The organism is Pseudoflavonifractor sp. 60 (genome assembly GCF_009911645.1).
Taxonomy (GTDB): Bacteria; Bacillota; Clostridia; order Oscillospirales; family Oscillospiraceae; genus Lawsonibacter.
On sequence record NZ_QWKI01000019.1, the window covers coordinates 1 to 57,671 of the forward strand.

Consider the following 57,671-nt stretch of genomic DNA (forward strand, 5'->3'; position numbering starts at 1 on the left):
CCTGTCCGGCCACCTGCTGGAGGTCAATCCCTTCAACCAGCCCGGCGTGGAGGCCTACAAGAAGAATATGTTCGCCCTGCTGGGCAAGCCCGGCTACGAGGACCTGCGGGCCGAGCTGATGGCCAAGCTGTAAGCAGTCAATAAAAAATCCGGGGCCCGTTCCTTCGAACGGGTCCCGGATTTTTTGGATTCAGGGCTCAAGAATTGCGCTGTTTTTTGGCCTCCAGGTAGTCGTTGAGCTGGGTGTTCAGGATATCGGTAATGAACATATGGCCGGGGGCGTGGGTTATGACAATGGGGGGCTTGGCGTTCTCCACGGCGGCCTGGGGCGTGACCCCGCAGGGCCAGAAGACGGTGATCTCGCTGGGATAGATATCCACCGCCTCGCCGTAGTCGGGCTTCATCACGTCGGCCACACCCACCTCCGCCGGGTCGCCCATGTGGACGGGAGCGCCGTGGACGTTGGGCATTTTCACGGTGATATCGTAGGCCTTTTTGGCGTTCTCCGGGGTCATGGGCCGCATGGAGCACACCATGGGTCCCTCAAAGGGGCCGGCCTTTACCGTCTGGATGTTGGTCTTGAACATGGGCACGTTGCGGCCCTGGGCGATGTGGCGCACCTCGATGCCCTCCCGGATCAGCGCCTCCTCGAAGGAGAAGGAACAGCCGATGAGAAAGCCCACATAGCCCTCCTTCCAGTACTCGGTGGCGTCGGTGAGCTCCCTGGTGAACACGCCGTTCTCATACACCCGGTACCGGGGGATGTCGGAGCAGATGTTGCCCCCCTCTCCCATGTCGTGGGTCTCGGGGGTCCCCTTGATGATCTCCAGGATGGGGCAGGGGAAGGGATTTTTCCTGGCGTACTCCTCAAAGTCGGCGGCGTACTCCGGGGGCAGGATGACCAGGTTGGCCTGGGCGTAGCCCCGGCACATACCGGCGGTGGGGAAGTCGATGACCCCTTCCCGGATAAGCTGGCGCACCTCGGAGGGCTTTTTGTCGATATAGGGGGTTATATCAAAGGCCATGGTCGGACCTCCTTATGAATTGATTTTGCTCAGCGCCTTCAGGGCGGAGCGTTGGGACAGCAGCAGGTACTGGGCATACTCCACCGGCACCTGGACAAACCGCACCTTGTCCCCCGCCTTCAGCTGGGCCAGGACGCGGAAGTCGGCGGTGATGACGGCGGCGATCTTGGTGTAGCCGCCGGTGGTCTGGCGGTCGGCCAGCATGATGATGGGGGTCCCCGCCGAGGGCACTTGGATGGCGCCGAAGGCGATGCCGTCGGAAATAATGTCGCCGCTGTCCCTGTGGGCGATGGCGGGGCCGTCCAGACGGCAGCCCATGCGGTCAAACTCGGGGGTCACGGTGTAGGTCTCGCTCAGGAAGGTCTGGAGGCCCGCATCGGTAAAGGCGTCGTCTTGGGGCCCTATTACAACCCGGAGGGTCTGCACCGGCCTGGGGACGAACTCGGGGGACAGGCGGCGGTCCTCCATGCGGGGCAGGGTCTCCACCGGGGCGCGGAAGCCAATCTGGTCCCCCTTCTCCAGCTTGCGGCCCTGGAAGCCGCCGATTTTGGCTTTCATATAGGTGGACCGGCTGCCCATGGTCAGGGGGATATCCAGCCCGCCGGCGAAGGCGATAAAGCAGCGGCACCCCGCCTTGGGGGCGGTAAATTTCAGTAGCTGTCCCGCCCGGACGGCCACGGCCTGATAGCCGGGGAGGGGCTTGCCGTCCAGCGTGGGGCCCAGGTCGCCGCCGGTGATGGCCACCACGTTGGCCCGGTCAAACCGGAGCTGGGGGCCCATCATGGTACACTCCAGCACCGCCTCCCCCTGGTCGTTGCCCGCCAGGATGTTGGCCAGAGCGGCGGACCGGGGGTCCATCACGCCGGACACCGACACGCCGAACTGCTGGTAGCCGGTGCGGCCCTGGTCCTGGACGGTGGTGAGCAGGCCGGGATTCAGTACGGTGATACTCATTTTCCGCCCTCCTTCCTGGGGTGGCGCTTGACGGTGTAGCCCCCCGCCGCCTCCTGAGCGGCGATTTTGTCAAACTCCTTCTGGTCGATGGCGTAGAATTTGATATACTCCCCCGCCTGGGGCAGGATGGGGGTCTCCCGGCTGGCGTCGTACATCCGCACAGGGGTTCGGCCAATGAGCTGCCAGCCCCCCGGGGAGTCGATGGGGTACACCCCGGTCTGGGACCCGGCGATGCCCACCGAGCCGGCGGGGATCTTAACCCGGGGGGTCTTCAGCCGGGGGGTTGCGATGGCGTCGCTCATGCCCCCCAGGTAGGTAAAGCCGGGGGTAAAGCCCAGCATGTAGATCAGGTACTCGGTGGAGGTGTGGATTTTGATGACCTCCTCCTCCGTCCTGCCGCTGTGCTCCGCCACGAATTTCAGGTCGGGACCCATCTCCTCCCCGCCGTAGAGGACGGGGATCTCCAGCACGTCGCTGGGGGGGATCTTCACCTTGTCCAGCTGGCCCAGCAGGCCCTGGAGCCTGTCCATCAGGGGGGCGCAGCGGATGACCTCTGGGTCGTAGTGGACCATGAGGGAGCGGTAGGTGGGCACTGTCTCCGTAATGCCGGGGATATCGCTGCCGCTGAGGGCGATGTTGAAGGCACGAATCTGGGCGTTGATGGCCTCGCTGATCTCGTTGCCGAACTCCACGCACACAGAGGTATCGCCCGTCAGCAGAAATCTCACGTCTGCCATAGAAAGTCTCCTTTCGTCTGGATTTACTTGAAGAGATTCAGAATGTTGGGCACCGACTGGACGCCGGAGTACAGGGCGATGGCCACCACCACCACGCCCAGGACGATCATCCAAATGGGGTGCTGGTAGCTCTCGCCCACGATCCGCTTGCTGCGGCTGGCAATGAGCATCACGCCCAGGGTTATGGGGAGGATCAGGCCGTTGAAAGCGCCGGCCACGATCAGCAGCTGGGCGGCGTTGCCCACGATGACCATCATCAGCGTGGAGAAGGCGATGAAGCCGATGACGCACTGGCGCTCATACTTGGCGATAACGGGGTGCAGGGTCTTCAGGAAGGAGACGGAGGTGAAGGCCGCGCCCACCACGGAGGACACCCCCGCGGAGAACAGGCACAGGCCGAACAGCCGGTAGCCCAGGTCGCCGGCGGCCAGCCGGAAGGCCTCGGCGGCAGGGTTGCCCCCGTTGGCGGCGTCGGTGATGATCTTGGCGTTCTCGGCGACCCAGGTGGTGCCCACGGTGCAGGTGCCCAGCACGGCCAGGAACAGCAGGATACGCACCAGGCCGGAGGTGCCGCAGCCCTGGATCACGGAGCGGCGGACGTGGCCCACGTTCTCGGGGCCGGAGATGCCGGCGTCCAGCAGGCGGTGGGCCCCGGAGAAGGCGATGTAGCCGCCGCAGGAGCCGCCCAGGATGGTGGTCAGGGCGGTGAACATCTTGGTCTCGCTGTCGAAGAGCTTGTCAAAGCTGCCCAGGCCCTTCACCACCTCCCCCATGGGGGGCTGGGACTTGATGGCCACCACCAGCACGGTGAGGAGGATGACGGCGGCCAGCACAGTGGCCACCTTGTCCATAATGGTCTTGGCGTTCTTGTTCACGAAAATGAGGATACCCAGGCAGCCGGCGATGACGGCGCCCACCTTCTGGTCCAGGCCCAGCATGGCGTTGAAGCCCAAGGCCACACCGCCCACGTTGCCCACATTGAAGGCCAGGCCGCCGATTGCCACCAGAATGGCGATGACCACGCCCAGGCCGGGCAGCAGCTTATTGGCCACGTCCTGGGCCCGCATACCGGACACAGAGACCACCGACCAGATGTTCATCTGGGCGGTAATATCCATCAGAATGACCAGCACGATGACCAGGGCCAGGGCCGCGCCGTGCTGGGCGGTAAAGGTAGAGGTCTGGGTGAGGAAGCCGGGGCCAATGGCCGATGTGGCCATCAGGAAGGCCGCGCCGAACAGGACAGAGCGGCTGGGCTTGGCGGCGGGTTGATTACTCATAAGAATACCTCCATAAGTTCAGTTTCTCTCTTCTTTTCCCGGGGAATTACACAATCTGAGCAATGGGCGCAATGGCGACCCCCTCGGCCTCCAGGCGGGCGCGGATGTTCTTCACAAACTCCACCGCAGAGGGGTTGTCGCCGTGGACGCAGATGGAGTGGGCGTCAATGGAGACCTCCTCGCCGGTAATGGCGGTGACCTTGCCCTCGGTGACCATGCGGATGGTGCGGGCAATGGCCTCGTCCTTGTCGTGGATCACCGCCCCCGGCTTGGAGCGGGGGACCAGGGAGCCGTCGGCCTGATAGGCCCGGTCGGCGAAGACCTCGCTGGCAACTCTCAGGCCCGCCTGCTTTCCCGCCTCCAGCATCTTGCTCCCCGCCAGACCCAGCAGGATCACCTCCTTGTCCACGCTGGCAATGCCCTCGGCGATGGCCAGCGCCAGGTCCATGTCCTTGCCGGCCATGTTGTACAGGGCGCCGTGGGGCTTCACGTGCTGGAGCTTCACGCCGTGGGCGGCGGTAAAGGCCAGCAGAGCCCCCATCTGGTACTGGATATAGGCCTTGGCCTCCTTGGGGGTACAGACCATGTTCCGGCGACCGAAGCCCATCAGATCGGGGAAGCCGGGGTGGGCCCCCACCGCCACGCCGGCGGCCTTGCAGGCGGCCACTGTCTGGTCCATCACCAGGGGGTCTCCGGCGTGATAGCCGCAGGCCACATTGGCCGAGGAGACATGGGCAATGACCGCCTCGTCCATGCCGATGGTATAGGCGCCGAAGCTCTCGCCCAGGTCGCTGTTGAGATCTACCTTGTACATATTGGGTTCCTCCTTTTATCACAAACTCACATTATAATAAAGCAAGCCGCGTGCCAACTTTGAAATCAAAATATTGTGCCCGGTTTGGGGCCTTTTCCCCCCTTTTCCACACCTTTCAGCTATCATGCACAAAATCCGCCAGGTGCAAAAACGCCCACCTGTGCAAATTCGCACAAGCGGGCGTTCAGATTTTCACCTCTCCTCCCCGGACTCCAGCCGGCGCTTCAGGGTAAAGCGGGTCGCTCCCAGCAGCTGGGCCGCCTGGGACAGGTTGCCCCCGGTGAGCTCCATAGCCTGCCTGATATAGGCCATTTCAAAGGCGTCCACCTCCCGCCGCAGGTCGATGCTCCCCTGGCGCAGGTCGTAGATGGGGAAGGTCCCCCGCTCCTCCGCCCTCCGGCGCACCGGCGCGGTCAGGGACAGGCCGGCCTCCTCCCCGGTGAGCAGCTCCCCGTCGCTGAACAGCACGCAGCGCTCTATTACATTGCGCAGCTCCCGCACGTTGCCCTGCCAGCCCCGGCGCTCCATGGCGCTTAAAAACTCCGGGTCAATGTCCCGGAGGGACTTTTTCAGCTTCCGGTTGAAGTGGTCCAGGTAGAACCGGCACAGCTCGGGGATGTCCTCGGGCCGCTCCCGCAGGGGCGGGATGTGGACCTGCATCACGTTCAGCCGGTAGTACAGGTCCTCCCGGAAGGTCCCCTTCTCCACCTCCTCCTCCAGCCGGCGGTTGGTGGCGGCGATAATGCGGACGTTGACCTCGATATCCCGCAGGCCCCCAACCCGCTTGAAGGAGCGGTCCTCCAAAAAGGTGAGCAGCTTGGCCTGCATGGACATGGGGAGCTCCCCCACCTCGTCCAGAAAGACGGTCCCCCCGTTGGCCAGCTCCATCAGACCCTTCTTGGTCTTGCCCGCCCCGGTAAAGGCCCCCTTCTCATAGCCGAAGAGCTCCGACTCCAGCAGGGTCTCGGGGATGGCCCCGCAGTTGATCTTCACCAGAGGCTTGTCCCGGCGGGCGCTGCCGTCGTGGATGTTGTTGACCACCACCTCCTTGCCGGTGCCCGTCTCCCCCAGGATCAGCACGTCCACATTGTCGTTCTCCGCCAGGATCCGGATGTTCTGCCTGATCCGCTGAATGGCGGGGCTGACCCCGATGAGGGCCCGGTTGGGGCGGCGCATCAAGGCCACGGTGCGCCGGTTGGTCAGCTGCTCCATGCCCCGGCGGATAATCAGGTCGATTTCCTCCAGGTCAAAGGGCTTGAGCACATAGTTGCTGACCCCCAGCTTCATGGCCTCCACCGCCTGAGACACCGAACCGTAGGCCGTCATCAGAATGACCTGCACTTCCTCGTCCAGCTGCCGGAAGTCGGCGATGTGGTCCATCCCCCGGTCGCTGCCCAGACGGTTGTCCAGCAGCACCGCATCGGGGTGGAAGCTCTCCGCCAGCGCCAGGCCCTGGCGGATATCCGGGGCGGTCTCCACCTGGTAGCCCCGGTCGGAGAGGCCGCTCTCCAGGGTCATACGCAGCAAAAATTCGTCGTCAACCACCAAAACCTTATACTTCATGGTCTCCTCCTGTTCCGTGGAAGGTCAAAATGGCCCGGGTCCCCTGGCCGGGGACGCTTTGAATGTTCAGGCTGCCGCTGTTCTGCTCCAGCAGGCGCTGGACAATGGACAGGCCCAGGCCCCCCTCCTGGCCGCTCAGGACCCGGCGCACCTTCTCCGCCGTCATGCCGGGGCCGCTGTCCTCCACCGTCACCTCGACCCCGTCGCTGGCCGCCCGGCCCGTCAGGGTGACCCGTCCGCCGTCGGGCATGGCCTTGATGCTGTTGTTAATCAGGTTAATGAGGATCTGCCGCAGCTGCTGCTCGTCGGCAAAGAGCCACAGCTCCCCCTCCATCTCCACCGACAGGTCAATGCCCTTGTTCTCCGCCACCTTGAAGTAGAGCATCATCAGCTCGTCCCCTAGGGCGCTGAGGCTGACGGTGGTCTTCTCGCTCTCCCGCTGGCGGGACAGGTTGAGCAGGTTCTCAATGAGCAGATTGACCCGGTCCACCTCCCGCACCATCTCCCGGCACAGCATGGCGTCCCGCTCCTGGGTCAGCTTGGGGGAGATGACCTGGAGCCCCGCCCGGATACCAGCCAGGGGGTTGCGGGCCTCGTGGGCCACGTCGGCGGCCAGGCGGCCGGTGTAGGCCAGCTTCTCCTCCCGGTTCAGCTTCTCCTCCATCAGCTTTTTATAGGTGACGTCGTCAATGGTACACAGGGTCCCCCAGCTGTCCCCCTCGGCGCTGTGGAGGGTCCAGGCCCCCAGCTCGCAGTCCCGGGCCCGCCCCGAGGGGTCCCGCAGCCGCACCGAGGAGGGCAGGACCGGGTCCCGCCGCACCAGCTCGGCCAGCAGCTGGCTCAGGTCCCGGCCCTGGCTGTCCCGCTCCTCCTCCCGGCGCAGCAGCCCGTCGGCCTGGAGATTCTGGAGGACGACCTGCCCCTCCTGGTCGTAGACCACGACCCCCAGAGGCAGGTTGGCCACAATGCTCTCGTTGAGCACCTTCACCTGGGTCAGCTCCCGGGTGTACCGCCGCTGACTGTTCAGCATGGCCTGGAAGGCGGAGGCCAGCTGGCCCGCCTCGTCCCGGCGGCTGGTGTACTCCACCGCCAGGTCCTCCGACGCCCCCGGGTCCCGGCTCACCAGGGTACACACCTTGCTCAGCTGCCGCAGAGGGGCGGAGATGTTGTAGGCGATGAACACGCTGGCCTGCACAATAATCAGCAGCATGGCCACCGCCGCCAGAATCATGTACCGCTGCTCCTCGATGAACTCCGTCTGCACCGCCCGCTGGTCCAGGGCGTAGAGGACCCGCCAGCTCAGGCGGTTGTCCCGGCTGTCCTCCAGGGCCAGCTCCCGGTCCCCCAGGGGCCGGCGGCTGAAGAGCAGATTCCCCTGGGCGTCGTAGAGGAACAGGCTGTCCCCCCGGTAGCCGTTGGCGTACTTCTCCAGCAGCTCCCCGGGGGAGCGCCAGTGCTCCCCCGCGTCGATGTCGGCGTTGATGTACTCCACCAGGGCCTGGGCGTTGAGGGTCTCGGTGCGCAGCTTCACGTCGTACTCCGTCCGGTACAGAATGCCGCAGAAGCAGAGCACCGTGACCATGCTGATGCACACAAAGGGGAAGAGTATCTTGTTTTCAATGGTGGAGCTAACCCGCCACTTCATGGTCCTCCCCCTCTCTTTTCCGGTCCCAGGCAGAGACCAGCACCATGGCCCCGGCGGCCAGAGGCACTCCGAACATGGCCGGGTGGGCGGTGAAGGCCCCCCGGTAGTAGAGGGGGTAGAGCACCGCAATGGACGCGCCCCCTGTGATGATGCAGGCCCAGACCCCCCGCCGGGTGAGCCGGTTGGTGAGCAGGGTCCCGTAGAGGGGCGGGAAGAGGAGGATACCCAGCAGGCCCCACACGTCGCCCCCGTAGGACAGGGTGAAGTCGGGGGGATTCAGGGTCAGGAGCATGGCCAGGGTCCCGCCCCCCAGCACCGCCAGCCGCCCCAGATTCACGACCCGGCTGGCGGACAGCTCCCGGCGGGAGAGGCCCTTGGCCAGGTCGTAGGAGAAGGAGGAGGCGATGAGCAGCAGCTGGGAGTTGGCGGTGGAAATACAGGCTCCGAAGACGGCAAAGAGGAAAAATCCGCTCCAGGGGCCATAGAGCTCGTTGTTAATCAGCTGGATAATGATCCCATCGGTGTCCACCGGCTGGGCCAGCTCAGGCACCAGGGTCCGCATCCCCAGACCGATGTGGACAAGGGCGAAGTAGATGGCGAAGAGGAGCACCAGGGAATAGAGCACCGTCCTGCGGGCGTCCCGGCCGCTGCTGGCCCCCAGCATCCGCACCAGATACTGAGGATTGGCGGCCAGGCCCAGCCCCCAGCCCCAGAACATGCTCAGGCTGATGACCGGGGTGTACCGCTCACTGAAGGGGACCAGCAGGGGGGCGCGCCCCGCCGTCAGCCGGGCGGCGGAGTAGCAGGTCAGCTGTCCGGCCTGGCGGTACAGCTGGCCCAGGCCCCCCACCCGGCTCACCACCGACCCCATCAGCACCACCAGCCCCACCACCAGCAGCACCAGGTTGAAGACGTCGGTGCGTACCACCGAGCGGTAGCCGCCAAAGGTGGTGTACAGGATGAAGAGGTAGACCATCCCGACCCCCACCGGGTATGGGATGTTGAACAGGGCGGCGGAGATCATGCCGAAGCCCTTGTACTGGGACACCAGGTAGAACACGTAGACCAGGATGATGACGGCGGCATAGACCCCCTGGAGCGCCTTGGAGCCGTAGCGGGTCCGGAACAGCTCCGGAATGGTGATGATCCCGTTGTCATACAGCCGCCGGGCCACCAGGGCCAGCAGAAAGGCCCCCAGAAACCAGGGGATCACCGAGTAGAACAGCACCGCCAGCCCGTCCTCGTAGACGCTGCCCGTCAGGCTGAGGATGGTAATGGCCGACACCCAGGTGCCGGTAAAGGTACACACGCTCTGGGCGACCCCCACCTTCCGCTCACAGATGAAGTAGTCCTCCGGCGTGCTCCCGTCCCGCAGGCTGCTCTTGCCGATGATCAGCAGCACCAGCGAGTACAGGCAGAAATATCCCAGATACAAAATCGTCTTGCTCATACGCTCTCCTCACAGGGCCGGTTTCCTTGTCTTGCAGTATCAGCCTACTATGCCGGGGGCGGAAAGTCAAGCGGTCTTTCCCCCAAAACCGCCCTCGTCCGCCTTTTTCTGCCGTTTGTCCGGTTTGAGGGGCATTTTGCCAAAGTTTTGTGGACAGCGCCCCCGTACTATGTATACTATCATTAAAAAGCGGCGCTGTCCGGGCCGAGGAGGAGGAGAGGACCATGAAAAAAAGGCGTCTGCTGCCGCTGCTCTGCCTGCCCATGCTTCTGCTCTGGAGCTGTGGGGCCACCGGTTCCCCCTCCGGCCCCGGAGCGGAATCCTCTGTCATATCAACCACAACAGGAGATGATACTGCGGCCAGACCTACACCGCCTATGTGGAGGCGGAGGGGGAGGACTACGCCTGCTCCGACAACTACTATGAAAAATACCTTCAGCCGACGAGTTTATGAAGAAGTACGCCGACCAGATCACCGCCCGCCAGTCCCGCATTGAGAACCTCAACGTGGACTACGACTATGTGAACCCGCTGCTCAACGACGTGGGCGAGTCCACCTTCTACAAGGGCCACGACTAGGGATCCGGCAGATGTCCAAGCGGGCCGGCCAGATGGGGAACTCCCTGGCGGCCACTGCGGGCAAATACGAGGAGACCGAGGCGCTGATTGTCTCCTTCCTCTAAGCTCCACATAACATCCCTGGAAACCCGCCAGGCGGAAATGTTCCGCCTGGTGTTTTTTTGCTCCCTTGACGCTGGGGACCCAATGCTCTATAATAATACCGAACATTTGAACGAGAGAGGAGGAGACCGATGGACCCGAGAAAGGTATCCGCCCAGTGGCTGCGCACCACCGTCTTCCAAGAGGAGGCCATCCAGCCCAAGGCCCCCCGGCCCGCGGAGCGTCTCCCCTCCCTGCTTCTGGCCGCCCGCTCCCTGGAAAACGGCCCCCGCCAGCGCTGGCAGTCCAAGGAGACCGTCTTTTTGAAGCAGGCCAGGCTGCTGGCCAACTACGAGGACGACTATGACTACCAGGGCAGCGCCATTCACTACTACCCCACCTACCAGGACCTGACCGCCCCCCAGCTGCGGGGCTACTTCTCCTGGCGCACCAGACTGCGGGGGGGAGAGCTCCAAAAGACCTCCCTGACCTTCGCCTTTCTCTATATCTACGAACTGCTGAACCAGGTGGGCGCCGCCGGTCCGCTGGACGGGTACCAGAAGCTGGCCGCCTTCCGGGACGGCTACGGCCAGATAGACCAGGGCATCCTCCCCTACCTGAACCGGTGGATGGCCGACTATGTGGTCTACTACAACCTGGACCCAACTCTGCTGAGCGGCCCCTCCCCCATCCACCGGGACAGCGCCATCGCGGTGCTGGAACGCGTCCAGGAGGCGGAGCCCCAGGCGGTGATGGAGGCGGTGAGGGGGCTGTCCTCCTGGCTGGACCGCTCCAGATTTTACCGGGAGCACCAGGCGGACATGGACGCGGTGGTCCTCCAGGCGCTGCGGCGGGTCTCGGCCTACTGCGCCGCCCACCACAAAAGGACCATGACAGAGCAGTATTTCGGCCCCGTCCTCCTCCAGCAGTACTGGATCTTTCAGTCCGCCGTCTTCTGCAACCCTCTGAAGCGGAAGAACTACTCCTACGATGCCGGGGGGCAGCGGGTCTACGCCTGTGAAAATGGAATTTGGACCCTCCGCGCCCGGGATCCCACCCATTCCGGCGACCGGCTGGGGACCCTGCTGAAAACCATCGACTGCGTGATGCGCCGGGAATTTGGGTACGGCCATCCCGTCAAGCTCGGGCTGAGCACCAAATGGGTCCTCCAGATCATCCAGGAGGAGACTGAGCGGCGGCTGGCCCAAAACCGGGCGGCGGAGGAGCGCAGGATCACCATTGACTACAGTCAGCTGGGCCAGATCCGCCGGGACGCCGCCATAACCCAGGAAAAGCTGACGGTGGAGGAGGAGATGCCGGAGGAGGACGTGCCGGAGCTCCGGACCATACCGGAACCGCCCCAGCCCTCCGGCGGCGGGGACTGTCCCCTGGCCCCCCAGGAACTCCGCCTGCTGCAATGCCTGCTGTACGGCGGGGACACCGGCTGGGTCCAGGCCCAGGGACAGCTGCTGTCGGTGCTGGCGGACGGCATTAACGAAACCCTGTACGACCTCTTTTCAGACTGTGTTCTGGACGGAGAATGTCAGCTGATCGAGGACTATATTGACGACTTGAAAGAGATGGTGCGCCCATGAAAATACCCAGACGGATTGCCCAAGCCCTGATCAACTCCCTGAAAGGGGGCGTTGTGCCCCGGGTGGGACTGCCCTATGTCACCGTGGGCCGGAAGGCCGAAATTGACGCTCTGCTCCGGGACGTGGATATGATTGCCGACGGCGGGGCCTCCTTCCGCTTCATCGTAGGCAAGTACGGCAGCGGCAAGAGCTTTCTCCTGCAAACCATCCGCAACTATGTGATGGACAAAAATTTCGTGGTGGTGGACGCCGACCTGTCCCCGGAGCGCCGCCTTCAGGGGACCCGCGGCCAGGGGCTGGCCACCTACAAGGAGCTGATCCGCAATATGTCCACCAGGACCCGCCCGGAGGGGGGTGCGCTGTCCCTGATTTTGGACCGGTGGATCAGCAGTGTACAGCAGGAGGTCATGGCCGCCCAGGGCCTCAGCGTCACCGACCCCCGCCTCGCCCCCCTGGTGGAGCAACGGATCTCCGCCGTCATCGCCTCCCTCAGCGAGATGGTCCACGGCTTTGACTTCGCCCGGCTGCTGACCCTCTACTACCGCTCCTATCTGGCCGGGGACGACCAGACCAAGGCCAAGGTACTCAAGTGGTTCCGGGGGGAGTACGCCACCAAAACCGAGGCCCGGCAGGAGCTGGGGGTCAACATTGTCATCACCGACGACGACTGGTACGAATATCTGAAGCTGTTCGCCGCCTTTTTAAAACAGGCCGGCTACGCCGGTATGCTCATCCTCATTGACGAGCTGGTGAACATCTACAAGATCCCCCACGCCGTGACCCGTCAGTACAACTACGAGAAGATTTTGACCATGTATAACGACACCATGCAGGGCAAGGCCCAGCACCTGGGCATCATCCTGTGCGGAACGCCCCAGTGCATGGAGGACCCCCGCCGGGGCGTCTACAGCTACGAGGCGCTGCGCTCCCGGCTGGCGGAGGGGCGCTTTTCCGGAGACCACAAGGACCTGCTCTCCCCGGTGATCCAGCTCCAGCCCCTGACCCCGGAGGAGATGCTGATCCTGGTGGAGAAGCTGGCGGATATCCATGCCGGCCTGTATGAGTACGCCCAGATCATCACCCAGCAGGATATGGCGGACTTTATTCAAATCGAGTTTGGGCGCATTGGCGCGGACGCCCACATAACTCCCCGGGAGGTCATCCGGGATTTTATCCAGGTGCTGGACATTGTCTTCCAGAATCCCGGCGTGCAGGTGGCGGCCCTGCTGGGCAGCGAAGGATTTTCCTACGCCCAAAACCCGGTCCAGGAGGCGGCCGTCCAGGACCAGTTCGCGGAATTTGACCTGTAGGAGGGGGGCTATGGGTATCTTCGAGCACTACGCCCCCTTTGTCCAGGAGTACATCTATCAAAACCGGTGGGAGAGCCTGCGGGCCATTCAGGTAGCTGCGGCCAACGCCATCTTCAACACGGAGGACCACGTGCTGCTCACGGCATCCACCGCCTCGGGCAAGACGGAGGCGGCCTTTTTTCCCATTATCACTCTGTTCTCCGAGGACCCGCCGGCCTCGGTGGGCTGTCTCTACATCGGCCCGCTGAAGGCGCTGATTAACGACCAGTTCCTCCGCCTCAACGACCTGTGCGCCCAGGCGGACATCCCCGTGTGGCATTGGCACGGCGACGTGGCCCAAAGCCACAAGGCCCGGCTGCTGAAGCGGCCCTCCGGCATCCTCCAGATCACCCCGGAGTCCCTGGAGGCCATGCTGCTCCACAAGCATGCCGCCATCCCTCATCTGTTCGGCGATCTGCGGTTTGTTGTCATTGACGAGGTCCACTCCCTCCTGCGGGGGGACCGGGGCGGGCAGACCCTGTGTCTCATTGAGCGGCTGTCCCGGCTGGCCGGCGTAAATCCCCGGCGCATTGGACTGTCCGCCACCATGGGCGACCCGGAGCGCACGGGGGAATTTCTGGCTGCGGGCACAGGCAGGGGGACCATCATCCCCAAAATCGACGCCAAGGGGGCCAAGTGGAGGCTGAGCATGGAGCACTTCTATGTAAAGGACGTCCAAGCCGGGGAGGACCGCACCGGCGTGGACGCCCTGCCAGCGCTGGATGAGAAGACCGACCAGGCCCCGGCCAGCGCCGACCCCGGCCTGGGCTACATCTTTGAGCACACCAGGGACAAGAAGTGTCTGATTTTTGTCAACTCCCGGGAGGAGTGCGAGACGGTCACCGCGACCCTGCGCCAGTACTGCGAGCGCAGCCACCAGCCCGACCGCTTCCTCATCCACCACGGCAACCTCTCCGCCTCCTACCGGGAGACGGCGGAGCAGCTGATGAAGGATGAGACCCAGTCTATGTCCACCGTCACCACCGCGACCCTGGAGCTGGGCATTGACATTGGGCGGCTGGAGCGGGCCTTTCAGATCGACGCCCCCTGGACGGTGTCCTCCTTCCTCCAGCGCATGGGCCGCACCGGGCGGCGGGAGCTGCCCCAGGAGATGTGGTTCGTTATGCGGGAGGACGAGCCGGAGGCCAGAGCCATGCTGCCCGCCACCATCCCCTGGAAGCTGCTCCAGGGCATTGCGCTGGTCCAGCTCTACCTGGAGGAGCGCTGGGTGGAGCCGCCCCGGCTGGACCGCCTGCCCTACAGTCTGCTCTACCACCAGACCATGTCCACCCTGGCCTCCTGCGGCGAGCTGTCCCCCCGGGCCCTGGCGGAGCAGGTGCTGGGCCTGCACTACTTCCACCGCATCTCCCAGGAGGACTACAAGATTCTGCTGCGCCATCTGGTGGACGCCGACCATCTCCAGCGCACCGAGCAGGGCGGCCTGATCGTGGGCCTGGCCGGGGAGCGGGTGGTCAGCTCCTACAAATTCTACGGCGTGTTTCAGGAGAATGAGGAGTACACCGTCCGCAGTGAGAACCAGGAGCTGGGCACCGTGGTCCTGCCCCCGCCGGTGGGGGAGAAGCTGGCCATTGCGGGCCACGTCTGGCGGGTCCTGGACATTGACCGCAAGCGGCACCTGGTGTACTGTGAACAGGTGAAGGGCAGCATCCCCGCCTACTTCGGCCAGTGCCCCGGGGACCTGCACACCAAAATTCTGCGCCGGATGCGTCAGGTCCTCCAGGAGGACAGGGGCTATCCCTACCTGATGAAAAACGCGGCGGTCCGGCTGGAAAACGCCCGGTTTACTGCCGGCCAGTCCGGCGCGGCCAGGACCCCTCTGCTCAACCTGGGCGGGACCATGTGGTGTCTGCTCCCCTGGGTCGGGACCTACACCTTTCTGGCGCTGGAGCGGTTTTTGAAGATCAAATGCGGACGCCGCCTGGGGCTGAAAAACCCTGACTCCGCCCGGCCCTACTATGTGCAGTTCTCCATGGAGGCCGATGAGAAGACCTTCTTCCGGGTCCTGGCCGAGGAGATCCGCCGGCCCATAGACCCGCTGGAGCTGGTGTACCCCAAGGAGCTGCCCCTGTTCGACAAATACGACGAGTACCTCCCGGAGGAGCTGGTGCGCAAGGGCTTTGCACTGGGTGTGCTGGATTTGGAGGGGCTGCGGGAATGGGTCTTGGAGCACGCCCGGGAGTAAGCGATCAACAGCCGATTTCGGGGGTCAAATTTGCCGAATGCCCCTTTGTATTTCTTGACATCAGGGCAGAAATGTACTATTGTTAATATGGAAAAAATTACGGCGCCCGGAATGGGACGCCGGGGGCAGGGGGCAAAAATGGTAAACTTTGTCATCGGCTTGGAGTGTTTTGGCATATGTATGACCTTTGTCGCCCTGATTCTTCTCCTCAACGGAGACGGGGCCCGGGAGCAGAAGCTGCTGATTTTCATCATGTGCGGCTCGCTGGTCCAGAATGTGGGCTACCTTCTGGAGCTGACCGCCCCCACGGTGGAGGCGGCAATGGCGGGAATCAAGGTGGAGAACGTGGGCTCTGCCTTTGCCCCCCTGTGCTACTGCTGGTTTATTTACATCTACTGCTACGCGACCCCGCCCAAGACCCTGCTTCGGACCCTCACTGCCATCAGTTTTTTTGTTCTGCCCACGGTGTTTTTCAACTGGAACGGCCTGTTTTACCGGGACATCCAGTGGCTGACGGCCCCCGACGGCTATCACTATGTCAGCATTGCTTACGGCCCGCTGTATGTGCTCTTTTTAATCAGCCGCATCCTCATTCCCTATGCGCTGTGTATGCTGACCCTGGTGCGGGCGGTCCGCTCCCGCTCCGACCAGGAGGTCAACCGCCAGTATTGGACCATCTTCGTCATCTCGACCCTGCCGGTGGTGGTGCTGATCGCCTACGTGTTTAAGCTGACTGCGGTGTTTGACCTTACGCCGGTGACTATGGCCATCGCCATGTCCATGGTGGTGATTGTGGTGTGGAGCCGCCGCAACTACGACTTCCGCTATCTGGCCGCAGAAAAGGTGCTGGAGAGCCTGGGGGATGGGGTCATCGCCCTGGACGACCACGACCGGCTAGTCAGCTATAACCGGGCCGCCGCCCACATCTTCACCAGCCTGCCCGCCCACAAGCTGGGGGAAAATATCCGGGTCGTGGAGGACTTTCGGGAGGAGATGCTCAACGAGGACATCCCCTGGAGCTTCTCCATCAGCGGCCAGCACTACGAGAGCCACAGCAAGCAGATCAGGGACGAGAACGGCCGGAAACAGGGCTGCGTCATCCTGATTCTGGACATGACCGATATCAAGGCCTACATCAACGAGATCAAGCGGGTGCGGCAGCAGGCGGAGAAAGCGAACATTGCCAAGAGCGAGTTTTTGGCCAATATGTCCCACGAGATCCGAACCCCCATGAACGCCATCATCGGCCTCAACGACATTATTATGGAGGAATGCTCCGACCCCAAGATCTACACCCACGCCAAGGATGTGCAGTCCGCCGCCAGGAACCTGCTGGCCATTATCAACGACATTCTGGACCTGTCCAAGGTGGAGGCCGGGAAGATGGAGCTGGTATACACCGACTACCACCTGAAAACCGTGGTGGGCGAGGTGGTGGGCATGATGGACATGGCCGCCTCCAAGCGGGGCCTGCTTTTGAAATACGAGTGCGACGAGTCCCTTCCCTGCCGCTACACCGGCGACGAGGGGCGGATCAAGCAGATTTTGATCAACATCCTCAACAACGCCATAAAGTTTACCAAGGAGGGCGGCGTGAAGGTCTGCGTCTCCGGCCAGCCGGGCGGACCAGATGAGGAGCTGATCACCTTCCGGATCGAGGACACCGGCTGCGGCATCCGGGAGGAGGACCTGGAAAAAATCTTTGAGGACTTCCGCCAGGTGGACTCCAAGAAGAACCGGAGCGTGGAGGGCACCGGCCTGGGACTGGCCATTGTCAAGCACCTGGTGGAACTGATGGGGGGCAGGATCAAGGTGGAGAGCGTATACGGCCAGGGAACTGTGGTCTCCATCTCCATTCCCCAAAAGATCGTGGACCGGCGGCCCATCTCTCAGGTGTCCGAGGCCGTTCAGGCGGAGCTGGAGCACATCGAGACCTTTACCGCCCCCGATGTGAAGATACTTATTGTGGACGACAACGTGATTAACCGCAAGGTGGCCAAGGGACTTTTAAAGAGCTACGCCTTCGACCTGACCGAGGCCGAGAGCGGACCGGAGGCCATAGAGCTGTCCCGGAACAACCGGTATGACATTATTTTTATGGATCACATGATGCCCGTGATGGACGGCATTGAGGCGGCGGAGATCATTCGCAGAGACTGCGGCGAAAACGGGGCCGCTCCGGCCATCATCGCTCTGACCGCCAACGCCATGGAGGGGATGCGGGAGCAGTTTCTGAGCCACGGCTTTCAGGATTTCATCGCCAAGCCTCTGAACCGGAAGGAGCTGGGGCAGCTGCTGGCACGCTGGATCCCGGAGGAGCGCCGCCGGGCCGCCGGAGGAGAGGTGGAGGCCCGCAGCGCCCTTGACCCAAAAGCTTTCCCCATTGAGGGTATCGACCTGGAGGCCGCCTCCCGCTACTACGCCGGCGACGAGGCGGGCTTTGCCAACCTGCTGGAGCTGTACCACATGGACGGCCAGCGCAAGGCCAAGCTGCTGTACGAGCTGGCGCGTTCTGATGTCGCCCGCTACTGTGTGGAGGTCCACGGACTCAAAAGCGCCTCGGCCAACATTGGGGCGATGAAGGTCTCCGATATGGCCCGCGCCCAGGAAAACGCCGCCTCCAAGGGCGACACTGAGTTTATTGAACGGCAGCTCCCCACACTGCTGGAGGCCTATGAGGCCCTGCTGATGAATATCGGCCTGTTCCTGGAGCGGCGGCACCAGAACGACCCCCAGGAGGGAAAACGCCCCTCCCTGCCCCCCCGCGCACTGGCGGAGCGGGTGGAGACGGCCCTGCACGAGCTGGAAAATTTCCGTTCCCAGGCCTGCGCCGGTATGGTGGATGAGCTTCTGCACCACGCGCTGTCCCGGGACACGGTGGAACGCCTGCGGGAGATTCAGGGACAGCTGAAGCTGTTTGAGGACGACAACGCGGAGATGCTGTTGGGCCAGCTTTTAAATAAACTGAAACAGGAGGAAGGCGAAGATGATGAAACCGAAAAAGGGAATTGATAAAAAGCGTATTTTAGCCATAGACGACGCCGCCATCGTTTTGAAGCGGATTACCGACGCGCTGGAAGAGTACTACGACGTAGTGACGGTCAACACCGGCTCCCGCGCCCTGCGGTACCTGGAGACGGAAAAGCCCGACCTGATTCTGCTGGATATCCGCATGATGCCCAAGGACGGCTTCGAGACCTTGCAGGAGATCCGGGCGATGGAGGGCCGGGCCGATATCCCGGTGATTATGCTCACCGGCGTGGAGGACAAAAACGCGGTGATGGAGAGCATCAAGCTTGGAATCTGCGACTACATTCTGAAGCCCTTTTTCCCCGACGACCTTCTGGAGCGAATCCGGCAGGTCCTGGAGCCCGGCGAGGAAACCCCCACGCTGCTGGACAAGGCGGAGGAGTCTTGATTTATGAATACTGCAATCAGCCAGGAAGAGCTTGCGCAGATCCTGGACCAGGCGCTCCAGGAGGTAACGGAGTATACCGCCGGCGTACGTCTGCACCAGGGCAGCCAGCCCCCGGGCGAGGACCTGTGTACCGTCCACATCACCTTTGACAAGGGCTTCAGCACCAGCCTGACTCTGTGCGCCGACAAGAGTCTGCTGGCCCGCATGGCCTGCAACTCCTTCCACGAGGAGTCGGTGACTCCGGCGGACCTGGAGGAGTTCAGCAAGGAGTACCTCAACGTGCTCTGCGGCAAGGTGACGGGGGCAATGTACCAGGCGACACAGATCCCGGCCCACTTCAGCCAGCCTGTGTTCTACCACGGGCGCTACGAGCCGGAGGGGCAGGAGGCGCAGTTTATCCTTACATATTCCGACGAGCACTGCGAGGGCGCGCAGCTGATTCATCATGTGCCCCGTACCGGCGAGGACGGGGCCGTTCCGGTGGAGATCGAACAGAAGGGAGTATAACAAATGAGCAGGCGAATCATGGTGGTGGACGATTCCCGGCTGGTCAAGGTCCAGCTGGAGGACACTCTGCAGGGGACGGGCTATGAGATTGCGGCGTACTGCCGCAGCGGCGAGGACGCCATTGCCCAGTATGACGCGGTGATGCCCGACCTGGTGACCATGGACATTATCATGCAGGGGATGGACGGGCTGGACGCCGCAGAAATCATTTTGAAGCAGCATCCGGACGCCAGGATCGTAATCATCTCCTCTCTGGCGTACAAGGACACCTTTGACCGGGCAAAGACCATTGGGACCCGGGGCTTTATTGACAAGCCCTTCCACCGGGAACAGCTGCTGAGCGTATTTGAGCAGGCGCTTCAGCCATAAAAGGACAGCCTCGTCATCCCTCCCAATTCCGGGCGGAATGCGGGGCTGACGCTTTTTTCCCTCCCCCTATGAGACACCAGCTGTCAATCATAGGGGGATTCTTGCTGTCACTGCCCGGCGGACAGATGCAGGTCCGCCAGCAGAACGGCGGTCTCGCGCTCCTCCTCCCGCCCCTTCCAGGCCACCACAAACCGCACGCTGGCGGAGACCGGGCGGTAGCCCCTGCGCCGCAGCTCCTCCAGCCGTCCGGCGCAGGCCCTGGAAAACTTTGCCGCCCGGAAGCTCCTCCCCTCCAGACTGGCGGTGAGATAGCCCGGCTCGATCCCCAGGGGGCCGCCGCTGCGCAGGCGCAGAATTTTCTCCTTTTTGTCCTTGAAAAAATCCAATACCACATCTCTGTGGGTCAGCTGCAAGGTGATCTCCTCCGGCGCGGAGCAGGTGCGGGAGTCCTGGACCCGCTCCACGTCCGGGACCTGGAGGGCGTCGAAGATCTCCGTGTTGCAGTGGATGAAGAGGTTGTCTCTGGCCCGGGTCATGGCCACATAGAGCTTGCGCCGGTCCTCGTCGCGCTCCACCGGAAACCGGTCCAGCAGCAGATAGACGCTGTCGAACTCCCGGCCCTTGGACTTGTGGATGGTGGAGACAAACATCGTCCCCCTGTCGTCGGAGTAAAAATCCTCATACCGGGACCCCCGAATAAACTCCTCCAGGTCGCTGCGGTACTTGCCATAGCTGTTGACCCGCTCAAAATCGGCGATGAGGTTCAGGCAGTTCTCCAGACAGGCGCTGCTGCTGTAGACCGTCTGAAGGCGGGCCTTCGCCTCCTCCCAGGCCTCGTCGCTGATGACCGGGGTGGGGCCCTGGGGCCGGTCCAGAATTTTCAGGAAAAAGCGCACCTCCGCCAGGTCGTACAGTCGGAAGCCGTCCATGGACTGGATCAGCCTGGCCCGAATCTGGTGTTTGGTCAGCAGGCCCAGGACCCGCAGGGCCTCCTCGTTGGTGTTGGTCAGGACACAGGCCGTCTCTCCCCGGTGGGTCTGGAGGATCTCCTCCACAACGGGCTGCTCCAAATACCCGCCGGTGTGGCGCACAATGCGGACGGCGCCCGTCTCCTGCCGCACTGCGCGGATGTCCTCCCCCTTCATCCGCTCCCGGATGGAGTGGACAAAGGCGTTGGCCAGGGCCACAATATTCCGGCGGCTGCGGTAATTTTCGGTCATCTCATACTGGACCGCCCCGAAGTCCTGGATCAGGGCCCCCATGTATTTGGAGTCGGAGCCCCGGAACTGGTAGATGTTCTGGTCGTCGTCCCCCACGGCAATGACCCGCATCTCCTCGTTGCGCCTCATCAGGGCCCGAATCAGGCGGAACTCGTTCTCGTCCATGTCCTGGGCCTCGTCAATGACCAGCACCGTCTTGGCAATACGGTTGGGCTCCACGCCGCCGCTCTCAATCAGGGCGGCGGCGTTTTTCACCACGTCCTCCACCTTGTCCAGACTGCCGATTTTACCCAGCAGGTCAAAGCAGTAGGAGTGGAAGGTCTTGATCTCCACAAAATTGGCCGCGTTGCCAATCAGCTCCATCAGCCGCTTTTTAAACTCGGTGGCCGCCGCCCGGGAGAAGGTCACCATCAGCAGCTGCTCGTGCTTCACGTCCTCCAGGGTCAGCAGCGAGGCCAGCTTGTGGACCAGGACCCGGGTCTTGCCGCTGCCCGGGCCCGCCGCCGCTACAATGTACTTGGATCCGGCGTCCTGGATGATGCTGGCTTGGGTCTCCGACAGGTCTCCAAACAGCTGCCGGTACCGCTCCGGCGTCATGTTCCGGCTGATCTCCGCAGCCCGCTCCCCTTTGAAGTACTTAGCGATGAATTTTTTAAAGTCCATCTGAAAGTAGTCCTGGACAAATTGCAGGGCGGCGCTGTAATCCCGCACCATCAGGTTGGCGTACTCGCCCACAATGTGGATCTGCTGAATTTTCTGCTTGTAATACTCGTTGAGGGCCCTGTAGTCCTCCTGCTTGTAGCGGATCTTATTGTCCAGAATCAGCCGCTTGACCTCCATGCCGTTGTAGAGCACCAGAAAGCCCCCCTCCAGCCGCATAGCGCCGGTTTTGGACAGGTACAGCAGGGCGTCCTCCATGTCGGCCAGGGCCGTCTCCCCGGTCAGGAGCTTGCTGTACTCCTGGTGGAGGCCGTACAGGGAGAACTGCACCAAAGCCTGGTCGCTCTGGGCCCCGCCCCCCGGTGGGAGCTGGGCGTACAGATACTCCAGGATGAACCGGCACAGCTCCATCCGCCGGCGGTATTTTTCCAGCAGCTGGTCCTGCTCCATCAGGGGCGTGATCCGCACATACTGGCTGGCTCCGTTTTCCTGCTTGGCGATGCAGCCCTTGATGGTCCAGTAGTAGAGGACGGTGCGGATGCTGCGGACCGACGTGTGGGGGACCCCCGCGTCCATGGCCGCCTCGTTCAGCTCCTTCAGGGCAAAGGCGCACTCCTGGCCGCCAATCTGGTCCAGGAGGAACTGCTCCAGCTTCCCGAAGCGGTTCAGGGTCTGCATAGAGCGGTTTTGCGTGTCCTGCTTATAGATATAGGCGGACATATCCATGGAGTCGGCCAGAAGGCCCTCCTGGCGCATCAGATTGACGCAGTCGATGACATCCCGCTTCTCCAGACCCAGGATATCCGCCAGGTAGTCGACCCGGGACTCCGCGTCGTCATTCCCGGCGTTGGCCACGCTGCGGCTGGAAATCAGGGACTGGATGATCCGCTTGGCCTTCCCCTTTCTCTCGCCGGAGAAGAGGCTGGACTGGTCAATGCGGCGGGCCGCCTCCTCCATGTTCCGCGCCCGGATGCTGTTGGCGTAGACCCGGGGCATATTCCGTCCCCGCTTCACGTAGCCCGCGTTCTCCAGCGCGGCGATGGCCGTTTTGACCCGGGTCTCCATGTCGCTGCCCGAGTCGTCCCACCCCGCCTGCCGGGCGATCTCCAGGGGGGAGCAGCAGATGACGGCCCGATGCCGGGTCAGGTCCTTCATGGCCTTCCACACCTGCTGGATCTCGCTGATGCTCAGCTTGGTCTGGTTGAGCAGAATGAAGTGCTTGTCCAGGTCGCCGTCGTGGAAGAGGACATAGCACTCCGCCGTGATGGAGGGGTCCCGGCCGGCGCGGCCCGCCTCCTGGATGTAGTTCTCCAGGGAGTCGGAGATGTCGTAGTGGACCACCAGCCCCACATCCTTCTTGTCGACCCCCATCCCGAAGGCGGAGGTGGCCACGATGATCCGCACCTCCCCCCGGATGAAGGCGTCCTGATTGGCCACCTTGTCCGCCGGGTCCATCTTCCCGTTGTAGGGCCGGGCGGGGAAGCCGTCGCTGGTCAGCTTCTCCGCCAGCTGCCGGGTCCGCCGGGTCCGGGAGACATAGACGATGGCGGGGCAGTCCCGCTGCTCGATGAGGGAGCGGAGCACGTTGTACTTGTCCCCCTCCGTCTCCTGGTGGAGCACCACATAGCGCAGATTTTCCCGGGAGGCGGAGGAGGTGAACAGCTCCAGCTCAACCCCCAGCTTGTCCTGGAAGTAATCCCGAATATCGCTGATGACCTTCTGCTTGGCGGTGGCGGTGAAGCAGGAGACGGGGATGGGAGCTGTCAGCCCCTTCTTGGCCTGCAATTCCCGGATGAAATCGCCGATGTACAGGTAATCAACCCGGAAATCCTGCCCCCAGGCGGAGAAGCAATGGGCCTCGTCAATGACAAAGCGCACCACGTTCCGGGCCAGGAGGAGGGTCTCGATGGTACGGGAGCGCAGCTGCTCCGGGGAGATGTAAAAGACGGTGGCCAGCCCGTTGGCGACCCGCTCCAGGGCCTCGGCCCGCTCCACCGGGCTGAGCAGTCCGTTGACGGTGACGGCGTCCACCAGGCCGTGTTCGTTCAGGTTGTCCACCTGGTCCTTCATCAGGGACTGGAGGGGGGAGATGACCACCGTCAGCCCGTGCTCCGCCTGCCCCGCCATCAGGGCGGGCAGCTGGAAGGTGACCGACTTCCCGCCGCCGGTGGGGAAGACCGCCAGCAGGGATTTCCCCTCCACCGCCGCCTGGGCCGCCCGCTCCTGGAGGGGCTCGCCGTCGTAGGAGCGGAACTGGTCGAAGCCGAAGAACTCCTTCAGCTTTCGGTGGAGCCCAAAGGCCTCCCGGCAGTAGGGACAGCCCTCCCGGCAGGGGCGGCCCCGCAGCCGCCGTATAACGTACTCGATCTTCGGGCGGGTCTTCACCAGCCACGGCGGGGTCACCGAGTGGCAGTCGCCGCACCCGATGAGGGCCAGGGCGTAAGCCAGCTCCATGGGCCAGCGGTCTATCAGCCCCCGCAGGTCCGCGTGCTGGCAGAGCTGGCCGGCAAACTCCCGCCGCACCGCCTCCTCCAGGTCGGGGCACTGGGGGCGGAAGCCCAGACAGGCAAAAAAGCCCTGAAACTCCTCAAAGGGGTTCAGCAGCCCGTAATAGAGCTCCTGCCGGGGGGCGGACAGCCGGGAGAAGGCGTTGACCTCGTCATAGAACAGCCTGCGGGCCTTCTCCGCATCGTTGAGGGGGTTGTTCAGCTCGTCCGACTGGAGCTTGTCGTCCTTCAGCAGGGCGTGGTAGGGGCGTTCCGGGAACAGCAGCGGCGACAGGTAGAGGGTATCCACCGCCTGGGCGGCCAGAGGCGTCCCCAGCAGCGGGCCCAGATAGCGCAGGTCGTGATGTACAATGTTGTGTCCGCACAGAAAGGCGGCCCCGGCGATAAAGGCGGAAAACTCCCCCACGGAGGGGCCGTGAAACTGGCTCCCGTCCTCCTTCACCGCCCCCAAATCCAAAATCTTTTTGTCGGCTGTCCCGATCTCGCTGTCAATGAATACAATGGACTCCTCCATAGTGACCCCCCCCGGACCGCAGTTCCGCCCGTTTGACCTTTTTCCCCATCATACCACAGTTTTCTTGTTTTGGGAAGAAAGATGGCCCCAGCCTGCGCATTCTCTCCGCCCCGGGGAAATTCGGCAAACCGGTGCGGGATTTGTTCAAAACAGTTGAAAAGTGACCAGATAATTGATATGATACCCGTAATGATACCCGCAGGGAGGCAGGCACAAATCGACAGAAGGAGAAGTGAAGTATGGATCGCACCTTTTCCAAGCCAAGCAAGGACCCCATGTCTCAGGACGGACGTACCGCACCGGCGGACGCCATCGTGTACCCCTTGGAGTCCCAGACCGTCCCGCCCGGGCTTTTTGACTCCGTCTGCGGCCTGGTCCACTACTTTGTGCGGCCCGAGGACGAGTTCGCGCTGAACTCCCTGGAACTGGTGGACGCCGACGCCTACCTCTACCGGCTCCTGCGGCGGGAGGGCTATGAGCGTGTCGCCTTTGTGGAGGTGGAGAGCACCAACTGCCAGATTTACGCCTATGACCCGCCGTCCGGGGCCATTTTCCAGGCTGCCAGCGAAAAAAAGGGGCTGGATGACCTGACCCTCCGGCGGACCGCCCCCAAGGCGGCCTGCCCGACCCCGGCTGTTATAGGGAGGCGGATGGTCCAGAGCTTTTCCCAGGCGGAGCAGTTTCAGAAGAAGTTCGTCGCGGAGATCAACCACGCCCTGGAGGACGCACGCACCAAAACCGCCATTGTCATGCCCCTGTCCATCTTTGAGAAGGCGGGCTTCTTCTCGGACGCCATTATCAGCACTGTGAACCGGCTGGAGCGGATCAGCAACAGAAAAAACATTCTGGTGCTCACCATGCCCCGGCGGGACGACCTGCGCTGGTGCTTCGAGGGGAACCGAGCCCAGCTCCACGCCTGGGTCAACGCCATTATGACCAATCCAGACCGCCTGAACATGGTCAAAGAGGCGCTGCACATCCTCAAATCCCTGGGGATCATCGTCCTGGCCGACGAGTACCAGGCGGACGAGATCGCCAATCTCCTGCTGCGCAAAAAGCACCTGGAGCAAAGCCCCCTTCTGGCCGCCGTTCCGGATACCGCCCTCTACCACCTGGCCGGCCAGCTGAGGGACCACTGCACCCAGGTCCAGGACCAGGGCTTTCAGCACATCCCCTACCTGGACCGGAGAGGGAACTGCATCCGGCAGCTGAACGCGCTGCTGGACCGGCCCCAGGTACAGGAGGAGCTGGCGGAGCGGGCCCGGAGACTCCCGGTGGGGACGACCCGCCTGGCCTATTCCCAGGATCTGGAGCCGCTGATGCTGGAGCGGGTCTGTCGTCTGGGCCTGCGGCGGTACGAGAGCAGCGGCACGCTGGACGAGATCATGGCGGAGCTTGACCGGCAGGTGGGTCCGGAGATGGAGCGGGTCAAACAGGAGATCCTTAACACCGTCCAGGCCATCTGTAGGAAGCGGGAGGACCCCGGCTACCTGAACATGGTCTTCTCCGGCCCTCCCGGCACGGGCAAGACCACCATCGCCCGGCTTACCGCCCGTCTCCTCCACACCAAGCACATTCTGTCCTCCGACAAGACCGTGGAGGTATCCGCCCGAACGCTGGTCAGCTCTCACATTGGAGAGACGGGGGAGAATATCCGGGCCGCCTTCGAGGAGGCGGAGGGGGGCGTTCTGTTTATCGACGAGTTCCATGGCTTTGACAACGCCCACCAGCACGGCAACCTGGCCCAGGAGGCAGTGGGGGCGCTGGTGGCCGGCATCAACGCCCACCGGACCTCCACCTGCGTCATCCTGGCGGGATATGAGGAGGGGGTCCGGCAGGTCCTCCGGGCCGACCCGGGGGCCTCCCGCCGGTTCCGGCAATACATCCACTTCCAGCCCTACTCCACCAATACGCTGCTGCTGATTTTGGAGTCCAATCTGAACCGGCAGGGGAGCGGCCTGGAGCCCGAGGCGGGCCGCCTGCTGCGCAGGGTCATAGAGTCGGACAAGGCGGTGCTGCGGGAGCAGCTGGGCAACGGGGGCTACGTGGAAAATCTGCTGAGCCGCCTGGAGGAGAGCCGTCTGGAACAGGACCCCTGCGTCTATACCCGGGAGGACGTTCTGCGCGCCTTCCCGGAGAAGAGCTGGGCCCTGAGCGGCGGCGAGGAGGCGGAGGAAATCCTGAACGAGTTCGACCGGCTGGCCGGGGCGCAGATGCAGCAGATCAAGGCGACAGTGAAGGAGACGGCGGACAGCTTCCTGGGCGAGATGGAGCGGGTCCAGCGGCTGAGGGAGCTGGGGAAGCAGGTATCCAGCGACGACCTGCCCTTTATGAACATGAAGTTCCTCGGCCCCCCGGGGACGGGGAAGACCACGGTCGCCAAGCTGGTGGCCCGGTATTTCACCGCCAGAGGCATCCTCCACCACAGCCAGATGACCCAGCTTCAGGCCGTCAGCCTGGTGAGGGGAACGGTGGGCGGCACCGGAAAGGCCCTCCGGGAGGCGGCCCAAAATGCCAACGGCGGCGTCCTCATCATTGACGAGTTCCAGGCCCTGGCCAACTCCTTTACCGGCGGAAACACGGGGCTGGAGGCCATGCGCGCACTGGTGGCTACGGCCAACGAGTATCAGGGGTCCCTGTGCCTGATTGCGGCTGGCTATGAGGAGGAGGTGGAGGGTATCTTCCAGATGGACTCGGGGGCCAACCGCAGATTTCCCACTGTGGTCCACTTTGAACACTACGACCTCCCCACCCTGATGGCTATCTTTGACTCCCTCATCGGGGAGGAGACCCAGGGGATCGCGCTGCACCTGGAGCCCGATGCCAGAGCTCTGCTGGAGCGGGCCGTTCAGCGGGCCATGGACCGGGCGGGCCGGAGCTTTGGGAACGCGGGCGACATGAAGGATACCTTCCTGGCGGAGCTGCAAAAGAAGCGGCGGGTCCGGGACCCGGAGGATACCTCCTTCCGCAGGGCGGATGTTCTGGCGGCATTTCCGGGGCTGTTATCGGAAGAGAAGGAGAGAGTTTCAGAATGAGCAGTTATTGGACCATCATCTCCTGCGCCGAGTGGGACCGGCTGAAGGAGAGCATTGCGACGGCGGACGCCTATGAGATCGAGAGCAGGGAGGAGATCGCCCGCCTGCGGACCTTGGAGCAGGCGCGGCAGTGGGAGCTGGATCGACTCTGTCAGGAGACCCGGCAGCGCACCGAGGATTCCATCCACGCCCTGACGGAGTCCTACCGCGCAGCGGCGGAGGGACTGGACCTCCAGGCCCGCGCCCGGCTGGCGGAGCAGGACCGCAGCTTTGCCGGACAGCTGGAGCAGCTGCGCGCCCAGGCGGCTCAGACGGGGACCAGGGCTTCCGCCCTCACCGAAGGGGCGGAGGCGGCGGCGCGGGAGTACAGCGCCGTACTGGAGCAGGCCCTGGCGGAGCACGCCAGAGGAGAGGAGCGGGCGAAGCGGACTCTGGAGGAGGTGGACCGGCTGCTGGAGCAGGTCCGCGCCCTCCACCCCTCCGCGTTCCTGCCGGCGGCGTACCCCTCTCTGGAGGCCATGCGGGCCTCCATCTCGGCCAATCTGGCGGCGGGGGATTTCCAGGCGGCCATGGTGGTGTCCCAGAACAGTATTTTAGAGGCCAGCCGGGCCCTGATCCAGCTGGTCCTCCTCCAGGAGCGGCACAGCCGCCGGAGCGAGCAGCTCCAGGAGCGGGGGGCGGCCCTCCAGACCAGGGCGGAGCGCCTCTCCGCCGGCGGCGGGACCCTCACGGTGGAGATGGACGGGGAGCCGGCCCAGCTCCCCTACTCCATCCAGTTCTGGTCCTATGGTGCCTTTGACGAGATCAACGGCCAGATCAGCGCCCTGAATCAGGAGCTGCGCCGGGAGGCGGACACGCCCACGGGTCTGGACCGGCTGGGGCGGCTGGAGGAGCAGCTGGCCCGGCTGGAGGAACGGCTGGAGGCCTGCGACCAGGAGGCCCGCCAGAGTCTGGCCGGGGCGGCGGCTGTGGAGAACACGGTGCAGCGGATCTACAGCCGGCTGGATGAGCAGGGCTGGACGCTGGAGTCCTCTGGGCGGCAGGACGGGGACACCAGAAAGCCCTACTCCATGACCTACACCGACGGCGGGGGAAACACGGTATCCATTGTGGTGGCCAGCGGAGAGCGGCCGGAGCGCCCCTCCTTCCTCTATGAGGCCTTCTCCCCCAGCGAGGGCATGGCGGCTATGGTCAAGGAGGACGTGGGCGCGGCGCTGAGAGAGGAGGGGCTGATCCCGAAACACACGGTGGAGCGGGATGACTGCGCCCTGAACGCCTCCCCCGACGTCTTCATTCGCCGCGCAGAGCAGGAGGCGGAGCAGCTCCGCCGCCGGGGCCGCCAGAGAGGGTGGGATCAATGAGCGACGGGTATCTTCTGGTGGATGACGACTCTCTGAATGACCTGCGCTACCGCAGTCAGCTGGCGGAGCAGCGGCGATCTCGGGCGGAGCAGGACCTGCGGGAGGCCCACAGGCGGCTGGCGGAAACCGAGGCTGCCGCCAGCCGCCGCATCGACGGCGACCGGCAGCGGCTTCAGGCGGCCCTCCGGGCGGAGGAGGACAGGCTCTCCGGGGAGTTCAGCCGCCTCCAGTCCTCCCTGGACCAGGCCATTCAGCAGCAGAACAGGGAGCTGCACCGGCAGCTGGACGGGCTGCGCGGCGACTTGGCCCGGACGAACGCCAGGGTGGACAGCGCCGAGCAGCAGATCAAGGACCTCACAGACCGCTTTGACAGGGAGTTTCGCGCCATTGCAGACCGGTCCGCCGCCCAGCGGGAGCGGGCCCAGTGCTATCGGGACCAGCTGGACGGGCTGCTGCGGGGGATCGACGGCCTCCACCCGGAGCAGCTTGCGCCGGGGCAGGCGGAGCCCCTGCGTGACAGCAGGCGGTTCCTGGACGCAGATCTTGCCAACGGGGACTATCAGGCGGCCATTGGCGTGGCCCAGAGCAATCTGCCGGCGGCCCTCCGCCTGCTGGGGGAGCTGGAACAGCGAAACGGCGAGTATGACCGGCTGTCCGTCCAGGTCCGGGCCTCCATCCTCCAGGTCCGGCAGCGGATGCAGGAGCTGGAGGACCCAAAAGGCAACGCCGCAGTGGTCCAGTCCTCCGACCTGGAATTTTCCTATAACGGGGACATTGAGTTCTGGTCCGGCGGCCTGCTGGGCCAGCTGTGCGCCTCGTTTGACCGGGAACAGGGGCAGGTGGAGGAGTATTTGGCCGATATGGACCTGGAGAACCTGCGCATTGCGGTGGAGCGGATTCCCCAATACCTCCCCCGGCTGGACCTGTGCCGCCAGTTCGCCCGGGAGGAGTTTCACCTGTCCTGCGGCGTGCAGGAGCTGGCGCTGAACCTGCACGACGCGCTGACCGAGGACGGGAGCTGGGCGCTGACCCGGTCCGGCTTTCCGGAGGGCGACCCCCGCCGGTCCTACTGGGCGGTCTTCCAGGACCCCCTGGGACACACGGCGGCGGTGGTGGTCCAGCCAAACCGCGGCGGAGAGCCCCCGGCGGTCTTTTCCCTGGACGCCTGCGACGGGGACCAGGTTCGGAACGAGGGGCTGTGCGCCATCCTGCGGGACGGGGCGCTGGCCCGGCTGACCGACTGGGGCATCCCCCCGTCGGCCCTGGGCCAGGATAGGGGCTCCCGGCAGGGACAGGAGCCGGCCCAATTTATCTCCAGAGTGTGCGCAGACGGGGCCAAAAAGAGGCGGGCGCGTATCCAGGCGGTCCGCAGACTGATCGACTTGCAGACGTGAGGAGGAGAACAACATGAACAGCATCGGCTTGGATTTCGGCACCACCTACTCGGTCATTGCGGCCCTCGGCCAGGACCTGACCCTGAACGCGGCCATGCTCAACGACGAGGACTGCTCCCCCTTCTACGACTCCCTGGTGGTGCGCAGGGCCGACGGGACCCTCTCCTTTGGCCGCCTGGCCCGCACGGAGATCTGGCAGCCGGGCTCCACCGTCTACAAGGGCTTTAAGCTCATGCTGGCCGAGGAGGACCCCCGCCTTCTCAAGGAACGGGGCTATGACAGCTCCACCACGCCGGAGGACGTGGTGCGGGGCTATCTGGCGGATCTGCTCAAGCGCTATCAGAAGCGGTACGGGGAAATTGACCGGCTGGTCATCGGCGTCCCGGAGATATGGGTCGAGAACAGCGTGAAACAGCGGTGCTACGAGCGCCTCTATGACCTGGCGGCCGGGATGGGGCTGGCCCGGGAGGTCGTTCTGCTCAGCGAGCCCACCTGTGCCTGCGCCTATTATGTGGAGAAGTTTAAGGAGAAAAACGGCGGAGCCATCTTCCAGGGCAATGTGCTGATTGTGGACTACGGCGGCGGGACCCTGGACATCGCCCTGTGTCAGGTGGAAAACGAGAGGGGGACCCCCAAGGTGACCGTACTGCACCGGTCGGGCGCCGGCGCTAACGAGGAGGGGGTCCTGGGCAAGGCGGGCTTCGCATTTATGGAGGAGATCGTGCGCCTGGCCCTGGCCGCAGGCGGGCTGTCTCCGGAGGAAATCAACTGCGAGGAGAACAAGGGGGCGCTGTACGAGTGCGTCTATACCCTGGAGGAGGTCTTTAAATCCCTGAACCTGACCGACAGCGGCAGGGACAAGCGCAAGCGGCTTCAGGAGATCCAGTTCAGCCTTGCCAGGGTCTACCAGGACCAAACGGAGTTTGCCCTTCTCAGCTTCCGCCGCCAGAAGGAGCTGGACGGCAGTCTGTACCAAATTTTAGAGCAGGTCACGGTAACCTACGGCATGGTGGCGCGGGCCTTTCAGGAAAAGATCGCGCCGGTGCTGAACAGCCGGCTGGACGACATGATCCGGTACATGAGGGAGCACCAAATTGCATACGGCCTGGGCGAGGACCACTTCAAGATCCAGCTGATTGGGGGCTTCTGCAACTTCTGCTGGGTCCAGTACGGGGTCAGAAAAAAGCTGGGCCTATCCGCTCTGGAGGACCGGCGCTACATTGGCGAGCTGTCCAACGCCGACGAACGGACCATGGCGGTGGCCTGCGGCGCGGCCCTGCTGGCCAATGAACAGACCCGATACGGCTTTGTGTCCCAGTACTCCATAGGACTGCCGGCCAAGTACCAGACGGCAGCCCGCACCCTCTGGGCCATCCGCCGGGATATGGAGCTGACCACCGGCCGCATCTACCTGTTCAAGTCTTCTGAACGTCACGCGGCCATCATCGGCGCAGACGGAATTGAGGAGCTGATTTACCAGGGGGATTGCGGTCCCGAGAGCGTCGCTCTGGACCCGCAGTACGCCGGCATGCTCCGCATGAACACCGAAAACATGAGCGGGTATATTATGGGCATATCCCAGGACCGCTCTAAAATCATCACCTTCCACTGGTGGGAGGTGACCCAGCTTGGGAAGATCGCCCGCCAGCTGGACCGGCTGGAGGAGCGCCTTGCCCAGGGAGAACAGGTGGAGGGGCTGGGCTCGGAGCACAGGGAGCGCCTGAACAAGGCCCTGCGGCTGGGGAACGCGGCCCTGGCCAGATAGGGGGCAGAAAAATGGCATTTGAAAACATACGGGAGAACCTCGCTCTGCTGGAGACCCTGGACAGGCCGGTGCGCGCCGAGGAGCTGTACCAGCTGCTGTGCCTGGTCATGGATGAGATTTACGACGCCAGCGGCGTGCTGGACGCCTCTGAACTGGCCTGCGGGGACCCGGCGAAATTGGCGCAGACGGTGCGCTATGTGCTGGGCGACGGGGCAAAGGCGGCTCAGGCCGGCATGGAGGGCATCCGGGAGCTGTCCGCCCAGAGTCAGCGGGAGTGCTATGACGCTGTGCGGGAGGCAAGGCAGGCGGGGGAGGCGCTGAACGAGGTACACCGTGCGCTGGAGGAGGCGGAGGCGCTTCGAGCCCGCCGGGAGGAGGCTTACCGCCGGCTGGCCCAGGAGAAGAGGGAGCTCCTGGAGGCCCAGACGGACTGCCGGAGGCTGGAGGGGGAGATCGCTCTGCTCAACGACGGGGTCCTGGAGGAGAAGCGGGCGGAGCAGTCACGGCTCCAGGCGGAGCTTGGGGCGCGGCGGGAGGCGGACTGCGCCCTTCAGCGGGAGCTGGACCGCCTCAACGGGACCCTGGAGCACCTCCGCAAAGAGCTGAGCGCGGCCCAGGCGGAGCGGGAGGCGGCGGTATCCCGGCGCAGTCAGCTGGAACGCCGGCTGGCCAGCACCCGGGAGGACATTGAGAGCGCGGAACAGCGGGCGGCGGAGATCAGCGCCCTTCTGGAGGGGCTGGGGGAGCGGGAGATCGCCCTCCTGGACCTGGCGGCCAGCTACACGGCGCTGTTCAACGCCCTGAACGCCGCCATGAACGAGCCCTTTCTCCGGGAGAACATCTTTCAGCTGTCGGGGAGCGGCAAACTGCTGGATTGGACGGACAGCCCCGACCTGCGGGAGCTGGGGCGGCCCGTAAGCTCTGCGGAGGACCTGAAGGGGTGGATGGACTCCGTACAGGCCCGAATTGAGGCTCTCATCAGCGGGTATCAGACGGTACTGCGGCGGACGGCGGAGCTAAGCGGAACGCTGACGGCCCGCAGGGAGTGAAATACGGCTGTTTTGTGGAAGGAGAAGAGAGACCATGGAAGAAAAAATTCCCTGTGCCTGCTGCGGGCATCCGGTCAGCGGGGAGAGCTGGCCCATGTGCGGCTACTGCGGATACGTCCATGTCGCCGTGGTGGGCAGCGCAACCCGGTATGACCGCCTGGCCCAGGAGCACCGGACGGAGGTAATCTCCAGGCTGACCGGCATCTCGGTACTGGCCTACCAGTATGGCTGGAGCGAGGGAGAACAGCGCTACAAGCTCCTGGACAAGCGGGAGCTGGCGCTGGCCGACGGCCCCGCCTGTGACGGCGATGTCTTCTGGACCGGCCAGCGCTTCGGGCAAACTTCGCCCTTTTCCCTGGAGCTCAGCTACACCTATGACGGCAGCAGGCAGCGCGTCACGCGGAGCCTCCAGCCCCCGGCCTGCGCCGGCTATTGGGACCTGGGGCTGGAGATCAACTCCCACCTGGAGCTGGTGGTTCACCTGGGGGACAAACAGTCCTCCTCCAAAAGCCAGCCCATACCGTTTATTCAGAAGGGGGGGGAAGCCGATTGAACTGCGCAAAATGCGGCGGCGTGCTGCCCGCTGACGGCAAGTGCTCCTGCGGTTATCAGCTGAAAAAGGAGCGGACCTGGTTTCTCGCTCCCCTGACGGCGGAACAGCTGGCTCAGGCAAACCGGATGCTTCAGCCTCCGGCGCCAAATCCCGCTCCGCCCCCCGCGCCTCCCCGCAATGAGGACAGCGCCCCTCGGCGGCAGGACGCCAAAAAGGCCCCCCGGCTCAGCACCAGGGCCCTTGTCCTGGCCGCCCTGGCTGTGGTCCTCACTGGGGCGCTGCTGATATGGGGCGGAGCCTTCACCCAAATCATGGCCCGAACAGGGTCCCCGGGCGCACAAGTCCGGCTGGGGGACCGCTGCCGCGCCAGGGGCGACTACCAGCAGGCGGTGGAGTGGTACCGCATGGCCGCCGTTCAGGAGGACGGGGACGGACAGAACAAGCTGGGCGAGATGTACGAAAACGGGTATGGCCTGGAGCAGGACCACCAGGACGCCCTGAAGTGGTACCGGCTGTCTGCGGAACAGGGGAACGGCTGGGGCCAGAGCAATTTGGGGGCGATGTACTACCGGGGCCGGGGGACTCAGCAGAGCTATGAGGAGGCCCTCAAGTGGTTCCGCCTGTCTGCGGAGCAGGAGAACCCGGCGGGACAGAGCTGGCTTGGCATCATGTACCAGAACGGCTATGGATTGGAGCAGGATTACCAGGAGGCCCTGAAGTGGTTCCAGCTGTCCGCAGACCAGGAGTACTCCAAGGGGCAGAATAGCCTGGGCGTCATGTACCAGCGGGGCCTCGGGGTCGAGCAGAATGATGAGATCGCCGTCAAGTGGTACCGTCTGGCCGCAAAGCAGGGGTATGAGCTGGGGCAACGCAACCTGGCCTGGATGTATGAAAATGGCCGGGGAATCGAACAGGACTACGCCCAGGCGGCAAAATGGTACCGGCTGGCCGCAGAGCAGGGCAACGCCTTTGCGCAGAACCGCCTTGGTGCGCTGTACTGGAACGGGCAGGGTGTCACGCAGAGCGATGAGGACGCTGTACAGTGGTACCGGCTGGCCGCAGAGCAGGGCGATGCTCAGGCCCAGTATATCCTGGGCTGGGCGTATGAAAACAGCCGGGGGCTTGAGCAGAATTTTGAGGAGGCGCTGAACTGGTACCGCCTGTCGGCCGCGCAGGGCAACGTCCAGGCCCAGGGCGCACTGGGGACTATGTACCACAACGGCAGAGGCGTGGTACAGGATAACCCGGAGGCGGTCGAGTGGTACCGGCTGGCCGCCGGGCAGGGCGACGCCTATGGACAGTGCAGTCTCGGTGTTATGTATTGTAATGGCTGGGGTGTGGAGCAAGACCTCAAACAGGCCGAAGCGTGGTTTCTCCTAGCCGCCGAACAGGAACACGCCAGTGCTCAATACAACCTTGGCGTGATGTACGAGAATGGCCGGGGCGTGGAGCAGAGCTATGAGGAGGCAGTCAAGTGGTACCATCTGGCTGCGGAGCAGGGTGATTCTGCCGCCCAGCGCAGCCTGGGACAGATGTACGAGAATGGCCGGGGCGTAGCACAAAGTGACGAGGAGGCGGTGAAGTGGTACCGCCTGGCCGCCGAGCAGGAAAATGCCCGGGCTCAATACAACCTTGGCATGATGTACGAGAATGGCCGGGGTGTGGAGCAGAGTTATGAGGAGGCAGTCAAGTGGTACCGTCTGGCTGCGGAGCAGGGTGATTCTGCCGCCCAATGCAACCTGGGATGGATGTACGCAAATGGCCGGGGCGTGGAGCAAGATGATGAGGAAGCGGTGAAGTGGTACCGCCTGGCCGCCGAGCAGGAAAATGCCCGAGGTCAGCGCAGTTTGGGCTGGATGTATGAAAATGGCCGGGGCGTGGAGCAAAATGATGAGGAAGCGGTGAAGTGGTACCGCCTGGCCGCAGAACAGGGCGACTCTGCCGCCCAATGCAGCCTTGGTGTGATGTACGCAAATGGCCGGGGTGTAACGCAAAATGACGAGGAAGCAATCCAGTGGTATCGTTTGGCCGCAGACCAGAGCTATTCTGACGCCCAGTGCAACCTGGGCTGGATGTATGGGAATGGCCGGGGCGTGGAACAGAGCTATGAGGAGGCGGTGAAGTGGTACTGCCTGGCCGCAGAGCAGGGAAATATACGGGCTCAGCGCACCTTAGGGCGGATGTACGCAGATGGCCAGGCGATAGAGCAGGACTATGAGGAGGCAGTGAAATGGTACCGCCTGGCCGCAGAACAGGGCGACTCTAACGCCCAGTTCAATCTGGGGTGGCTGTATCATACTGGCTGGGGCGCAGAACAAAATTATGCAGAGGCAGTGAAATGGTACCGCCTGGCGGCGGAGCAGGAGAACGCCCAGGCTCAGGGTCTTTTGGGTACCATGTATGAGCAGGGTCAGGGTGTGGAGCAGAACGATAAATCAGCGGTGAAGTGGTACCGTCTGGCGGCGGAACAGGGCGACATCAACGGTCAGTACTATCTTGGCCGCATGTATGAGCGCGGGGCCGGCGTCCGGAAGAGCGCAAAAGAGGCGGTGAAGTGGTACCGTCTGGCCGCAGAGCAGGGCCACCCCAAGGCGCAGGAGGCTCTGGACCATCTGGAGTCATAGGGGGAGGAGCTATGGGAGAACGAATCCGCCTGCACAACATGGTGCTGCACACAAGGGTCCTGGGCCCAGGGACCCGGGCTGCCATCTGGACCCAGGGCTGTGAGCGCCGCTGTCCCGGCTGCATGTCCCCCTCCTCCAGACCGCTGGACGGGGGCTATTGGGTCGATGTGGACCTGATCATGAAGGAGCTGTCGGGCCTTGGGGATCTGGAAGGGGTCACCATCAGCGGAGGGGAGCCCTTTCTGCAAATCAGACCGCTGCACTCGCTGCTGTGTGCGCTGCGGCGGGAGACAAAGCTGGGGATCATCCTCTACACCGGCTACACCATGGAGGAGCTGCGCAGTATGGACCAGCCCCAGGTAGCGGACATTATCACCGGTCTGGCCGATCTCATCATTGACGGGCCCTACCTGGACCAGCTGAACGATGGGACCGCGCTGAAGGGCTCCGGGAATCAGGGCGTGAATTTTATCACAGACCGGTACCTTCCCTTCCAGGCGCTCTATCAGCAAAAGAAGCGGGAGATTGAAATCATTGCCGCAAAGGGGGAAATGTTTCTCATTGGAGTACCGGCAAAGGACACCCTGGAGGAGTGGCAGCGCATATTCCCGCCCTTTTAGCCCCTGCCAGCCCAAGCGCCCCGCTCCGCCGCCAAAATTTCCCAGGAAATTTATCTTGACTTTTGGGCCCCCATAGTGCTATATTGACAGTGCAACGTGTAGCGTCACCGCATAAATCCGGTTGAACGCTGCACGTTGTTTTTCTTTGTCCCAAAAATCAAAATCAGAAAGCGCGCGGCCAGAAGGCATAAGTCCAGCTCTTCTCGCCGTGCGCTTTCTCATGTGTAAAAGGAGGAACCCACCCATGGAACAAAAAGCGAATACCTTTCTGGAAACCGAGCGGGTGGGCAAGCTGATGATGAAGTATGCCGTGCCCTGCGTCATCTCTCTGCTGGTGGCCGCCCTCTACAACATTGTGGACCAGATTTTCATCGCCAACGCGGACTATCTGGGCTTCTATGGCAACGCCGCCAACACGGTGGTCTTCCCGCTGACGGTGGTGGCGCTGTCCATTGCGGTGATGATTGGCGACGGCTGCTGCGCCTTTGTCAGTATCAGCCTGGGAGCCGGAAACCGGGACGCCGCTCACAAGAGCATCGGCAGCGCGGTTCTGCTGTGCGCCGCCTCCGGTCTGGCCCTCACCGCCCTCTATCTGGCCTTTCAGGCTCCCATCCTGACCCTGTTCGGCGGACAGGTCAACGAGGAGACCCTTCGCCACGCCAGGGAATACTTCTTTTGGATCACCCTGGGGGTCCCCTTCTATATGTTCGGCCAGGCGATGAATCCCATCATCCGCTCCAACGGCAGCCCGAAATTTGCAATGGCCTCCACCCTGGCGGGGGCGGCTGTCAATATCGTCCTGGACCCAATCTTTATCTTCGTGTTCCGCTGGGGGATGATGGGGGCGGCTGTGGCCACCGTACTGGGGCAGATCCTCACCGCCGCCCTGTCCGTCTGGTACCTGTGCCACATGAAGGCCGTCCGGCTGGAACAGGCCAGCTTCCGGCCCTACTGCTCCCTGGCAAAGAAATACCTGCCTCTGGGCATTTGCAGCTTCCTGTCCCAAATTTCCCTAGTCCTGGCGATGGCGGCCATTCAAAATATGACACTGAAATACAGCGCCCTTGACCCCATCTTCGGGCAGGCCCAGTATACCCAGATTCCCATGGCGGTGCTGGGGATTGTGATGAAGTTCTTCCTAATCGTTATTTCCATCTCTGTGGGCCTGGCGGCGGGGTGCATCCCGGTGGTGGGCTACAACATCGGCGCGGGGCGCAAGGACCGGGCCAAGTCCCTGTTTACCCGTCTGCTGGCGGCGGAGACCATTGTGGGGGCGGCGGCGCTGCTGATCGTGGAGCTGTTCCCCCGGCAGCTCATCGGGATTTTCGGCGCGGCCAACGAGAGCGTGTACTACACGGAATACGCGGTCAAGTGCTTCCGCGTCTACCTCTGCATGATGGTGCTGGCCACCGTGAACAAGGGCACGTTTATCTATCTGCAATCCCTGGGCAAGGCCTTCGCATCCACTGCCATCTCCATGGTGCGTGAGGTGCTGTTCGGCGTGGGCTTTGCCCTGCTGCTCCCCCTGCGGTTCGGCTTGAACGGAGTTTTGTACTCCATACCGGTCTCCGATCTGCTGACCTTTGTGATCTGCCTGGCGGTCATCGTATACACCTACCGGACCCTGGAAGACGGCGGCTTAAAGGGCCTCAGACTCTGTGAAAATTGAGCCCCTCCCGGCAGATTCACCCGCCGCCCCATCCAGCCCTCCCCAAACGAAGAGGAGGCATGAGCAGCTTCCGCTGTTCATGCCTCCTCTGTGTATAGATGGCTTTGAGAATTCCGGTTACCTTGCGGCGGCGGCCACGGAGGTCAGCTGGCGGTGCTGCTCCTCCCCCTGATATCCCTTGCGGAACAGCAGGTAGAGGATGCCGGCCAGCAGGACCACCGCCACTGCGGTGCCAATGCCGAAGACCGCCTCGCCGGTGACCAGCCCGCCCAGCTGGAAGACGATCAAGGATACCACATAGGCGAAGCCGCACATATAGCCGATGGCGGCCAGGGTCCACTTGGTGTTGTTCATCTCCCGCTTGATAGCGCCCATGGCGGCGAAGCAGGGGGCGCACAGCAGATTGAAGATCATAAAGCTGTAGGCCGCCATTGCCCCGAAGTCCGCGCCCACTGCGGCGTAGATGCCGCTGGCGTCGTCCATCAGGTCCGCCTCTCCGGCGTACTGGTACAGCACGCCAAAGGTGTTGACAACCTCCTCCTTGGCAATCAGGCCGGTGACAGTGGCCACGGTGGCCTTCCAGGCCATGTCGCCAACCCAGCCGATGGGGGCAAAAATCCAGGCCACGGCGCTGCCGATGGAGGCCAGCAGAGAATCGTTGTTGTCCTCCACCGCCTGGAAGACTCCGTCCACAGAGCCATAGCCCTGGAGGAACCAGAGGACAATGGAGCTGAGCAGGATGATGGTCCCCGCCCGCTTGATGAAGGACCAGCCCCGCTCCCAGGTGGCCCGCAGCACATTGCCGGCGGAGGGGGCGTGATAGGTGGGCAGCTCCATAACGAAGGGGGCGGGCTCCCCGGCAAAGGCCCTGAACTTTTTCAGCATAATGCCGGAGATGACCACGGCGGCAATGCCGATAAAGAAGGCGGAGACGGCCACCAGAGCGGACCCGCCGAACACCGCGCCGGCAAACAGGCCGATAATGGGCATTTTCGCGCCGCAGGGGATAAAGCCGGTGGTCATAATGGTCATCTTCCGATCCCGGTCCTGCTCAATGGTGCGGGAGGCCATAATGCCGGGTACGCCGCAGCCGGTAGCCACCAGCATGGGGATAAAGCTTTTGCCGGACAGGCCGAAGCGGCGGAAAATGCGGTCCATAATGAAAGCGACCCGGGCCATATAGCCCACGTCCTCCAGAATGGCCAGCAGCAGGAAGAGCACCAGCATCTGGGGCACAAAGCCCAGCACCGCCCCCACGCCGGCCACCATGCCGTCCTGGATCAGACCGTAGAGCCAGCCGCTGACGCCCAGAGAGGTGAGGATACCGTCGAAGAAGTCGGGGACGATCTCGCCGAAGAGCACGTCGTTGGCCCAGTCGGTGCCAAAGGTACCCACGCCCACGCCGCCGTCTGCAATGGAGGTCCCCATGGCAATGGCATAGATGCAGAACATGATAACCGCAAAGATGGGCAGGGCCAGAATCCGGTTGGTGACGATCTGGTCGATTTTGTCGGAGACAGACAGGCTGCCCTTCGCCGCCTTCTTTTTCACCGCCTTGGTCACCACGGAGTTGATGTAGGAGTACCGCTGGTTGGTGATGATGGACTCCGCGTCGTCGTCCAGCTCCTTCTCGCAGTCGGCAATGTGCTGCTCCAGGTGGGCCTTCAGGTCCGGGGAGAGGTCCAGCTCCTCCAGCACCTTCTGGTCCCGTTCAAAGATCTTGATGGCGTACCAGCGCAGATAGCTGTCCTCCACCTTGTTCTGGATGGACTCCTCGATGTGGGCGATGGCGTGCTCCACACTGCCGGTGAACACGTGGGGCAGCTCCCCGGTCTGCTTCCTCTGGGCCTGGGCCATGGCTTGCTCGGCGGCTTCCATGCCCCCCTCGCCCTTCAGCGCGCTCATCTCCACCACCTGACAGCCCAGGGCGGCCCCCAGCTTGTTCAGGTCGATGGTGTCGCCGTTTTTCCGCACCAGGTCGATCATGTTCACCGCCACCACCACAGGCAGGCCCAGCTCGATCAGCTGGGTGGTGAGGTACAGGTTGCGCTCGATGTTGGTGCCGTCCACAATGTTGAGGATGGCGTCTGGCTTTTCCTTCACCAGATAGCTGCGGGCCACCACCTCCTCCAGAGTGTAGGGGGACAGGGAGTAGATGCCGGGCAGGTCCTGGATGACCACATCCTTGTGGCCCTTCAGCCTGCCCTCTTTTTTCTCCACCGTGACGCCGGGCCAGTTGCCCACATACTGGTTGGAGCCGGTAAGGGCGTTGAACAACGTCGTCTTGCCGCAGTTGGGATTGCCCGCCAGGGCAATTTTCAGGTCCATTTCATTCTCTCCTTTCGAATGTTAGCCACAGCTAACTTTTGACGCAAATGACAGCGGCCTCCGCCGCCTGAATTTACTGCACTTCAATCATCTCCGCGTCGCCCTTGCGGACGGACAGCTCATAGCCCCGAACGTTTAATTCCATGGGGTCGCCCAGGGGGGCCACTTTGCGCACAAAAATTTCCACGCCCTTGGTGATGCCCATGTCCATGATCCGGCGCTTCACCGGGCCCTCTCCGTGGAGCTTGACCACCGTGACCGTCTCCCCCACCTTCACGTCCTTCAGCGTTCTCATATTGCTCTCCTCCTTGTTGTTTGGTCAGAACATAATGCGGTTTGCCAGGGTTTTGTCCAGCGCGATCCGGCTGCTCTTCACTTGCACGATCAGGTTTCCACCAATTTCGTTGACCACTGTCACATCGCTGTCCACCACAAAGCCCAGCTCCGCCAGATGCTGGCGCACCTCGTCCTTACCGGAAATTTTGCGAATGGTCACGCTCTCTCCCGACTTTGCCATTGTCAGCGGCATCATTTCTTCGCCTCCCCGGCCAGGGGTTAGTAATTTCTAACCCCGAAATTGGATTTAGTTTACTATGACTAACCGAAAATGTCAAGCCCCTGAACTGAAAAAATTTGTCCACGCAGTTAGAATTTACTAACTCGCGCACAGCGGCGCACCCCAAGGGGATTTTTTTGTCAGAATGCACAATCCCTGCACAGGGCAAAACCGTCCCCCGGGCAGACCCCATGGAGACGGTTCGGCAGTTCAAAGGCGGGCTGAGGATATCACGGCGTTTGGGAGGGCTTGGGTGGAACGAGATGAACGCTCCACCCTCATGTTCCAGAAGCTATTCCGGGCTGCTGGGATGTGCTCAAAGAAATCTGAACCCCACCGAAAATTCCCGCTCCTCCGTTCCGCTGACCCGCCAGGGCTCCTCCACGTCCGAGCCCCAGCTGTCAATGCCCCCCACGCCCCGCATCGCTCCGCAGACGGTCACCACCGTGCGCACCGGGTCGGGCAGCTCCTCCATATGGGCGGCCTGCTCCAGCTGCTGGGGGCTGTAGGGGAGGGCGGAGAAGGCAAAGGGCCGGTCCACCAGCTCCAGGGTCAGCGTCCTCCCCCCGGGGGCGCGCAGGAGCACCGCCCGGGTACCCGTGTGGCACCCGCACTCCTGGGGGAGCAGATAGGGGGGGATGTGGGGCCGCTCCCGGTGCCAGCCGAAGACGCCCCCCTTGTTCCGGTCGGGGTAGGTCTCGCCGGACAGCCCCAGCCACACCGTCTCCTCCACCGGCTCCGGCGTGGAGAAGCGCAGCCCAAACAGGGGCAAGCCGGGCCGGTCCGGGCCGCCATCGTAGTGGACAGCAGCAGTGATCGTACCTGTCCGTTCCACCGTGTAGGTCACTTCGGTGCGCAGGCCGGGCAGGGCGGGGGCAGTGTAGGCAAAGCGGATGGAGACCCGCTCCCCGCTCTCCTCCAGCACCTGAATATCCTCACAGGTCTGCCAGCCGTCCACCGCCGCCCAGATGGAGCTGCTGGCGGCAAAGCCGCTGCCCAGGTCGTTCTCGGTGGGGGCGCGCCAGTAGGCGGGGCGGGGGGCGCGCCACAGCCACTCCCTTCCTCCGCTGACCAGGGACACCGGCCCGCCCTCCGGATAGGAGAACAAAATCTCAAAATCCTCCCCCCGGACCCCCAGGGCCCCGTCCCCGTGGGCTATGCGCAGGGGGATTTTGTTTCCTCCGGCGGCGGGGAGGGCCAGGACCTGCTCCGCCCGGCGGTTGGCCTCGTCCTGCCGCGCCCGCTCCTGGGGGGAGGAATACCAGTACCGCACCTCCTGCATAGCGGGCTTCTCCCTGCCGTCGGCAAAGACAATGCCGTTGCCGCTGAAGGCGTAGTCGGTCTGCCGCTCGCCGAAGTCCCCGCCGTAGCCCAGGACCCGGCGGCCATTCACATCGGTGCGCCACAGGGCCTGGTCCATGTAGTCCCAAATAAAGCCCCCCTGGTACTGGGGGAACTCCTCCCCCAGGCGGATGTAGTGCTCCATGCCCCCCAGGGAGTTGCCCATGTCGTGCATGTACTCGCACAGGAGAAAGGGCTTCTTCGGCCCACTCTCCAGATAGGCCCGGACCTCCCAGGGCGGGGCGTACATCCGGCTCTCCACGTCGGAAATGGCCTCAAATTCCCGGCAGTGGAACACCCCCTCGTAGTGGACCAGGCGGCTGGGGTCGTGTTGCCGGAAAAACTCCGCCATCGCCAGAATGTCCTCCCCGGCGTAGGACTCGTTGCCGCAGGACCAGAAGAGAATGGACACGTGGTTCTTGTCCCGCTCGAACATGGATTTGGCCCGGTCCACCACACAGTCCCGCCACTCAGGGAGGCTGCCCGGCACGTTCCAGCTCGGCTCCACCCGCCCCAGCTTCTGCCAGGAGCCGTGGCTCTCCAGATTGGCCTCGTCCATCATGTAGATGCCGTGACCGTCGCACAGGTGGTACCAGAGGGTCTGGTTGGGGTAGTGGCAGGTGCGTACGGCGTTGATATGGTTCCGTTTGAAGGTCTCCATGGCCGCTTCCATGGCCGCCGGTCCAATGGCGCGGCCCGTCTCCGGGTTCCACTCGTGTCGGTTGACCCCGTTGAGGACCAGCCGCCCTCCGTTGAGCAGCATGATGCCGTCTTTCAGCTCGAACCGGCGGAAGCCGATGTCATAGGGGACCGCCTCCGCCACTGTGCTGTCCGGGGTAGTGAGCGTGAGGGCGACGTGGTACAGCGCCGGGTCGTCGTGGTCCCAGGGGCGGATGTGTCCAAACCGGAAGGGCTGGCTGCGCAGGTATCTCCCCTCTGGGTTCAGCTCCAGCCCGCCGTCAAAGAGGGTCCCCCGGTTGGGGCCGGTGAGCCGCATATGGACCGCCGCCCCCGCCGTCTCCCCCTCCAGCAGCAGGCGGACGGACAGGGTCCCGGTGGTGTTGTCCTCCTCCAGCCCCGCCTGGAGCCACAGGTCGGCCAGGTGGAGTTTGGGCTTGGCGTACAGGAAGACAGAGCGGAAAATGCCGCTGAACCGGAAAAAGTCCTGGTCCTCGATCCAGGCGGCGCTGGAGCGCTTGTAGACCTCCACGCACAGCCGGTTGCCTTTTTCCCGAATCCAGGGGGTCAAATCGAAGTCGGAGGGGGTGAAGCTGTCCTCGGCGTAGCCCACAAACTGGCCGTTGAGCCAGACATAGCAGGCCTGTTCCACACCCTGGAAGCTGACGCAGACCCGCTTCCCCCACAGGCCGGGGTCCAGGTCAAACTCCCGCACGTAGCTGCCCACCGGACAGTCCTCCCAGTCGATCTCCGGGGGGCGCAGCGCCCTGTGGCCGTCCCAGGGATAGAGAGTGTTGATATACTGGATCTGCCCGAAGCCCTGGAGCTCCATGTGGCCCGGCACCTGGATGGTCCCGAAGCCGGAGCCGTCAAAATCCGCCCGCCAGAAATCCGCAGGGCGGCTTGCCGGGCGTTTGCTCCAGGCAAAGCGCCACACCCCGTCCAGGGACTGGCGCAGGGAGCTCTCCCCCCGGGCCAGCTCCTCCTCCGAGGCGTAACACACATGGTCTGAGTGGGCCTCCAGGCGGTTTACCTGAAATACGGTGGGGTCGGTGAGCCAGTTGAGGTCAGCCTGCATACAGAACGCTCCCTTTCTCGTCAAAGGTCCCCGCGCACCTCAGGGCTTTGAATCCATTCCTTGATCTTCACGGGGTTTCGCGCTAATCCTACCATAAGGGTCAGAAAAACACAAGCCGTCCGGCGGCGGGATAAGATATTTTTTTCTCGCCCAATTTCGACGGAAAAGTGGACGAGCCTCTGCTAGACTGGAATAAACTGGAAAGGGAGTGGTGATATGGGCGACTGGCATAGCCGGCGGCTGGCTCAGGCAATGGAGGAGCTGGACAGCCGGCCCCAGGGACTGACCGAGCGGGAGGCGGCCCGGCGGCTGGAGGCGCACGGCCCCAATCAGCTGGCGCAGCCCCAGCCCCCCGGCCTGCTGCTGCGCATTCTGGGGCAGCTGAAGGACCCCATGATCCTGGTGCTGCTGGCGGCGGCGGGTCTGTCGCTGCTGGTCAGCAGGGGGGAGGACTGGCTGGACGGGGTCATCATTCTGGTAATTGTGGTGGTCAACAGCATCCTCTCCATAACCCAGGAGGACCACGCCCAGCAAGCCCTGGAGGAGCTGCGGCGTATGTCCTCCCCTCAGGCCAACGTGGTGCGGGAGGGGGTCCGCCGCCGGGTCGCCGCCGCCGCCCTGGTCCCCGGGGACGTCATTCTGCTGGAGGCCGGTGACCAGGTCCCCGCCGACGCCAGAATTATGGAGTGCAGCCGCCTCCAGGCGGACGAGTCGGCCATGACGGGGGAGTCGGCTCCGGTGGAGAAGCAGGCGGCGGACACCCTGCCCCCCGACACCCCCCTGGGGGACCGAATCAATATGCTCCTGTCCGGGACCCTGATTACCGCCGGACGGGGGACCGCCCTGGTGACGGCCACTGGCATGGAGACCCAGATGGGCCAGATTGCCGGAATGCTGCTGGAGAGCGGCGCCGGAGAGACCCCCCTCCAAAAGCGGATGGGGGAGATCTCCAAGTCCCTGTCCTTCCTGTGTCTGGCGGTGTGCGCGGTGATGTTCGGGGTCGGGCTGTTTCAGGGGAAGGAAATTCTGGACATGTTCCTCACCGCCGTCTCGCTGGCGGTGGCTGCCATCCCCGAGGGCCTGCCCGCCATCGTCACCATTGTGCTGGCGCTGGGGGTCCAGCGGCTGGCTGACGGCCACGCCATTGTGAAAAAGCTCCCCGCGGTGGAGACCCTGGGCTGCGCCGGGGTGATCTGCTCCGACAAGACGGGCACCCTCACCCAAAACCGGATGACGGTGCAGCAGGTGTGGCTCACCCCCGATGCCCGACGGCGGGACGCCATGGTGGCGGGCTGTCTGTGCTCCGACGCCAGGCTCACCTGGAAGGCCGGGGCCCCCACCGCCTCCGGCGACCCCACCGAGGGAGCTCTGGTGGTGGCCGCCGCCCAGGACGGGGTAGACCAGAATCGTGAGCTGGAACATCTCCCCCGAACGGCGGACATCCCCTTCGACTCCAATCGCAAGCTTATGTCCACCATACATACCCGGGAGGAGGGGGGCTGGACCGTCTACGTGAAGGGCGCCCCCGATATGCTGCTGGAGCGGTGTACCGATACCCCCAGAGGGCCCATGACTCAGGGGGACCGGGCCCGGATCTTGGCCGCCAACGAGGAGCTGGCGGGCCGGGCACTGCGGGTCATTGCGGTGGCCCGAAAGGAGCTGGACAGCCTGCCCAGACGGCTGGATTCGGGAAATGTGGAGCGAAATCTCACCTTTTTGGGCCTCTTCGGCCTGATGGACCCACCCCGGCCCGAGGTGAAGGAGGCGGTGGCCAAGTGTCACCTGGCGGGGGTCCGGCCTGTTATGATCACCGGCGACCACCGCGCCACCGCTCTGGCCATCGCCAAGGAGCTGGACATTGCCCGCCCCGGGGACTGGACTGCCACAGGGGCGGAGCTGGACTTTATGCCCCAGGAGGTGCTGGAGGCGGACATTGAAAAATTTGCCGTCTTCGCCCGGGTGTCGCCGGAGCACAAGATGCGCATTGTCCAGGCCTGGCAGAAGCGGGGCAAGGTGGTGGCTATGACAGGGGACGGGGTCAACGACGCCCCCGCCCTGAAGACCGCCGACATCGGCTGCGCCATGGGCAGAACGGGCACCGATGTGGCCAAGGGGGCGGCGGACATGATCCTCACCGACGACAACTTCTCCACCATTGTCTCCGCCATTGAGGAGGGCCGGGGCATCTACGCCAATATCCGCAAGGCGATCCACTACCTCCTCTCCTGCAACATCGGCGAAATTTTTACCATCTTCATCGCAACCCTCCTGGGGCTGGGCGCCATGCCCCTGGAACCGGTGCAGCTGCTGTGGCTCAACCTGGTTACCGACTCCCTGCCCGCCCTGGCCCTGGGGATGGAGCCGGTGGAGGAGGGGATCATGGAGGAGCCCCCCCGGGACGCCAGCGCCGGCCTCTTTGACCGGGCCTTCTCCCTGCGTCTGGCCTGGCAGGGGCTGATGGTGGGGGGACTCACCCTGGCGGCCTACTTTCTGGGCCTGTTCGTCCTGGGGACGGAGGGCGGAACGGCCAACACCATGGCCTTCGCAACCCTGACCCTGTGCCAGCTGTTTCACGCCTTCAACGTGCGGGGGGAGGACCGCTCCCTCTTTGAGCAGGGGGTTTTGTCCAACCCCGCCATGAACCGGGCCTTTCTGGCGGGATTGGTGATGCAGCTGTCTGTGCTGCTCATCCCGCCCCTCCAGGGGGTGTTCTCGGTGGTCCCTATGAATCCGCCCCAGTGGCTGGCCGTGCTGGCTCTGGCCGCCGCCCCCATCCCCATCTGTGAGTGGGCCAAGGCCGCGGGCCGGAGTCGTGCCGCACAGCTCCCCGAGAATGCGACCGTTAAATAGCAAAGAGCACAGCCCCGCCGGCAGACGCCTGGTGGGGCTGTTGTTTTTGGAGGTCCGGAGTGTCTGCCTGTGATCCTCCGCCCCGGTGTGGGGTCTGCCCCGCAAATTTGGTCTGTTTTTCATTGAATCGCCTGCTTGGGCAGCATATTGCATTTCAAGGCGGTCTGTGGTACTATTGATAGTAAGCTGAAGGGGAAAGCGAGTGGCGCGTGTGACAGTCCAGGAACAGATCGAACGCAAGCATCAGGAGGATCTACAGCGGCTGAGAGGATTCCGTCTGCTGGACGATGATTTTCTGACCAAATGCTTTGAAGAGGGGACGCAGTGTATCCAACTGGTACTCAGGATCGTCCTGGAGATGCCGGACCTGGAGGTGGTCAGCGCACACACCCAGGTGTTTGTGGAAAATCTGCTTAACCGCTCCGTGCGGCTGGACGTTCTGGCCACCGACAGCGTTGGACGGAAAATCAATGTGGAAATTCAGCGCTCCGACAAGGGCGCTGGACGAAAGCGGGCAAGATATAACAGCAGTATGATGGACGCCAACCTTCTGGAGAAGGGGGAGGAGTTCAACACCCTGCCTGAGACCTATGTGGTGTTCATCACAGAGCGCGATGTACTGGGTAAGGGCAAGCCGCTGTATCGTATTGGCAGATATATTTTCGACACAGGCGAGCCCTTTGAGGACGGTTCTCATATCCTGTATGTCAACGGAGCCTATCGAGACGACAGCCCCATCGGGAGGCTGATGCACGACTTTGCCTGTACCGACCCGGCGGATATGTACTATGATACCCTGGCGGAGCGAGTGAGATTTTTTAAGGAAAGCAAGGAGGGTGCTGCGATTATGTGCAAGGTAATGGAGGATATGAGAAGAACAGAGCGAGAAGAAGGTATCAGAGAAGGTATTGAGGTGGGTATCAAGGAAGGCATCAAGGAAGGTATCAAGGAAGGCATCAAGGAGGGCGTCAAGGAGGGCATTCAGACCATGGTGCTCCGGATGCTGGAGCGGGGAAGCTGTGCTTTGGAGGAGATAGCTCAGCTTTCGGGACTCTCCCTGGAGGAAGTGAAGCAGCTTCAGCAGAGTCTGTAGAAATATGGTGCAGGAATTGGGCAGGGTCCAGTTCACCGCAAGGAGGGTGCTGCGATCATGTGCAAGGTAATGGAGGATATGCGAAGAGCAGAGCGAGAAGAAGGTATCAAAGAAGGTATTGAGGTGGGTATCAAGGAGGGCATTCAGACCATGGTGCTCCGGATGCTGGAGCGGGGAAGCTGTGCTCTGGAGGAGATCGCTCAGCTTTCGGGGCTCTCCTTGGAGGAAGTGAAGCAGCTTCAGGCGCGGCAGAGCTCCTAACAAAACAGTTAAAAAACAGCACGAGGACGCAGGTCCCCGTGCTTTCTTTTATTTTAGAGCGAACACCGCCCCTGACCTGGGGGGCAGGGTGATGGTGTAAGCGCCCTCCTCCAGCGTCAGCTCCGCCTGGCCCAGGACCAGCCGCGGAATACCCTCGTCACAGGGGAAGCTCTGGCTTGCGTCCCCGGCGTTAAAGGCGCACAGCAGCTGTTCCTCCTCCGTCTCCCGCAGGAAGGCCAACAGGGGTCCCTTGCCCAGGACATACCGGATACTCCCCCGCCGCAGGGGCTGATGCCGTTTGCGCAGGCGGCCCAGGGCGCGGTACCAGTCCAGCAGCTCCTGGTCCTCATAGCCCCAGGGATAGGTCTGGCGGTTAAAGGGGTCCTCAAAGCCCTCCATCCCCACCTCGTCCCCGTAGTACACCGTAGGGGAGCCGGGGAAGCAGAACAGCAGCAGGGCGGCGGCCTTCAGCAGCTCCCGGCCCCGGGCCAGCTGTTTTGGGGAGAGGGAGAAGTGGGCCCGCCACTCCTTGGACTGGTCCCGGTACTCGCTCCCCGCCCCCAGCAGGGTCAGCAGGCGGGGGGTATCGTGGGTATCCAGAGAGTTCATGGCGGAGTAGAAGGCGAAAGCGGGATAGTTCTCCCGAATGGTCTCCATCACCTTGACAAAGCTCTCCCCTCCCCCGCCCTGGAAAAAGGAGAGAATGGCGGAGCGCAGGGGATAGTTCATCAAGCCGTCGCAGTGGCCGCCCAGGATGTGCTTGCGCCGCACCCCGTAGGCGATTTTAGTGGAGCCGTCCTCCCACACCTCGCCGATGACCACCGCATCGGGCTTCTCCTCCCGGGCGGCCTGGTGGATACCCGCCACAAAGCTGTCGGGGAGCTCATCGGCCACATCCAGCCGCCAGCCGTCCGCCCCGGCCCGCAGCCAGCGCCGGACCACGCTGTCCGGGCCGCCGAAGATAAAGTCCTGATAGCCAGGGTCGTTCTCGTTGACGGCGGGCAGGGAGTAGATCCCCCACCAGCTGTCGTACTTGTTGGGCCAGTGGGAGAAGTGGAACCAGGAGCGGTAGGGGGAGTCCTCGCTCTGGCTGGCCCCGGGCTCGGGGTAAAAGCCGTCGCCATTGAAGTAGCGGCTGACGAAGCCGGTGTGGTTAAAGACCCCGTCCAGAATCACCCGCATCCCGTGCTTGTGGGCCTCGGCGCACAGGCGGGAAAAGTCCTCGTTGGTCCCCAGCATGGGGTCGGTCCGGCTGTAGTCGGCGGTGCCGTAGCGATGGTTCTCCGCCGCCTCAAAGATGGGGTTGAAGTAGAGGGTCTCCACCCCCAGGCTCTTCAGGTAGCCCAGCTTGTCAATGACCCCCTGGAAGTCGCCGCCAAAAAAGTCCCGGTTGCGGACCTCTCCCTTGTCGTCGGGGTGGTACTCGGGGAACTCCTCCCAGCTCTGATGGACGGTGCGCCCTCCCACCAGGCCCTCCGGGTCGGGGACGCGGCTGCGGGCAAAGCGGTCGGGGAAGATCTGATAGGTGACCCCCTCGCCAAACCAGCCGGGGACTGTCTCCTCCCCGTCGTACACGGTGAGCTGGTAGGGCCCCAGGTCCTGCTTCAGCCCCTTAAACTGCTTCAGCTGGAAGGAGTACCACACCAACCCCACGTAGCCGGTGGTATCCAGCTCCGCAGAGAAGATGTCCTGCCCCTCCTCGTGGCCCAGCCAGGACATTTTCATCACCACGATCTGGTCGTTCCAGCTCTCAAACCGCGCGGTAAGGCTGGCACAGGAGAAGCACTCCGTCCGGGGCGGGCGCAGGGTGAACTGTACCTGCGTCCCCGAGGCCACCGCGCCGTACGGGGTTTTATAGCGGCTGTCCCGGGAATCGTAGGTGGGTAAATATGGCATTGGTATCACTCCGAGTCTGCATCTGGAATTTTAGTGGTACTTGTAGCTTCCGCCCCCGATGAACTCCCGGAGGAGGGAATTTTTCGCCACCAGGGCGGGGTCGATGGGGGCAAAGTGGTCAAAGGCGGCTACCAGCTCCAGCAGCTCACCCCGGCGCTCGTTGTCCTCGGGGACGCTCTGGAGGATGGGGAGGGCGTAGCTGCGCATGACGGACACCTCATAGGGCAGGGAGGAGTCAAAGACGATGTCCGCCTTGCCCTTGAAGGGGGATATGTACAGCTTTTCCCCCCGCCGCACGTTGGCCCACATATCCAGGGTACGGGCCACATCGGTGCCCCGGAAGCTGTAGTCCCGGACGGCCCGGCGGGTCAGCCGCATCCAGGTGCCCTTAAAGCGGAGGACGGCCCCCTCGTTGATGTTGGACCGGGCGGAGATGTACAGCTTGGTGGCCTCCGGGTGGCGGCCCGCCATATCGTCGTTCAGGGCGTGAATCCCCTCAAAGATGGCAATCTCGTTTTTTTCCAGCTTCAGGGGGGTTCCCAGGCTGTCGTTGCGCATCTGGCGGGCGAACTCATACTTGGGGATGAGGATCTCCTCCCCCTGGGACAGGGCGGTAAAGTGCTGGTCCAGCAGTTCCATGTCCAGGAACAGGGGGGACTCATAGTCCACCGTTCCCTCCGGGGTCCGGGGGGCGGTTTTGGGATCCAGGGTCACAAAGTAGTTGTCCATAGCCACCGCGTGGGAGTTGACCCCCCGGCGGCGCAGCTCCTCGGCAATTTTCATGGCCGTGGTAGTCTTGCCCGAGCCGGAGGGGCCGGACAGGAGCACAATGGGGCTGCGCTCCAGATTGGACAAAATCTTATCCGCCGCCAGCGAAACCCGCTGGGCGTAGTTGTCATCGCACTCGGCCAGAAATTCCGTCACGTCCTTCTGAATACGCCGGTTGATCTCCTGTAATTGATAAGCCATTGTTATCACACCCTTGCTGCAAATGGAGGCCGCTATTGCGTGGAAGCGGCGTAAAAGGTTTTGATCTGCGCCTTTTGGCCCAGCACCTTGTCAAAGCCGGACAGGTACTCCTGGGGGAACTTGGGATTGGTGAGCCGGAGGATGTTTCCCGGGGCGATGAGCTTGGTGACGCCCCCCGCCCCCAGGGAGACCACAGTGTGCAGCTCCTCCATCATCACGATATTGTACAGGCTCTCCGTCCCCGGTTTGGCCCAGCCCACATTCTCCAGGGAGCCGGACATATACTTTTGCCGGTATAAATAATACGGAATATAACCCTGGGTTATGAGCAGTTCCCGGGAGAAATCCAGCATAATGGCCACCTCGTCCCCGCTGGGGATGCGACCGCCCTCTTCCATCAGGCGGGAACCCTTTTTCAGTGCCAGGGTGTGGACAGTGATATTCTCCGGTCCCAGGGCCAGGACCCCCTCCAGCGACCGCCGGAAGCCGTCCACGGTGTCCCGGGGCAGGCCGGCAATCAGGTCCATGTTGATACAGTTGAAGCCCACCGCCCGGGCCAGCTCATAGGCCGCCCCAATGTCGCCGGCGGAGTGCTTCCGCCCGATGGCCTCCAGCACCTGGTCCTCCAGGGTCTGGGGGTTGATGGAGATGCGGCCGATGCCGTGCCGGGCCAGAACCTCCAGCTTCTCCCGGGTTATGGTGTCGGGCCGCCCCGCCTCCACGGTGAACTCGACGCAGCCCGCCAGGGGGAGACAGTCCTCACATTGGAACAGCAGCCGGTCCAGCTGCTCCGCGCTCAGGGTCGTGGGGGTCCCACCTCCCATGTAGAAGGAGTATACGGACAGCCCCGCCTCCTCCAGGACCCGGCCCGTCTCCTCCACCTCCCGGAGCAGCCTCTCCACATAGGGCTCCACCAGCTTCAGCGTCCGGCCCACGTCAGCGGAGACGAAGGAGCAGTAGGCGCAGCGGGTTGGGCAGAAGGGGATGCCGATGTACAGGGAGACCTGCCCCGGTTTCAGGGACCGCTGCGCCTCCACGCTGGCCTGGGCGCAGTCCACCGCCAGCTTTGCCCGGGCGGGCGTGACGAAATACTCCTTTTCCAGCTCCTTCTGGGCCTGCTTGGGGGTCTTTCCCGCCAGGAGCGCCCGGGCCGGCAGCTTCACAGGCCGTACCCCGGTGAGCGCCCCCCAGGGAGGCTGGGCGCCCAGCAGCGCGGTGCCCGCCTTGTAGAAGGCCAGCTTCAGGGCGTGCTGGACGGTGTGGTAGACCTGTTCCGGGGGCTCGTCCAGCTGTTCCGAGGGGAAACGGACGACCCCGTTGTGATAGCCACAGGGCTGAAAGACCAGGGCGCTGACGTTGGTCTGCTTTTTTCCCCGGTGGAGCGTGAAAATCACCGCGTTTGTTTCACCACTCATGTCCCTGGGCAGGGGCCCCTCCGGGTACTCGGGCCGCTCCCCCGGAAAAAGAGTCAGCATCATTTGCTCCGCCGTGTAGTGGTAGCGCTCCGGGCTCCAGGGGAAGTTGGAGGTCTCAAGCCAGAGCTTCATGGCTGGCGCTCCCGGGTCTCGCTGCGGCCTACCATATAGTCCAGGCTGACATCATAAAAGTCAGCAAGCAGCAACAGTCTAGGGAACTCAGGGATATGGTGCCCCGATTCATAATACTGATATGCCCGCAGGGATTGCTGTAACAATTCCGCAAGCTCAGACTGTGTCATACGCCTTTCTTTTCGAAGTGCTTTCAGTCGTTCACCTAAAGTAGCCATATTAACCCCCTCCAGACTTTATGGCTGCCGCTCCCGGGTCTCGCTACGGCCAACCAGATAGTCCAGGCTGACATTGAAGAAGTCCGCTAAGGCGAGCAGGTGGTCATACTCAGGGTGGCGGGTGCCCGCCTCATAATATTGATATGCCCGCGGGCTTTGATTAAACTGTTTTGCCATCTCCACTTGCTTCAGGCCCTTTTCCTTTCTCAGCAGCTTCAGTCTTTCACCTAAATTGGCCATAAAATCCCCCTTGACACGAACACAACTTACGAGTATAATGAGAGGCACGAACATAGATTGCAAGTGAAAGGAGCAATACAATGAACACTACTATACTACAAACTCTATTCCTTGACAACCCGGAAATTCCATCAGAAATCGCTAAATTCTGCAACACTTTGCCCGAATATGTCCAGGCGGAGCAGGATTATAACCGCGCCGCTCAGGAGCTGCGGGAGCTTATCGGCTTTGAGCGGTACAGCGCCTTTGAGTCGGTTCTGAATTGGCACCTGCGCTGTGAGCTCCAGGCCTGCTATCTCTTCGGCCTGGGACTGAAAAAGGACATCATCAGCGGGATCGTTCAGTAGGACCCGCCGCCCCGGTTCTAATAGGTGTTGCTCTGCTGACGTACAATCCCCCGCCCTCGCTTCGCTCGGGCACCCCCTTTCAAAAGGGGGCAAGCGGCTTCGCCGCTTGTGTGGCCCCGCTCCGCAGGGCCCATCCCTCGTCCCGCCCGCAGGCGGCCTGGTCCCTTTGAAAAGGGGCGGTGCGGTGCGGTGGGGATTGACCTGCTGGCACCTTTTCTACCTAAAAGCTCAAATTGAAGCAGCTTTCCTAAGACAATCCCCCGCCCTCGCTTCGCTCGGGCACCCCCTTTGCCAAAGGGGGCAAGCGGCTTCGCCGCTTGTGCGGCCCTGCGGAGCAGGGCCTATCCCCCGTCCCGCCCGCAGGCGGTCTGGCCCCTTTGAAAAGGGGCTCCGGCGAAGCCGGTGGGGATTGACCATAAGAAGCAACTTTAAAGTCACGAAACTGTGCGCCATAGGACGGCAATCCCCGCTCCAGTTCTAACAAGCGCTGCTCTGCTGACGTACAATCCCCCGCCCTCGCTTCGCTCAGGGCCCCCTTTGCCAAAGGGGGCAAGCGGCTTCGCCGCTTGTGCGGCCCGGCGAAGCCGGGCCCATCTCCCGCTCCATTGCCGCTGGTCAGGGCCGCGTACCCTCCATACCCATACGCACGTAGGGGTTATAGTTCCGCTCCTGCTCCAGGGTTGACGTTCCCTCGTGGCCGGGCAGGACGTGGAAATTGCCCTCCAGCCGTCCCAGCCGCCCCAGGGAGTTCAAAATCTCCTCATAGCTGCCCCCGCGCAGGTCAGTGCGGCCGCAGTTGCCCGCAAACATGGTGTCGCCGGTAAACAGGGCGTCCCCCGCTTTCAGGGTCACAGAGCCGGGGGAGTGGCCGGGGGTATGGAGGACCTTGATCTGGATGGACCCCAGGGCCAGAACGTCCCCCTCATCATAAAATTTCAGCCCATCCACCTCGCCCGCCAGGGGGAACAGCTTGCTGCCCGCCCCGTTGGCGTCGGCCTGGTGGATATAGATCTCCGCCTCCGGGTAGACCCGGTGGAGGGCGGGGACGGCGGTAGTGTGGTCGTAGTGGCCGTGGGTCAGGAGGATATACTTCACCTGAGCCCCAGTCTCCTCAATGGCCTCCTGGATCAGCTCCGGCTCGTCCCCCGGGTCGATGACCGCCATCTGATTGCTGTCCGTGTCGATGAGAAAATAGCAGTTGGTGACAATGGGGCCCACCTGCATCATTTTGACCTTCATAATCATTCCTCCAGCACATTAAAAGAAGCTCTCATAGCCGGTCAGGTCCAGCGGCTTGCGCTGAAACGCCCGCTCAAATATGTCAATCACGGTGTCCAGGTCCTTCCAGTGGTAACACCGCTCCAGCAGCACCGGACCGCTCTCCCCGTTCCAGCCCACACCCACAATATAGTCGTCCTTGTTGGGCCCCTTCAGGGCAATGGCGCTCTGGATGAACCAGTAATGGCTCTCGTCGGCGGGGTCCTTCTGCTCCAGAATGATAAAGCTGTCGTTGTCGGGATAGAGCTCGGCCAGGTCGTATTCGATGTTTGCCCAGGTAAAATCCCGGAACAGATTCCCGCCCTCGCTGAGGGTCCAGGGCCACTCCGGGTTGGGCTGGCGGATTTTCTCAGGGTCCATTGGGAAGCCTCCTTAAATTGATTGCACCGCCTGCCAGCTGCCGTCTGGCTGACGCAGAAATTGTGTAAAACCGGAAAAATCCACGGGTTCATACTCCAATGCCGGGTGGAACAGGGCAAACACCGCTTCCAAATCCGGACAGTACCGCTCCAGGAGCACCTGGCCGCCGGTCTCCGCATAGCCGCACTGCACCACATACTGCCCCTCGCCGGGACCACAGATGGAAATGAGACATTGGATAAACCAGTACTGCTCCGGGTCGTGGGGGGCCTCCTGACGCAGGCTGACGAAGCTCTTCCCGTCAGGACTCAGCCACTCCAGAGCCAGCTTGACGTGGCGGGCGGCGTCCTCCGGAGGATTGCCCCCCACTTCCATCATCCAGGGCCAGTCCGGGTTGGGCTGGCGGATTTTCTCAGGGTCCATGGAAAGACCTCCTTAGGGTTTGTCCGTGTCAAAGAGGATGGTCACCGGCCCGTCGTTTACCGACGCCACCTGCATATCCGCGCCGAACTCCCCGTGCTCCACGGAAAAGCCCCGCCGGCGGCACTGGTCCAGGAAGCGCTCATACAGGGGGCCGGCCAGGTCGGGCTTGGCGGCGCGGGAGAAGCCGGGGCGGCGGGAGGAGGTGTCGGCATAGAGGGTAAACTGGGAGATCACCAGCAGAGCGCCCCCCACCTGCTCCAGGTTCAGGTTCATTTTGCCGTTCTCGTCCTCAAAGACCCGCAGGTTGCACACCTTTTCCGCCAATTTATCGCACACGGCCTCGTTGTCCTCCGGGCCAACCCCCAGCAGCACCAGAAAGCCCCGCTCAATGGCCCCGTTCACTCTGCCGCCGATGGTAACGGAGGCGGAGGTCACGCGCGTAACGACCGCACGCATAGAATCACGTCCTTTGTTAAAAATGGATGGCCGGTATACATAGCCTTTTGGTCATGCTGCCATAAAGATAAGGGATGTGAGTCCGCCCAGGATGATGGTGAAGGACAGGGCGGCCCAGAAAAGGGGCCAGTTGACCGGGGCATTTTCCCCGTTCTTCGGGGGCTGGGGCTTGTGGTGGATGGCACTGACCAGAGTGCAGATGAACACAGGCGCCCAAATAAACCAGGTCCAGCCAAAGAAAATGCCGAGAAAATTAAATACCACAGACAACCGCCCCTTTATTTCCCGCTGGCCCGGGCTACGTGGTACACGCCCTGGATATTGTTCAGCTTGTTGATGACCCCCTCCAGCTCGTCCTTGTCCTTCACCTCCACCACCATACTGATGGTGGCGTGACCGTCGGGCATGGCGCGGGCGGCCAGGGCGGACACCTTCACCTTCGCCGTGGACAGGGCCATTGCCACGTCCAGGGTCAGATTGTCCCGGTCCTTGGCGGACAGCTCCAGGGAGGTCTTGTAGTTGGGCAGCTTGCTCTCAACCCAGGAGACCTTGACCCACCGGTCGGCCTCCTCCGGCTTGCGCTTGTCGGGGGCGGCGTTTGGGCAGTCGCAGCGGTGGACCGACACCCCGTAGCCCCGGGTTATAAAGCCGATCACCGGGTCCCCGGGCACCGGGGTGCAGCACTTGGCGAACTTCACCAGGCAGTTGCCCAGCCCCTCCACGATAATGCCCGAGTCGGAGTGCCTGGGCTTGACGGGGCCGTGGGGGTCCGACGGGGCGGCGTTCCCCGGCATAATCACGCTCTCCTCCAGGGTGCGGGCGGCGGCTGCGGCCTTCTCCGCCTGGAGGCGGCCCAAACGCTGGAGCTCCTCCCGGATGCGGGCCACCGATTTGGAGGCGGTGGTCCCCCCGTAGCCGATGGAGGCATACAGCTCGTCCAGGGTTCCGCAGCGCAGCTTGCGCAGGATGTGGGGCAAGACCTCCTCACTGGTAATGGTGGCCAGGGTCATCTTGGCGTGCTTCAGCTCCGCGTCAAAGGCGGCCCGGCCGGTGGCGATGTTCTCCTCCCGCCGCTCCTTCTTGAACCACTGGCGGATCTTGTTCCGGGCCTCGTTGGACATACACAGCTTCAGCCAGTCCCGGCTGGGACCCTTGGCGTTTTTGGCGGTAATGACCTCCACAATGTCGCCGTTGGTCAGCTTGTAGTCGTAG

The 57,671-nt window shown here is 63.1% G+C and carries 45 protein-coding genes (1 of these 45 running past the window's edge); 21 read left to right on the forward strand and 24 right to left on the reverse strand.

Features of this window, described 5'->3' with window-relative positions; genetic code table 11:
* Positions 1-197 precede the first annotated feature (197 nt).
* From D1646_RS02215 to D1646_RS02250, 8 genes are all read right to left on the reverse strand, one after another.
* Positions 198-1,025 (reverse strand): putative hydro-lyase, encoded by an 828-nt coding sequence (locus D1646_RS02215; protein ID WP_160634869.1) that lies wholly within the window; start codon positions 1,023-1,025, stop codon positions 198-200.
* A 12-nt stretch (positions 1,026-1,037) separates the two neighbouring features.
* Positions 1,038-1,979, reverse strand: a complete 942-nt coding sequence (locus tag D1646_RS02220; protein ID WP_160634870.1) for a biotin-dependent carboxyltransferase family protein — start codon at positions 1,977-1,979, stop codon at positions 1,038-1,040.
* Positions 1,976-2,716, reverse strand: a complete 741-nt coding sequence (gene pxpB / locus D1646_RS02225; RefSeq protein WP_160634871.1) for a 5-oxoprolinase subunit PxpB — start codon at positions 2,714-2,716, stop codon at positions 1,976-1,978. Before pxpB ends, D1646_RS02220 begins: the two co-directional genes overlap by 4 nt.
* Positions 2,717-2,739: 23 nt before the next feature.
* Positions 2,740-3,996, reverse strand: a complete 1,257-nt coding sequence (locus tag D1646_RS02230; protein ID WP_160634872.1) for an NRAMP family divalent metal transporter — start codon at positions 3,994-3,996, stop codon at positions 2,740-2,742.
* A 46-nt stretch (positions 3,997-4,042) separates the two neighbouring features.
* A complete protein-coding gene (locus D1646_RS02235) occupies positions 4,043-4,810 on the reverse strand; it encodes a 5-oxoprolinase subunit PxpA (RefSeq protein WP_160634873.1) in 768 nt (255 codons plus the stop codon).
* Between the two features lie 192 nt (positions 4,811-5,002).
* Positions 5,003-6,373 (reverse strand): sigma-54 dependent transcriptional regulator, encoded by a 1,371-nt coding sequence (locus D1646_RS02240; protein ID WP_160634874.1) that lies wholly within the window; start codon positions 6,371-6,373, stop codon positions 5,003-5,005.
* Complete coding sequence (locus D1646_RS02245; protein WP_160634875.1) at positions 6,363-8,018, reverse strand: ATP-binding protein; 1,656 nt, start codon at positions 8,016-8,018, stop codon at positions 6,363-6,365. Before D1646_RS02245 ends, D1646_RS02240 begins: the two co-directional genes overlap by 11 nt.
* Entirely contained in the window at positions 8,002-9,468 is a 1,467-nt protein-coding gene (locus D1646_RS02250; protein ID WP_160634876.1) for a sodium:solute symporter family protein, read from the reverse strand. The genes D1646_RS02245 and D1646_RS02250 overlap by 17 nt, the downstream gene beginning before the upstream one ends.
* A gap of 450 nt (positions 9,469-9,918) precedes the next feature.
* Here D1646_RS02250 and D1646_RS23625 point away from each other — a divergent pair, with 450 nt between their 5' ends.
* The 8 genes from D1646_RS23625 (at position 9,919) to D1646_RS02285 (ending at position 19,569) form a co-directional block, all read left to right on the forward strand.
* Positions 9,919-10,047: a hypothetical protein gene (locus D1646_RS23625; protein ID WP_279279907.1), complete on the forward strand. Its 129-nt coding sequence runs from the start codon at positions 9,919-9,921 to the stop codon at positions 10,045-10,047.
* Between the two features lie 233 nt (positions 10,048-10,280).
* Positions 10,281-11,723, forward strand: coding sequence for a TerB N-terminal domain-containing protein (locus D1646_RS02255; protein WP_160634877.1), 1,443 nt, complete (start codon positions 10,281-10,283; stop codon positions 11,721-11,723).
* Positions 11,720-13,033 (forward strand): ATP-binding protein, encoded by a 1,314-nt coding sequence (locus D1646_RS02260; protein ID WP_160634878.1) that lies wholly within the window; start codon positions 11,720-11,722, stop codon positions 13,031-13,033. The genes D1646_RS02255 and D1646_RS02260 overlap by 4 nt, the downstream gene beginning before the upstream one ends.
* Positions 13,034-13,043: 10 nt before the next feature.
* Complete coding sequence (locus D1646_RS02265; RefSeq protein WP_160634879.1) at positions 13,044-15,275, forward strand: DEAD/DEAH box helicase; 2,232 nt, start codon at positions 13,044-13,046, stop codon at positions 15,273-15,275.
* Between the two features lie 138 nt (positions 15,276-15,413).
* Positions 15,414-18,287, forward strand: coding sequence for an ATP-binding protein (locus tag D1646_RS02270; protein WP_160634880.1), 2,874 nt, complete (start codon positions 15,414-15,416; stop codon positions 18,285-18,287).
* On the forward strand, positions 18,262-18,693 hold the full coding sequence (locus tag D1646_RS02275) for a response regulator (protein ID WP_160634881.1): 432 nt from the start codon (positions 18,262-18,264) through the stop codon (positions 18,691-18,693). Before D1646_RS02270 ends, D1646_RS02275 begins: the two co-directional genes overlap by 26 nt.
* A 3-nt stretch (positions 18,694-18,696) precedes the next feature.
* The gene (locus D1646_RS02280; protein WP_160634882.1) at positions 18,697-19,200 is read left to right on the forward strand and encodes a hypothetical protein; all 504 of its coding nucleotides are present in this window, start codon (positions 18,697-18,699) and stop codon (positions 19,198-19,200) included.
* A gap of 3 nt (positions 19,201-19,203) precedes the next feature.
* On the forward strand, positions 19,204-19,569 hold the full coding sequence (locus D1646_RS02285) for a response regulator (RefSeq protein ID WP_243153993.1): 366 nt from the start codon (positions 19,204-19,206) through the stop codon (positions 19,567-19,569).
* A 107-nt stretch (positions 19,570-19,676) separates the two neighbouring features.
* On the opposite strand, the gene D1646_RS02290 is transcribed toward D1646_RS02285, so the two are convergent.
* Positions 19,677-24,470: a RecQ family ATP-dependent DNA helicase gene (locus tag D1646_RS02290; protein WP_160634883.1), complete on the reverse strand. Its 4,794-nt coding sequence runs from the start codon at positions 24,468-24,470 to the stop codon at positions 19,677-19,679.
* A gap of 239 nt (positions 24,471-24,709) precedes the next feature.
* Between D1646_RS02290 and D1646_RS02295 the strand changes: the two genes are divergently transcribed.
* The 9 genes from D1646_RS02295 (at position 24,710) to D1646_RS02335 (ending at position 38,540) form a co-directional block, all read left to right on the forward strand.
* On the forward strand, positions 24,710-27,505 hold the full coding sequence (locus D1646_RS02295) for an AAA family ATPase (RefSeq protein ID WP_160634884.1): 2,796 nt from the start codon (positions 24,710-24,712) through the stop codon (positions 27,503-27,505).
* Positions 27,502-28,866, forward strand: a complete 1,365-nt coding sequence (locus tag D1646_RS02300) for a hypothetical protein (protein WP_160634885.1) — start codon at positions 27,502-27,504, stop codon at positions 28,864-28,866. Before D1646_RS02295 ends, D1646_RS02300 begins: the two co-directional genes overlap by 4 nt.
* Complete coding sequence (locus D1646_RS02305; protein WP_160634886.1) at positions 28,863-30,260, forward strand: hypothetical protein; 1,398 nt, start codon at positions 28,863-28,865, stop codon at positions 30,258-30,260. The genes D1646_RS02300 and D1646_RS02305 overlap by 4 nt, the downstream gene beginning before the upstream one ends.
* A 13-nt stretch (positions 30,261-30,273) precedes the next feature.
* The gene (locus D1646_RS02310; RefSeq protein WP_160634887.1) at positions 30,274-32,025 is read left to right on the forward strand and encodes a hypothetical protein; all 1,752 of its coding nucleotides are present in this window, start codon (positions 30,274-30,276) and stop codon (positions 32,023-32,025) included.
* A gap of 11 nt (positions 32,026-32,036) precedes the next feature.
* Positions 32,037-33,074: a hypothetical protein gene (locus D1646_RS02315; RefSeq protein WP_160634888.1), complete on the forward strand. Its 1,038-nt coding sequence runs from the start codon at positions 32,037-32,039 to the stop codon at positions 33,072-33,074.
* Between the two features lie 34 nt (positions 33,075-33,108).
* Positions 33,109-33,627: a hypothetical protein gene (locus tag D1646_RS02320; RefSeq protein WP_160634889.1), complete on the forward strand. Its 519-nt coding sequence runs from the start codon at positions 33,109-33,111 to the stop codon at positions 33,625-33,627.
* Positions 33,624-36,251: an SEL1-like repeat protein gene (locus tag D1646_RS02325; protein ID WP_160634890.1), complete on the forward strand. Its 2,628-nt coding sequence runs from the start codon at positions 33,624-33,626 to the stop codon at positions 36,249-36,251. Before D1646_RS02320 ends, D1646_RS02325 begins: the two co-directional genes overlap by 4 nt.
* Positions 36,252-36,262: 11 nt before the next feature.
* Complete coding sequence (locus D1646_RS02330) at positions 36,263-36,871, forward strand: 4Fe-4S single cluster domain-containing protein (RefSeq protein ID WP_160634891.1); 609 nt, start codon at positions 36,263-36,265, stop codon at positions 36,869-36,871.
* Between the two features lie 244 nt (positions 36,872-37,115).
* Positions 37,116-38,540, forward strand: a complete 1,425-nt coding sequence (locus tag D1646_RS02335; protein WP_160634892.1) for an MATE family efflux transporter — start codon at positions 37,116-37,118, stop codon at positions 38,538-38,540.
* Between the two features lie 117 nt (positions 38,541-38,657).
* On the opposite strand, the gene feoB is transcribed toward D1646_RS02335, so the two are convergent.
* The 4 genes from feoB to D1646_RS02355 form a co-directional block, all read right to left on the reverse strand.
* On the reverse strand, positions 38,658-40,868 hold the full coding sequence (gene feoB, locus D1646_RS02340; RefSeq protein WP_160634893.1) for a ferrous iron transport protein B: 2,211 nt from the start codon (positions 40,866-40,868) through the stop codon (positions 38,658-38,660).
* A gap of 73 nt (positions 40,869-40,941) precedes the next feature.
* Positions 40,942-41,163, reverse strand: a complete 222-nt coding sequence (locus D1646_RS02345; RefSeq protein ID WP_160634894.1) for a ferrous iron transport protein A — start codon at positions 41,161-41,163, stop codon at positions 40,942-40,944.
* A gap of 24 nt (positions 41,164-41,187) precedes the next feature.
* On the reverse strand, positions 41,188-41,400 hold the full coding sequence (locus D1646_RS02350; protein ID WP_160634895.1) for a FeoA family protein: 213 nt from the start codon (positions 41,398-41,400) through the stop codon (positions 41,188-41,190).
* Between the two features lie 340 nt (positions 41,401-41,740).
* The gene (locus D1646_RS02355; protein WP_160634896.1) at positions 41,741-44,521 is read right to left on the reverse strand and encodes a glycoside hydrolase family 2 TIM barrel-domain containing protein; all 2,781 of its coding nucleotides are present in this window, start codon (positions 44,519-44,521) and stop codon (positions 41,741-41,743) included.
* Positions 44,522-44,737: 216 nt separating this feature from the next.
* Between D1646_RS02355 and D1646_RS02360 the strand changes: the two genes are divergently transcribed.
* The 3 genes from D1646_RS02360 (at position 44,738) to D1646_RS02370 (ending at position 48,725) form a co-directional block, all read left to right on the forward strand.
* On the forward strand, positions 44,738-47,371 hold the full coding sequence (locus D1646_RS02360) for a calcium-translocating P-type ATPase, PMCA-type (protein WP_160634897.1): 2,634 nt from the start codon (positions 44,738-44,740) through the stop codon (positions 47,369-47,371).
* A 211-nt stretch (positions 47,372-47,582) separates the two neighbouring features.
* A complete protein-coding gene (locus D1646_RS02365) occupies positions 47,583-48,464 on the forward strand; it encodes an Rpn family recombination-promoting nuclease/putative transposase (RefSeq protein ID WP_160634920.1) in 882 nt (293 codons plus the stop codon).
* Between the two features lie 57 nt (positions 48,465-48,521).
* A complete protein-coding gene (locus tag D1646_RS02370; RefSeq protein ID WP_160634898.1) occupies positions 48,522-48,725 on the forward strand; it encodes a hypothetical protein in 204 nt (67 codons plus the stop codon).
* A gap of 48 nt (positions 48,726-48,773) precedes the next feature.
* On the opposite strand, the gene D1646_RS02375 is transcribed toward D1646_RS02370, so the two are convergent.
* The 5 genes from D1646_RS02375 to D1646_RS02395 are packed head-to-tail and all read right to left on the reverse strand — an operon-like array spanning position 48,774 to position 53,595.
* Positions 48,774-50,621, reverse strand: coding sequence for a glycoside hydrolase family 13 protein (locus D1646_RS02375; RefSeq protein WP_160634899.1), 1,848 nt, complete (start codon positions 50,619-50,621; stop codon positions 48,774-48,776).
* A gap of 30 nt (positions 50,622-50,651) precedes the next feature.
* Positions 50,652-51,590: a nucleoside kinase gene (locus D1646_RS02380; RefSeq protein ID WP_160634900.1), complete on the reverse strand. Its 939-nt coding sequence runs from the start codon at positions 51,588-51,590 to the stop codon at positions 50,652-50,654.
* A 32-nt stretch (positions 51,591-51,622) separates the two neighbouring features.
* Positions 51,623-53,137 carry a coproporphyrinogen dehydrogenase HemZ gene (gene hemZ, locus D1646_RS02385; RefSeq protein WP_160634901.1) on the reverse strand — a complete coding sequence of 505 codons (1,515 nt, stop codon included), beginning with the start codon at positions 53,135-53,137 and terminating at the stop codon, positions 51,623-51,625.
* Positions 53,134-53,355, reverse strand: a complete 222-nt coding sequence (locus tag D1646_RS02390) for a helix-turn-helix transcriptional regulator (RefSeq protein ID WP_160634902.1) — start codon at positions 53,353-53,355, stop codon at positions 53,134-53,136. The genes hemZ and D1646_RS02390 overlap by 4 nt, the downstream gene beginning before the upstream one ends.
* An 18-nt stretch (positions 53,356-53,373) precedes the next feature.
* A complete protein-coding gene (locus D1646_RS02395) occupies positions 53,374-53,595 on the reverse strand; it encodes a helix-turn-helix transcriptional regulator (protein ID WP_160634903.1) in 222 nt (73 codons plus the stop codon).
* 80 nt (positions 53,596-53,675) lie between these two features.
* Here D1646_RS02395 and D1646_RS02400 point away from each other — a divergent pair, with 80 nt between their 5' ends.
* Positions 53,676-53,942 carry a hypothetical protein gene (locus D1646_RS02400; protein ID WP_160634904.1) on the forward strand — a complete coding sequence of 89 codons (267 nt, stop codon included), beginning with the start codon at positions 53,676-53,678 and terminating at the stop codon, positions 53,940-53,942.
* A gap of 615 nt (positions 53,943-54,557) precedes the next feature.
* Here the strand turns inward: D1646_RS02400 and D1646_RS02405 are convergent.
* The 6 genes in view from D1646_RS02405 to D1646_RS02430 are tightly spaced (at most 51 nt apart) and all read right to left on the reverse strand, a layout consistent with a single transcriptional unit that may run on beyond the window.
* Complete coding sequence (locus D1646_RS02405) at positions 54,558-55,181, reverse strand: MBL fold metallo-hydrolase (protein WP_160634905.1); 624 nt, start codon at positions 55,179-55,181, stop codon at positions 54,558-54,560.
* Positions 55,182-55,199: 18 nt separating this feature from the next.
* On the reverse strand, positions 55,200-55,580 hold the full coding sequence (locus tag D1646_RS02410) for a hypothetical protein (protein WP_160634906.1): 381 nt from the start codon (positions 55,578-55,580) through the stop codon (positions 55,200-55,202).
* A 12-nt stretch (positions 55,581-55,592) separates the two neighbouring features.
* Positions 55,593-56,003 carry a hypothetical protein gene (locus D1646_RS02415; protein WP_160634907.1) on the reverse strand — a complete coding sequence of 137 codons (411 nt, stop codon included), beginning with the start codon at positions 56,001-56,003 and terminating at the stop codon, positions 55,593-55,595.
* Positions 56,004-56,015: 12 nt separating this feature from the next.
* The gene (gene dtd, locus D1646_RS02420) at positions 56,016-56,459 is read right to left on the reverse strand and encodes a D-aminoacyl-tRNA deacylase (protein ID WP_160634908.1); all 444 of its coding nucleotides are present in this window, start codon (positions 56,457-56,459) and stop codon (positions 56,016-56,018) included.
* Between the two features lie 51 nt (positions 56,460-56,510).
* Positions 56,511-56,723 (reverse strand): hypothetical protein, encoded by a 213-nt coding sequence (locus D1646_RS02425; protein ID WP_160634909.1) that lies wholly within the window; start codon positions 56,721-56,723, stop codon positions 56,511-56,513.
* 14 nt (positions 56,724-56,737) lie between these two features.
* Positions 56,738-57,671 carry the final stretch of a bifunctional (p)ppGpp synthetase/guanosine-3',5'-bis(diphosphate) 3'-pyrophosphohydrolase gene (locus D1646_RS02430; protein WP_160634910.1) on the reverse strand. 1,304 nt of this gene lie beyond the right edge of the window, so the window shows 934 of its 2,238 coding nt (coding positions 1,305-2,238); its start codon lies beyond the right edge, outside the window — the gene reads right to left on this strand; it ends in the stop codon at positions 56,738-56,740.

Excerpts from the sequence above, each read along its gene's own strand:
- D1646_RS02265 (WP_160634879.1), top strand. The coding sequence starts at position 13,044 with ATGGGTATCTTCGAGCACTACGCCCCCTTTGTCCAGGAGTACATCTAT.
- D1646_RS02280 (WP_160634882.1), top strand. The coding sequence starts at position 18,697 with ATGAATACTGCAATCAGCCAGGAAGAGCTTGCGCAGATCCTGGACCAG.
- D1646_RS02230 (WP_160634872.1), bottom strand. The coding sequence starts at position 3,996 with ATGAGTAATCAACCCGCCGCCAAGCCCAGCCGCTCTGTCCTGTTCGGC.
- pxpB (WP_160634871.1), bottom strand. The coding sequence starts at position 2,716 with ATGGCAGACGTGAGATTTCTGCTGACGGGCGATACCTCTGTGTGCGTG.
- D1646_RS02215 (WP_160634869.1), bottom strand. The coding sequence starts at position 1,025 with ATGGCCTTTGATATAACCCCCTATATCGACAAAAAGCCCTCCGAGGTG.
- D1646_RS02295 (WP_160634884.1), top strand. The coding sequence starts at position 24,710 with ATGGATCGCACCTTTTCCAAGCCAAGCAAGGACCCCATGTCTCAGGAC.
- dtd (WP_160634908.1), bottom strand. The coding sequence starts at position 56,459 with ATGCGTGCGGTCGTTACGCGCGTGACCTCCGCCTCCGTTACCATCGGC.
- D1646_RS02355 (WP_160634896.1), bottom strand. The coding sequence starts at position 44,521 with ATGCAGGCTGACCTCAACTGGCTCACCGACCCCACCGTATTTCAGGTA.
- D1646_RS02345 (WP_160634894.1), bottom strand. The coding sequence starts at position 41,163 with ATGAGAACGCTGAAGGACGTGAAGGTGGGGGAGACGGTCACGGTGGTC.
- D1646_RS02255 (WP_160634877.1), top strand. The coding sequence starts at position 10,281 with ATGGACCCGAGAAAGGTATCCGCCCAGTGGCTGCGCACCACCGTCTTC.
- D1646_RS02260 (WP_160634878.1), top strand. The coding sequence starts at position 11,720 with ATGAAAATACCCAGACGGATTGCCCAAGCCCTGATCAACTCCCTGAAA.
- D1646_RS02300 (WP_160634885.1), top strand. The coding sequence starts at position 27,502 with ATGAGCAGTTATTGGACCATCATCTCCTGCGCCGAGTGGGACCGGCTG.
- feoB (WP_160634893.1), bottom strand. The coding sequence starts at position 40,868 with ATGGACCTGAAAATTGCCCTGGCGGGCAATCCCAACTGCGGCAAGACG.
- D1646_RS02390 (WP_160634902.1), bottom strand. The coding sequence starts at position 53,355 with ATGGCTACTTTAGGTGAACGACTGAAAGCACTTCGAAAAGAAAGGCGT.
- D1646_RS02415 (WP_160634907.1), bottom strand. The coding sequence starts at position 56,003 with ATGGACCCTGAGAAAATCCGCCAGCCCAACCCGGACTGGCCCTGGATG.
- D1646_RS02270 (WP_160634880.1), top strand. The coding sequence starts at position 15,414 with ATGGTAAACTTTGTCATCGGCTTGGAGTGTTTTGGCATATGTATGACC.
- D1646_RS02320 (WP_160634889.1), top strand. The coding sequence starts at position 33,109 with ATGGAAGAAAAAATTCCCTGTGCCTGCTGCGGGCATCCGGTCAGCGGG.
- D1646_RS02315 (WP_160634888.1), top strand. The coding sequence starts at position 32,037 with ATGGCATTTGAAAACATACGGGAGAACCTCGCTCTGCTGGAGACCCTG.
- D1646_RS02235 (WP_160634873.1), bottom strand. The coding sequence starts at position 4,810 with ATGTACAAGGTAGATCTCAACAGCGACCTGGGCGAGAGCTTCGGCGCC.
- D1646_RS02285 (WP_243153993.1), top strand. The coding sequence starts at position 19,204 with ATGAGCAGGCGAATCATGGTGGTGGACGATTCCCGGCTGGTCAAGGTC.
- D1646_RS02290 (WP_160634883.1), bottom strand. The coding sequence starts at position 24,470 with ATGGAGGAGTCCATTGTATTCATTGACAGCGAGATCGGGACAGCCGAC.
- D1646_RS02370 (WP_160634898.1), top strand. The coding sequence starts at position 48,522 with ATGTGCAAGGTAATGGAGGATATGCGAAGAGCAGAGCGAGAAGAAGGT.
- D1646_RS02220 (WP_160634870.1), bottom strand. The coding sequence starts at position 1,979 with ATGAGTATCACCGTACTGAATCCCGGCCTGCTCACCACCGTCCAGGAC.
- D1646_RS02350 (WP_160634895.1), bottom strand. The coding sequence starts at position 41,400 with ATGATGCCGCTGACAATGGCAAAGTCGGGAGAGAGCGTGACCATTCGC.
- D1646_RS02330 (WP_160634891.1), top strand. The coding sequence starts at position 36,263 with ATGGGAGAACGAATCCGCCTGCACAACATGGTGCTGCACACAAGGGTC.
- D1646_RS02400 (WP_160634904.1), top strand. The coding sequence starts at position 53,676 with ATGAACACTACTATACTACAAACTCTATTCCTTGACAACCCGGAAATT.
- D1646_RS02275 (WP_160634881.1), top strand. The coding sequence starts at position 18,262 with ATGATGAAACCGAAAAAGGGAATTGATAAAAAGCGTATTTTAGCCATA.
- D1646_RS23625 (WP_279279907.1), top strand. The coding sequence starts at position 9,919 with ATGAAGAAGTACGCCGACCAGATCACCGCCCGCCAGTCCCGCATTGAG.
- D1646_RS02335 (WP_160634892.1), top strand. The coding sequence starts at position 37,116 with ATGGAACAAAAAGCGAATACCTTTCTGGAAACCGAGCGGGTGGGCAAG.
- D1646_RS02410 (WP_160634906.1), bottom strand. The coding sequence starts at position 55,580 with ATGGACCCTGAGAAAATCCGCCAGCCCAACCCGGAGTGGCCCTGGACC.
- hemZ (WP_160634901.1), bottom strand. The coding sequence starts at position 53,137 with ATGAAGCTCTGGCTTGAGACCTCCAACTTCCCCTGGAGCCCGGAGCGC.
- D1646_RS02395 (WP_160634903.1), bottom strand. The coding sequence starts at position 53,595 with ATGGCCAATTTAGGTGAAAGACTGAAGCTGCTGAGAAAGGAAAAGGGC.
- D1646_RS02405 (WP_160634905.1), bottom strand. The coding sequence starts at position 55,181 with ATGAAGGTCAAAATGATGCAGGTGGGCCCCATTGTCACCAACTGCTAT.
- D1646_RS02375 (WP_160634899.1), bottom strand. The coding sequence starts at position 50,621 with ATGCCATATTTACCCACCTACGATTCCCGGGACAGCCGCTATAAAACC.
- D1646_RS02380 (WP_160634900.1), bottom strand. The coding sequence starts at position 51,590 with ATGGCTTATCAATTACAGGAGATCAACCGGCGTATTCAGAAGGACGTG.
- D1646_RS02250 (WP_160634876.1), bottom strand. The coding sequence starts at position 9,468 with ATGAGCAAGACGATTTTGTATCTGGGATATTTCTGCCTGTACTCGCTG.
- D1646_RS02360 (WP_160634897.1), top strand. The coding sequence starts at position 44,738 with ATGGGCGACTGGCATAGCCGGCGGCTGGCTCAGGCAATGGAGGAGCTG.
- D1646_RS02305 (WP_160634886.1), top strand. The coding sequence starts at position 28,863 with ATGAGCGACGGGTATCTTCTGGTGGATGACGACTCTCTGAATGACCTG.
- D1646_RS02310 (WP_160634887.1), top strand. The coding sequence starts at position 30,274 with ATGAACAGCATCGGCTTGGATTTCGGCACCACCTACTCGGTCATTGCG.
- D1646_RS02240 (WP_160634874.1), bottom strand. The coding sequence starts at position 6,373 with ATGAAGTATAAGGTTTTGGTGGTTGACGACGAATTTTTGCTGCGTATG.
- D1646_RS02245 (WP_160634875.1), bottom strand. The coding sequence starts at position 8,018 with ATGAAGTGGCGGGTTAGCTCCACCATTGAAAACAAGATACTCTTCCCC.